The sequence below is a fragment of the Legionella stuttgartensis genome (genome assembly GCF_977063405.2).
On record NZ_CDRUHA020000033.1, the window covers coordinates 115344 to 173014 of the forward strand.

Genomic DNA, 57671 nt, shown 5'->3' on the forward strand with positions numbered 1-57671 from the left:
CAATGGTAGCGATATTGACTTATTTGCCGAGTCACTTAAATCGATACGACCTAAAGGTGTTGAGGAACATCATTTAATGGCTATTTTTGCCGGCACTCATGGTGTAGCCAATGGTCTTCAATCCATCATTAATTCCGCTAAAATATTAAAAGAAAGGCAATGCGACGACATTCGATTCGTTCTCATTGGTCAAGGAAAACTGAAGGATACTTTAATCAAACAGGCGAATGAATTTGAATTAGATAATATCATTTTTTTAGATCCTGTGGATAAAGATCAACTATCTCAATTACTGGCTTGTGCGGACATTGGTATGCAAATTCTAGCGAATGTCCCCGCCTTTTATGATGGCACATCTCCTAATAAATTTTTTGATTATATTGCTGCAGGTTTACCGGTGTTGATCAATTACCCCGGCTGGCTAGCAGAGAAAATTTCCAGTACAGGTTGTGGGGTGGTAGTGGAACCAGACAACGCTGAAGCATTTTGTGATGCACTAATCAATTTATCAAAAAATCGACATCAACTTTCTCAAATGGGTCAAGCAGCTTTGATTCTTGCTAAATCACAATTTGATAGAGACTTGTTATCAAAAAATTTTGTGACGTGGTTAGAACGTTGGGCTTAAAATTAGGAATATATTATGTTTAATCAGTATACTGTGCACCCCGACTTTGAAACAGTTTCAGTTATTGGATTAGGTTATATTGGACTACCCACTGCTGCAGTGATTGCTTCAAGAAAGATTCATGTGATCGGTGTAGATATTAATGCATCTACTGTGGAAACCATTAATAAAGGGATGAGCCATATTGTTGAACCTGACTTAGATATTTTGGTACATGCCTGCATTACTGAGGGCTATCTACGTGCTACAACCACAGCTCAACCTGCCTCTGCATTTCTAATTGCTGTCCCAACGCCCTTTATGGAAGGAAATCAACCCGACTTAAGTTATATTGAGTCAGCAGCAGCACTCATAGCACCCGTATTAAAGCAAGGTGACTTAATTATTTTAGAGTCCACGTCTCCTGTAGGTACTACCGAGCAAATGGCCGAATGGCTAGCTCAAATACGCCCTGACTTAACCTTTCCACAACAATGCGGTGAAGAGGCAGATATTAGAATTGCTCATTGTCCTGAGCGTGTATTACCAGGGCATATATTACGTGAACTTGTTCAAAATGATCGAGTCATTGGTGGCATGACTGAGGCTTGTTCGGCTAAAGCACAAAAGTTCTATGAAACTTTTGTCGAAGGTGAGTGTATAATTACTGATGTACGCACAGCAGAATTATGTAAGTTAACTGAGAACAGTTTCCGTGATGTTAACATTGCCTTTGCCAATGAATTATCCATTATTTGTGATAAATTAAATATCGATGTATGGGAGCTTATCTCCTTGGCAAATCGTCACCCCCGAGTCAACATCCTACAACCAGGACCAGGTGTTGGAGGACATTGTATTGCCGTCGATCCGTGGTTCATAGTAAGCAGCACCCCAAAGGAAGCCACCCTTATTAGAGCTGCAAGAGAAGTTAACGATAGCAAACCGTTATGGGTTTTGGAAAAGATCAAATTAGCCCTCTCCAATTTTTTACAAGCATACCCCAACAAAACCGTCAAAGACGTGGTTATTGCTTGTTTAGGGATTACATTTAAAGCGGATATTGATGATTTACGTGAAAGTCCTGCCTTGGCTATTGTGAAAAATATTGCGGCTTTCCATGCGGGCTATACAGTGGTTGTTGAACCTTATATTGACACGCTTCCAAAAGGGTTAAATGGAAAAGTAGACTTGCAAGATATGGAGAGCGCATTAGTCGAGGCTGATATAGTAGTATTATTAGTCGATCATAAAGTATTTGCAGCTAAAGACACTTTAATTAAAAAAGATACCATTGTTATTGATACAAGAGGAATGTGGTCAGGACATAATAAATGAAACATATTATAAAATTTATCGCATTATGCATCCAAAAAGGTCAATTGGCCTGGTCAAGATTAATAATGCATGTATATAAAACGAGATTTCGCCGTTGTGGCACCCAAGTTATTTTTGATCCAATCACATCCACGCTATCTTATGACAGTATTGAAATTGGCGACTTTGTTTTTATAGGGCATGGGGCAACGATGGCATCGTCCAAGGAATATCCCATCGAAATCGGTTCCTATGTTATGTTCGGACCAAATGTCTCCATTTACTGTGGTGATCATGAAATGAATCAAATTGGGACACCGATGTATTTTATGAAAAAAGATAAACAATCCACACGCTCAGGGAAAGTCGTTATTAAAAATGATGTTTGGATTGGAGCCAACGCGACAATTCTCAAAGGGGTAACGATTGGTGAAGGAGTAGTCATTGCAGCAGGAAGCATTGTCACTAAATCAGTACCAGATTATTCAATTGTTGCAGGAATACCTGCCAAAGTGATAAAACAACGATTCTCTGAAGAAGAGTTACAACAGCATAAACAAAAAGTAGCTGAATGGAGTTTGAGTTGATACGCGAATCGATTTATGTTGTCGGTGTTGGATGTTCCCGATTCACCCAAATAGCATTAGGCGCCATTCTTGCAAATAGGCTGGGAGCCGATAGTTATGGATTATTTATATTGTTCCTGACCGCAGCCAATACCCTTAGTAATTTTTCTTTAATGGGCGTTTTACCTCGCATTTTATCGCTTCCCCTTGATGCCAAAGAAGATGCAATTATATTACAGTACAGCGGTGCGATGACCCTTCTTTTCTCATTTGTGATTGTCGGATTATTAGGTTATATGGGTATTTTATTTAACCCTGAGCAATATTCCCTAATATTCTTTGTTAGTGTCGTGCTTTATTGTATAGGCTATTTTTTCATATCGTTGGCAGCCGCACTACTTAATCGTTCAGGTTCTCATGAAAGCGCAGGTTATTTATGGATTTTTGTTAATATTATGGTATTAGCTTTAGTGAGCATTCCTCTGTTTTTAAAGGATTACAACCTCTTTTTGATATTGCTTGCTTCAAGCTGGTTAATCACAGGCTTTTTAGCTTGGTTAAAAGTAATAAAAAATCATCATTTTAAGTTTGATAAACAGGTTATTCTAAATAGTAATCTGCTTAATATAATCTATAAATCACTCCATAGTGGGGCATTCGGATTACCCTTTCTTGCGATATTTTTTATGCTAAATCAACACATTGAATTTAGCTCTAATGAGTTTGAAAAAGCAGCATTTTTTTTAGGATTCCAGCTGTTTAATATCATAATATTTATTCCAGGAATACTCGGTGGTGTTTTTGTACCGCAATTAAGTCAAGCGACCCATAATACACAAAAGCAGTTGATTACTCGTCTAAGTCTCGTTTACTTGATTATTGGTTTGTTTTGGATAACGGCCATAGGATTATTTTCACCGTTTATCTTCCATCTTTATGGAATAAAAAACACCTTTGAATCAGAACTAATAGTCCTACTTTGGCAAGTAGCGGGAGTTTTGGCGGCTATGGGGGCAATTCAAAACCAACTTCTAGTTTCTCGCAGTCAGTTCGTGTTTCTGCTGATCGGTAGTTTGGTATGGGCACTCATTGTACTTATTGTTAATTGGCAATTCCAAAATCCAATGTTTGGTTCTGTTATTGGTGTTTTATTTGGTTACTTGATCTTACAGATTTTGTATTGGTACAAGAATAAAAGTTATTTTTATGGTATTGCTTATGAAGCGTAAACAGATTAATTTTTTGGCGAACCCTCATAGTCCACATGTTCGACATTGGGAGGACCTGCTAAATTCTGGCAATTATGAAACGTGCATCTACACGGCGCATAAAATCAATCAAACAATGATTGTAAACGCTCCGGTCAAGGAAATCCTACCAAAAATATTTAATCGTATTCCTATGGCGATAAAATATTTAATATCTGGATTATCACTAAGATTTAGTCGTTCTAAAAGTAATGATACTTTTTTTCATGCGCACAATACCTCAGGTTATGGTTTAATGGCGTATTTATCTGGTAGACCTTATATTCTTACTACATACGGAACCGAGATTTTTAGCACATCGAGTAAAAGTAAAATTTATTCTTTGCTTCTTCGAAAGATATTAAAAAATGCTATGGCTATTACCTCTGCTTCACCAAGTATGACTGATTACCTAATCAATTATTTTGGTATCGAACGCTCTAAAATTCATGAATTCAGCCTAGGGGTTACCAGTTCATTTTGTTTTTCACAAGAAAAGCGAGATAAGATTAGGAATGAATTACAATTAGGAAGTTCACCAGTATGGATAGTTAATCGGCGCATACGCTGTCAATATCATACCCTTGAGTTAATTGATGCTTTTAATCGTTTTAGGAATGAAACAAATACGGGTTTTCTTATTCTTCTTGAAGGTGATTCTGAAGCGAGTTATCTGGAAAACGTTGAACAGTGTTGCGCTCAAAATCCTTATATCCACTTAATTAAAGGTTTTATATCACAACAAGAAATGTCCTATTATTTATCTGCAGCGGACTTTTCGATTTCAGTACCAGAAACAGATCAATTATCAAGCTCCATTCTAGAAGGAGCTTCTTGTGGAGCCATACCACTTCTTACCAATTTGAAATCATATCAATTAGTTAGAGAGTTTAGTAAGCTTTTTGACATTCCCGATCCAAATAATAGTCTGAATTATGATCCGATATTTTTTGAGTCTTACAAAATGTTTTTAACCGAAGAATACACTACATGCCGGGCCAATATGTTTAATAAAATTAGCTCCTTTAGCATGAATAATATTGTTCCTAAGGTTATCCATTTATATGATGCTACATCCAGCGCGTTACATTCGAATTTATAAACATAAAGGAACATTGACTCATCTATGTGGTGTGAAATCTAGAGCGCTTTTTTAATTAACCTTATTCTGGTTAGCTTGTCGCAATAGCCAAACCTCTGATAGAACAATAATTAAACATGCTAATCGCCCCCGCAACTGCTAAAAGCATCGGAATGAAAAAGCTAAAATTGATTCCTGTAAACTCAATAACGAGCACAATTGCAGTAATGGGCATTTTTTGAGCCGCAGCAAGAAATGCTGCGCCACCAATAACGGCAAAAGCAGATATTGAGATACCCGGCCACAAATGACTCCAAAGGATGCCCAAAATGACGGCCATTAACGCTCCATTTGCAAGAGAAGGAGTTAATATTCCACCTGAAGCACCTGCTTGCACGCTAGTACAAACAATTAAAAGTCTTAGTATTAATATTACGGCTGCAATACCGAGGCCTAACATATTTCCATCAAATCCTAATTGAGCTGCAGATCGACCGTTCCCTAATATCTGTGGAAAATAAATAGCTAATAGGCCGATAATAAAAAAATTGAAGAGGCAGGATATGATGATTTTCCAATTTCGCGGCGCCCGACTTTTGGCTCTATTGGTAATCTCTTTAAACCAATAAGCAGAAACACCAAAAAGAGGACCAGCAAGAATAGACCAAACAACTATTGAAGAATCAAGTATTAAAACCGGTATATGATACATCGCCTGATTACCAAGCCCCATCCAAGCTATAACCACTGCAATCGAAGAGGTAGTAATGGCAGGAATCACTGCAAACCAACGAAAAGTACCAAGTAGTACTTCTAAAGTAAACAGAGCACCACCAAATGGAACATTATAGACAGCAGCCAATCCTGCGCCCGCAGCACAGGCCACCAGTACTTGGCTTTCTTTAGGATGTAATTTCATTTTATTGGTCAACCAACAGGCAAACGTTGCCCCTAGTTCTCGAGGAGCTACTTCACGTCCCATTGGTGAGCCCAAAGCAACCGTAATTATCTGCAGCAACACGTGCACTATAGTAGTCTTTATGGGCATATAGGGTCTGGGTGATTTAATTGCATTAGCAATACTCACCAAAGGCCGGCCATAACGAAAAACTGCCCACCAACCCCAACCAGCAATGAGACCACACAATATAAGAGCAATCACCCTTCGTGAGGCTGTTGAACCACTAACAACATCGAGGAAACGCTCACTTTCAATAATAGGAAATACCGTGTGCTGATAGGCTAAGTGTTGGATAAAATGCAATAATAGGGCTAAAAACATCCCACCGAAACCTGAAACAATCCCGATAACGATTGTGGCAAAAAAAAGATGATGCCATCGGGATGTTAAATGCTTGGTCATGAACTACTCCTTAATTCATAACGGGATCTGATCGTTTAACCTTCCTGCAACCTGCAATTGATGAGCAACAATACGTGCCAGGTAGTCAAATTCAATATTAACCTCTTGTCCTTCTTTTAAGAAACTAAGGGTTGTATTCAGCAATGTGTGGGGTACCAGCATTAATTTAATGCGTTTGTCGGCCACCGAATTAATTGTTAAACTCACCCCTTCAACAGTAATACTACCTTTAGGTATTAAATACAACATTGCGTTTGCATCAAACCCACTTATCTCTACTTCAATAAATTCATTAAGATGCATAATAGAATAAATTTGAGCAATCGCATCTACATGTCCGCTTACGTAATGTCCCCCAAAACGTGTTGATGAAAGCATAGCCCGTTCTAAGTTGACTTCATCGCCGATTTTGAGTCGCCCTAAAGTAGTTCGCTGCAAAGTTTCAGGAGAAACATCAAAACTCAAGTCGCTAAGTCCAGTAGGCAATAAAGTTAAACAGACACCATTTACAGCAATGCTTTCACCTGTTTGTAATTGTTTAAAAACAGACGAAATACTCAACCGGTTTGCACCATCATGCTCCGTGTTGGCAACCACTATACCTTTACTTTCAATAATTCCGGTAAACATCGATTTCTCTCATTCCTGACTCAAATGGGTTCGCCGCTCTTGCATGGTTTCAGCACTATTAATTACTGTTTGCCGACAAATTTCTTGCATCACTGGGATTTCTTTCAGAGGTCTTCCTTCATGGATGGTATAGGCAATCAAAAAACTATCGCGCCATATTTTTTCATTTCGTTTTTCTTTGGATTTCATCCATAAAGCTATCCATAAAAAGTGAAACTGCCATCTATCCCGATTCAATTCCATTTCCTCAGCAAAGACAGCCTCCATAGCCTCTTCCATCCGGCATACTCTAATCCCATCAACAAAAGTACTGTTATGATTAACGATTTTATCTACCAAATGATTTTCCAGATACCAAGATTCAGTAAACGATTTGGTTTTGAGCCATGATTTTGAACGTCGTAAGGATCCGGAAATCACCTCTTGAGTAAATGGCGTAATTTGTATGCTTAATTGTTCAAAAAGATAATCTAAATCCAACCTTGAAGGACGTAAGCGTATCCCCAATTGCTCTTGAATTTCCAAAAATTGGACATTGGGAATCTCGCCTTTTTCTATAGCGATCGCTAAGAAATGCTCCACCATCATCTTGAAATAAGATAAATCCACCTCACGCAAAGTTACATTTTCATCAAAAGCCTGATTGTAATAATCTTTCACATCTTTTGATGACAGTGAAGGTGTTATCCACGCATCCTTAAGGCCTAACTCATACTTTAATAACAAACCACAAAGTCTGTTTTTTCTATTTTTACGAACATGTAGAAATACGCCCTGTGACCCGGAACCATCAACTTCAGTAGCTCTAATATTCACCTTGGCTTCTTCAGGTTCTGGTGCAAATACCACACCTTGTTTGCGTTGAATTTTAATCCAAGAATCAAAGAGAGCATGATAACTCTCCGGATACCAATATTTGATCGTCTTTAAACGTGAAAGGGATATCGATGATAGAGTAACCATGCCTATAATTTGACTTAGGGTGTTCACAGCAACTTCGCGTACTTCAGCGTTGGGATGTAATAAAATAAGTAAGGCGATATCCGCACCTTCTTCAATGTTATATAAATCCACCATAAGATCGATAAAAAAATCAGCCGGCATTGCATAACTTTGAGCGAAAAAATTTTCAGCGATTTCAAAAACATTAAGATCTGCTAATTCATGAATTAAATCTCGAATTGCTTCTAGATGTGATATTGGCTCACCTTCTTGAATCGCTTCTTCCTCATCACTGGCAAGTTCGTAATAAGCATTTTTTAAATCTTCAGTCAATTCAACGTGTGATTCATAAAAAGAATTTAATACAGGCAACCAAAAACTCAGTGTATGTTTGCGAAAATTGATCATTTCGGCTAAGTGATTCATTAACTCAATTAAGGTTTTTGCAGTGATCTTATTGTTGGATTCGGCAGCGCCTTGTAATTGAGCGACACATATATCCAAAGCAAAAATACAGGCAGAATAAACTGAAAGTCCTTCATCCAGTTTTTCTTCCAAATTACTAATGATATCCACTAATTTAAAAGCAAGTTCGGGCTGTTGGAAAAATAGAATATATAATTGGGGATCTGGCTCCGCATTTTGCTCAATTAAGGTAGCCATTTCGGTTAGTAAATTGTACAGCTCTGAGGAATTACTGGTCATATTTTTTTAGGTACCTGTCTTGCTTTACCCTTTTCATCTATGGCAACAAAAATAAAAACGCCTTCGGTAACTTGATACGTTTCATTTTGGGTAGCAGGATGCGCCCATACTTCAACACCCAGCGTCATAGAGGTATTACCTTGCTTTATCAGGGTGACATAACAACTCACAAGATCACCGACATGGACGGGTTTTAAAAAATTCATAGAGTGAATGGAAACAGTAGCAACACGCCCCAATGCTATTCTTTTTGCCAATATTCCTGCAGCCAAATCCATTTGTGACACAATCCAACCACCAAAGATATCACCATTAGCATTAGTATCGGCAGGCATTGCCAAAGTCTGGATAGTAAGCTCTCCCTTGGGAATGTTGGTCATGATTCACCTATGTTATACAAGATGCAGCCTTATGGCGCGTTGGTCAGCAGAACTCGGGATTGAACATTTTATTCTGAACCGAAAACCAAGATCCACATCGATCACCCGACCAACGCATCAAGTTTTTAATTACGTTTTAATTTCGCTAAGGCATCCGCCATTGCTGTATTAAATATGGTTTTTTTAGCTGGCTCAACTTTTTTAGCCTCTGGTTTTTTCTTATGCTCAGCTTTTTTAACTTGAGGAGGCCTTTTCACGTCAGATGCTCTTGCAATTTTTTTAGCGGGCTGACTTACAGGCTCGTCTTCCAATTTCATGCTTAAACCAATACGTTTTCTTTCTTTATCCACCTCAATAACCTTGACTGTCACAATATCACCGGCTTTTACTATAGTCCGTGGATCAGAAATGAATTTGTTAGTCATTGCGGAAATATGCACCAACCCATCTTGGTGTACTCCAACATCCACAAAGGCACCAAAATTAGTTACATTACTCACGACACCTTCAAGGATCATTCCTTCATGCAAATGTTCGATGTCTTCAACACCTTCCTTGAATTGTGCCGTTTTAAATTCTGGTCTTGGATCGCGACCTGGCTTTTCCAGTTCACGCAACACGTCTCTTATTGTAGGTAAACCATATTGCTCATCAACAAATTGTTCAGCATTCACACTGTGTAATATTTCTTTATTACCGATCAGCTTCTTAATATCAATGTTCTTATTCTCAATAATTTTTTCTACCAAAGGATAAGCTTCTGGGTGAACACAAGAAGCATCCAGTGGATTATCTCCATTCATGATACGTAAAAAACCGGCCGCCTGTTGAAAGGCTTTTTCACCCATACGATTTACACTTTTTAATTCTGCCCGATTTTTAAATGCTCCGTGTTCATCACGATAAAGCACAATATTTTTAGCCAGAGCTTCATTAAGACCTGAAACATGAGATAACAGTGCAGCAGAAGCAGTATTTACATCAACACCTACAGCATTCACGCAATCTTCTACAACGCCATCAAGACTACGCGCCAGGCGAGTTTGATTCACATCATGTTGATACTGTCCTACACCAATAGATTTGGCTTCGATTTTGACCAATTCTGCAAGCGGATCTTGGAGGCGTCGCGCAATAGAAACAGCTCCTCTTAAGGTAACATCCAAATCAGGGAATTCTTGAGAAGCAATTTCTGAAGCTGAGTAAACAGATGCGCCTGCTTCACTCACAATAACTTTAGTCAGTTTTAAATCAGGATACATTTTTATTAAATCAGAAACCAAGCGTTCTGTTTCACGAGAACCTGTACCATTACCGATACTGATAAGATTAACCTGATGTTTTGCCGCCAATTTAGCTAAATCAGTAATTGCCTGATGCCATTCATTTTGTGGCGCTAAGGGGAAAATAACGGTGTAATCCAGCAACTTACCTGTTGCATCAACCACAACCACCTTAACTCCTGTTCTGATTCCAGGATCAAGTCCAATTGTAATTTGTGGACCTGCAGGTGCTGCAAGTAATAAGTCACGTAAATTTCTGGAAAATACTTTTATTGCTTCTTCATCTGCAATTTCTCGTAAACGAGTCAGCAATTCTAACTCTAACTTGGTAAATAATTTTACCTTCCAAGTCAGACGCACGGTTTCAAGTAACCAATGGTCGGCTTTTCTCTGTTGATCAACGATATTGAAATGAGTTGCTAATTTATTTTCACCATACGCTAAATCGTGTTCAGGTAAGGTCAGCGCGACTTGCAAAACACTTTCTCGACGTCCACGGAATAAAGCTAAAGCGCGATGTGAAGGGATTTTTTTAATCGCTTCTGAATAATCAAAGTAATCTGAAAACTTATTGACGGTTTCTTTTTTCTTAGAGCTACCTATTGATTTGACTATGCTATGTTGCCATAAGTATTCACGTAATTCATTAATTAAATCAGCATCTTCAGCAAAATGCTCCATTAATATATGACGGGCACCTTCTAATGCTGCTTTTGCATCCTCAATACCTGCCTCAGGATTAACAAATTGAGTAGCTTCTTCTTCGGGGTCCAAAGCAGGATTTTTCCAAAGTGCCTGCGCAAGAGGATCTAAGCCTGCTTCGATGGCAATTTGTGCCTTTGTACGACGCTTTGGTCTAAACGGCAAATATAAATCTTCAAGACGAGTTTTTGTGTCTGCTGCCAAAATACTTTTTTCAAGTTCCGGAGTTAATTTCTCTTGTTCGCGGATAGACTGCAAAACTACAGTACGACGCTCATCTAATTCACGTAGATAAAGTACGCGCTCATCAATAAAGCGTAATTGTACATCATCTAGTCCTTCGGTAGCTTCCTTACGATAACGAGCAATGAAAGGAACAGTAGCTCCTTCATTGAGCAGACGAATGGCTGCTTCTGCCTGCGCTGGTTTAACTTTGAGTTCTTGCGCAATAATCGCAGCTAATCTCAACATCTCTTGAGTCATTTACATCCCCGTAAAACATAAAAAAATATAACAATTGATTACTACACCCTAAATATTTAAGGAGTTGGTAACCGGGATTACGCTTCGCGACACGTACCCAAGTTCGGAAAAATACTCTTGGTTACGTGCTACTTTACCTACTATAAACTTAAAGTTCTTATCTTACGCTCTCTCTCTATTTTTAGAGAAGAAGGTCAAGGGTGACTAGTTAAAAAACCGCCACATTATTACTCAACAGTCACAGATTTGGCAAGATTACGTGGCTGATCCACATCAGTCCCTTTAACAACGGCAACATGATAAGCCAACAGCTGTAAAGGAATCGTATAAATAATTGGAGCCACCCATAAACCACAGCTAGGGACCTGAATCAAACGAGCCCCATTTGCTCGCCAACTTTGGGAATCGTCAACAAAAACAAACAGCTGGCCACCTCGGGCACTCACTTCGTGTAAATTGGATTTTAATTTATCCAACAACTCATCGTTAGGAGCAACCGCAACAACAGGCATGTTTTCATCAACCAAAGCTAAAGGACCGTGTTTCAATTCTCCAGAGGGATATGCCTCAGCATGAATATAAGAAATTTCTTTTAATTTCAATGCTCCCTCTAAGGCAACCGGGTATTGTACACCTCGTCCTAAAAATAAGGCATGTGCTTTATGAACAAATAGTGATGCTAGATCTTCAATTTCTTCATTCATTTTTAATGCACGTTCACAACATGCAGGCAGCTCCTGCAATTGTTTTAATACTTCGTTTGCCCTATTATCATGACAAAGCGCTGCTGCTAACATCAAAAAAGCAGCCAACTGAGTAGTAAATGCCTTAGTAGATGCCACGCCAATCTCAATTCCGGCACGTGTTAGAAAAACACAATCAGCTTCTCTGACCAAGGTGCTTGTGGCAACATTACAAATCGCCAAACTAGCCAAATACCCCATATCTTTTGCTTTTTGTAACGCAGCAAGAGTATCTGCTGTCTCACCTGACTGAGAAACAGTAATGAATAAAGTATCTTTAGGAACAACCACATCACGATAACGATATTCACTGGCAATTTCAACTTGGGTTGGCAACCCGGCCAATGACTCTACCCAATATTTGGCAATCATCCCGGCATGGTAGCTGGTACCACAAGCAACTATATGGACTTGCTTCACCATAGGAAATATGTGGGAGGCACGTTCTCCAAAACTGGATCGAAGTACTTCCAGACTATTTACACGACCTTCCAAAGTATCAGTCAGCACTTTAGATTGCTCAAAGATTTCCTTGAGCATAAAATGCCGATAAGGTCCTTTACTTACAGTCTCAGCATCACTGGTTAAAGGATGTAGCGGACGCTCGACCAATGATTTAGAAGAGTCATAAATTGCGATACTTTTTGAGGTAATCAAAGCGCTGTCGCCTTCTTCCAAATAAGTCACTGATTGTGCGAAAGATTTTAATGCCAATCCATCCGAAGCAATAAAATTCTCACCGATTCCTATGCCGACTACGAGAGGGCTACCTTTACGAATAGCAACAAGTTCCCTGGATTTTTGTTGATGAATAACACCTAAAGCGAAAGCCCCTTCCATTTCTGCGGCAGCGGTTTGTACTGCTTGGAGCAAATTTTCGCTCTGAAGATAATAGTAATGAATTAAATGAGCCGCCACTTCTGTATCTGTTTCAGAAGTAAACTGATACCCTCTCTCCGCTAATTCACGGCGCAAATGTTCATGATTTTCAATAATTCCATTATGTACTAATGCAATTTCTCCATGGGATAAATGAGGATGTGCATTTTGTTCTGAAGGCTTACCGTGGGTGGCCCATCGCGTATGAGCAATACCTGTATTACCTGCGACAGCTGTTTCTTGCATGGCATCAGCTAAATTTTGCACCTTACCTTGGATTCGTACGCGATTTAAATGTCCGTTATTATCAATTACTGCAATGCCAGCAGAATCATAACCTCGATACTCTAAACGACGTAACCCTTCCAGTAAAATTTTACTGATGTCCCTTTCAGATACAGCTCCAATAATCCCACACATAACCGGCTCCTCGTTTCAACAACCGCACACGAACGACTTATCAATAAAAAAAGGGCAATTATGCCATAAACATTTATAAATCACTAACATGTTCAGTGTAGTAAAACCGCTCCAGAGGAAGATGTCGCAAAATTCATCCTCTTAAGGTTAACGATTAAAATTATAGGCTAAGTGAAGGCACAGCTTGATCCGGGAATTCTACAAAAAGAAAACCCGGGTTAATGGCTGCGCCTTCACCCAGGCCACACTAGAAAAAACGCGTAACAACTCCCTTTTACTCTATAGGATTTTGACACGTTACATCATATCCATGGTCCTTCATGGCCTTGCATACCTCAAAGGCAAGCAACCCATGAGCACGAGTACTTGGATGAATTTCATCCCAGAATAAATAACTCTCGGGAGTATCACATACTTGATAGTTTTTGTCTCCTGCTGCAAAGCTTGCATCTCTATATTGTAGCACTTGCGCATAACGTAATACGAAGTTATTAGCAAAAGGCGAACTACGGAATGCATCATACATAGGAAGTTTCACATCAATACACGCTTCAGTGGTGTTAGTAAATCCATAATTTTCCGGATTTTTTAAAGCGCGTTCCAAATAATCTCCCATGTCGATATAGAGGAAATTTGAATCAGGATAAATTTTTGCCCATTCCTCCATGCGATTTCGAAGTCGCTCATTGTGCATATCAATGGCGTTATTCAACACCTCGCGATCTGTGGTTTGCACCATGCGGGGAGTATCACCTATATGAGGCAGTCCCATAATAACAAATCGACGCGCACCAGCTTGCATCAATTTCATCACAGCAGAACCAGCACCTGATAAGACGTTATCAACATACGTGCTCATTACTTCTGTGTTGTAATTGTCTTCAAAAAATAAGACATTGACGTAATCATTACTGCCTGAGAAGATGAAAAATACCGTTTCATCACTTAAAGCTGGGTGTTCTAGCAAATAAGCCTGAACAGTTAAACCAAGACTGGGTGGAACCAACTTACCTACAATCAGATTTTTGATTGTTCCTAATGGATGACGAATCAAATTCCACACTGTTAACTGATAATCATAAGTTGCAGTCCAACTCCCCCCAAACGCACGATTTAAATAAACTTCTTCATCATCTGCAGAAATGGATATCATTTTTGCTAAATATTCATTCCATACCTGCCCATTAGAAAAACGTGCATTCCAATAGGGTTTCCCGGGTAATACAGGCACCATTTTGACTTTGCTTACCAAACTGGCGATATAAGGTGCTAATTGATTATCAAAAAAATCAGTAACAATGGCGATACCTGAATCCAAAACCATTTGTGGTACATAATATTCATCCGCGAACTCAACCATTTTGTTGAGCACAAATACTTTAAACGGTGCCACTAAAAAAGCAGGGTCTTCTTCCTGACGCAAACTTTTAAGTAGATGAGTGGTATTTCCTGTATCAGACAAGCTGTCGCCAAAAACAACCATCGATTTTACTGGAGTAGCAGCAAAGCTCATGAAGGGTATAAATAAACAAAGGATTAGGAACCACCGCAACTTCCGACTGTAATAGGCCATATTATCTCCTTATAAAAAGCCAACGGAATTAAAACACAGATAGCTTTGGTATATAACAGTATGATCGCTGGTTAGTTTTTGTCAACGCATTTAATTAATTTTGCTTAATATTTAAACGTAACCTAGGGTGCATTTAATTGAAGCCTATTGATTAAATTCTGTGTAAATGTTAATTTTTGCCAAATATTTTTGTTTATATTTCAGGTAGTACAATGAATAAAATCGTGATTGCTTCATTTTATAAATTTGTTTCCTTAGAAGATTTTGAAATGTTGCGACAACCTTTGCTTGCGAAAATGCATGAAATCCAAATCAAGGGAACTATTATATTAGCCTCTGAAGGGATCAATGGAAGTTTTGCTGGCACGCGTGAGCAAATGGATCATTTTTATCAATTCATCCGTCAAGATGAGCGCTTAGCAGACTTAAAGTTTAAAGAAACTTTTGATGAAGAAAACCCATTCGAAAAATCCAAAGTTAAACTTCGCAAAGAAATTGTCACTATGGGCATAAAAAATGTTGACCCATTGAAAATAGTGGGGACCTATCTTAGTCCCCAGGAATGGAATGAATTAATTCAAGACCCTAACGTCGTGTTAATCGATACCCGTAATGATTATGAATTTGAATTAGGCACATTCAAAAACGCTATTAATCCCACAACGGAAAACTTTCGAGATTTTCCGCAATACGTGCGTGAACAGTTGCTCGATAAAAAAGATAAAAAAATTGCCATGTTTTGCACCGGTGGAATACGCTGTGAAAAATCCACCGCTTATTTAAAGGATTTAGGCTTTGAAAATGTCTATCATTTGCATGATGGTATTCTCAACTACATTGAACAAATGCCTAAAGAGGAATCGCTCTGGGAAGGACAATGCTTTGTTTTTGATAACCGAGTCGCGGTTGATGATCAATTAAATCGGGTTTATCCTCAATTACCATTGGATTACAAACACGATCGCAATAAAGAATAAATATGACCAACAAAAAACAATCCGATTCAACTATTGTGTTGAATCGAAAAGCAGGCTTTAACTATTTTATTGAGGATCAATACGAGGCCGGCCTAGTGCTTGAAGGCTGGGAAGTCAAAAGCTTGCGCGCAGGTAAAATAAATTTGTCGGATGCCCACATCATTATCAAAAACAACGAAGCATATTTGCTGGGCGCCCAGATTCAACCACTCATAACTGCCTCTACTCATTCTATTCCTGACCCAATACGTACTCGTAAGTTATTATTAAATAAAAAAGAACTCAATCACCTCATCGGGAGTGTTGAACGTCAAGGTTATACCATAGTGCCACTTTCTTTATATTGGAAAAAAAATAAAATAAAGATAAAAATAGCCTTGGCCAAAGGTAAAAAAGAGCATGATAAGCGCGACACCATTAAGGATCGGGAATGGGAAAGAGACCGTTCTCGGATAATGAAAAAAACAGGGAGAGATTAATGAATGTAGGCGAATCGGTACCCGATTTTGCATTCGCAGCAACAAGTGGGCTTAATGTCCATCTAAGTGATTATAAAGGACAAACTGTAGTCCTTTATTTTTATCCTAAAGATGCAACCCCAGGATGTACTACAGAAGGACAAGATTTCCGGGATGCATACCCTCAATTTCAAGCATTAAAGGTCCAAATCTTTGGAATTTCCCGCGACAGCTTGAAATCACATGAGAATTTTAAAGCAAAACAAAACTTCCCTTTCGAATTGATTAGCGATCCTGATGAACAATTGTGCCAATTGTTTGATGTGATAAAAATGAAATCCATGTATGGTAAACAAGTTCGTGGTATTGAGCGCAGCACATTTATCATTGATCCCCAGGGGAAACTAATCAAAGAGTGGCGCAAAGTGAGTGTTAAAGGACATGTAGCCGAAGTACTTAGCGCATTAAAATAAATTTGTATCGTTGCACCACCTTTTGCATGCTTAAGAGGAAAAATCAGAGTTGCCTGAAGATAGTTCAAGATGCACCAAATATGGCTTTGTGGTGAACCTGGTGAATAGTTACATCAATTTTATCCTTGACTGAATCTCATCCCCTAAGCAGAATGAAGGAAGCAAGCAAATAATTGTAGGGTTACGGCTAACTTCACTACCATTAAGTTAAAAGCCAATAGTCTTGGATAAGGGCAATGTTATTAACTTCATGGCAGTGAAGCTGCCTTAACCCGATCTACACGTTTTAATCACAAGGTGAATTTATGGATAATAGCAATACCCGTCGGAAGCTGTTTGTACTTGATACCAATATTTTAATGCATGATCCTACAGCCATCTATCATTTTGAAGAGCATGATATCTATTTGCCCATGGTCGTTCTGGAGGAATTAGACAGTCATAAAACGGGTACATCAGAAGTCGCACGCAACGTCCGACAAACCAACCGCATGTTGGTAGAGCTCATGAGCAACGCATCGCATGAACAAATCGTTTCCGGATTGGCTATACCCAACTATCTTAACTCAGATAAAAAGAAGTGCAGTGGAAAGTTATTTTTCCAGACTGATGAGTTCGACCAGGTTGTTCCATCCACGCTTCCAGGGCATAAAGTAGATAATACAATTCTTGCCACCGCTTTAGGATTACAAAAAAAATATACCGGAAAAAAACAGGTAATTATTGTATCAAAGGACATTAACTTGCGGATCAAAGCAGGAATACTTGGGATTCTTGCGGAAGATTATTACAGCGATCAAGTACTTGATGATGTCAATCTGTTACATAGAGGACTACATATTCTTGATAATAATTTCTGGGATACTCATGCTAAAGATATGGGGTCATGGCAAGAAAGCGGAAAAACTTTTTATAAAGTAGCGGGGCCCTTAATCAATCAATGGAATCCCAATGATTGCATCAGTACAGAAGACGATCAATTTCAAGCCATCGTAAAAAAACTTGAAAGTGATCATGCAGTGATTCAATTAGTTCGTGATTACACCAAGCATTCCGTATGGGGAATTCATGCTAAAAATCGTGAACAAAATTTTTCTCTAAACTTGCTCATGGATCCGGATATTGATTTTGTAAGCTTACAAGGCCCTGCTGGAACCGGAAAAACCCTACTCACGATTGCTGCGGGTTTAACTCAGGTTCTCGATCAAAATCGTTATACTGAAATTCTTATGACACGCGTGACCATTCCTGTAGGAGAAGATATCGGCTTCCTACCTGGAACGGAAGAAGAAAAGATGACGCCGTGGATGGGGGCTTTAATGGATAACCTTGAAGTTCTGCACAGCACACAAGTAGGCGGTTCATTTGGGCGTGGGGCAACTCAAGATCTATTGCAAAACAAAATTAAAATCCGCTCCCTGAACTTCATGCGAGGCCGTACTTTTTTAAATCGCTACATTATCATTGATGAAGCCCAAAACCTAACTCCAAAACAAATAAAAACTTTGGTCACCCGTGCAGGCCCAGGATCGAAAATTATTTGTCTTGGGGATATTAAACAAATAGATACCCCTTATTTGAGTGAAACTACCTCTGGTTTAACTTTTGCAGTAGACCGGTTTAAACACTGGGAACACAGTGCACATATGAGTTTAACTCGTGGGGAACGCTCTAGACTTGCATTTTATGCAGCGGAACATTTATAGTATGCACTTTAAGGATTTACCATGACTGACCATGCCATCACATTTGATGACGTTCTGCTTGTTCCTTCATACAACCACCACGAATCTAGAAGAGTTGTAGAAACAACCAGTACCGATCGCCTGGGCAAATTATCCTTGGAACTCCCTGTAATTAGCTCCAATATGGATACCATTACTGAAAGTTCTATGGCGAATTTCATGGGCTCTAAAGGTGCTATGGGCGCCTTACACCGTTTTATGTCCATTGAAGAAAACATTCAAGAATTCAAAAAATGCCAAAGTAACGTATTTGTTTCGATTGGTTGCACTACAGCTGAGTTAGAACGAGCAGAAGCATTACGTGATGCAGGAGCTAACTACTTCTGTGTGGATGTTGCCCATGCTCATGCCAAATATGTGGGGAAAACTCTAAAAAGTTTACGCCATTTGCTTGCGGATCGATGCATTATGGCGGGAAACGTTGCGACCTATGCGGGAGCTGATTATCTTGCTTCATGTGGGGCAGACATCATTAAGGCGGGAATTGGCGGTGGTTCGGTATGCAGTACTCGCATTAAAACTGGATTTGGTGTCCCCATGTTAACCTGTATTCAAGATTGTTCACGCTCGGACCGTTCTATTGTTGCCGATGGTGGCATCAGAACCTCTGGTGACATCGTCAAAGCATTAGCCTTTGGTGCTGATTTTGTGATGATAGGTGGCATGTTAGCAGGTACATCACCAACTCCTGGTGAGGTAATTCAAAAGCAAGATGGCACTAAAGTCAAACGTTACCGAGGCATGGCATCTAAAGAGGCGCAAGAGAACTTCTTAGGGCAAATGCATGAATGGAAAACGGCCGAGGGGGTTGCAACTGAAGTACCCTATAAAGAAAATCCTGATGCGATCATCGCTGATATAGTGGGCGGATTAAGATCAGGACTGACTTACGCTGGGGCAGACACAATTAGCGAACTACAACGTAAATTAAATTATGTAGTAGTAACCCAAGCCGGACGCATTGAAAGTTTACCGCATAAATTGTTTGGCTAGAAATTAATATGGACTTCCCTGGGTTTAATAAACCCAGGGCATGGAAAAGCAAGTTTATCCGAGTTAATTATTTCTTCATACTCATAGAAGCATCTGCTTCCTCGGTGAGTTCTGGACTAGGACTAGGCGATTTTTCAATAAGTGAATCAAAGTCCATTCCTTCAAAGGCTTCATTAAATTCCGCCATTAAATCAGAGGAAGTGCTACTTTCCGGACTACCCATTTCCATTTGTTCCTCATCCTCCTCATCTGGATTTTCAACAAGCTCATCAACATCTTCGTCACCATCACCATTTAGCTTGGCCGTCGCCCCTTTGATCGCGTCCACAAGTCCTGAATTAATTGCGTCTTGGATAGAACTCACCATATCTTTAAATTGAAGGGCTGCTTGCCCTGCTTTAGTACTTTTGAGATCATCCAACTTTTCATCCGCCTTATCCAATAATTGATCTTTTATTTCTCCAGCCTTTTCATTTAAGGCATCTTTCAAACCCCCTAAGGCTTGTCCCAACTCAGTCTTGGAAAATGCATCTAAAGCCATTCCTCCTGCAGCTTTAAAAGCATTGTTTACACTTCCATTGACATCTGAAACCATTTCGCTGAGTTGTTCATTCAATTCCAGGTATGGGTTCTTTTCTTTGCTCTCAGTTGGCTTCTTTTTAGTATCTTGAAGGGGTTTAGACTCCTCTGGCTGAGCTTTTTTGTCTTCATCTTTATCTGGTTTTGGCTTAGGGCCTTCACTAACTTCAGGAGTAATAACATCAGGCTTAGGAGGCGGAGCGCTAACCGTCTGGGTTTCTTCCAGTTTGGGCTTTTCTTTTTCAGTTTTTCCAGTACTCATAAATCTTAACCTCTGTAGTATCTACCCCTATTACGTTAAAGATAGCACATCGTAATAAACATTGCCTTTAAATAGATAGCGTAGATCGAATATTTTCAGATACACTAATCTTATCAAGATCGGTTCTTTGATGAATTGTATTTAGCCATAATTTACAATAATTTTGCAAAATAAATGCAACCTATATGGAATGATATGTTACTATGAATCTTAACGATTTTCGCTACATGCGTCGCGGCAAACAACTGTTTGATTTAAACATGGAAGATTATAAACTTCTTGAACCCATTAGACGGCGAGGCACAAAAACAGATCGAGCGTTGCTCCTTTTACATGGGTTTACTTCTTCACCCGCGGTTTATCGCTACTTAATTCCTCAATTAGATCATTATGATGCTTTAGTTTGTCCTGCCTTACCTGGACATGCAGAGAGCATCGCTGCTTTTGCACAAACCAAGGCTTCAGATTGGATTGAATGTGCTAGCCAAGAATGTGAACAATTATTTAAAGAATATCAAAAAGTGGATGTCCTGGGATTATCCCTAGGCGGAATATTGGCATGCCAGTTGAGTGCAACTTTTGCATTCAATCATATGTTTCTTTTAGCTCCTGCTTTAAAATTACAGATGAATATTTATCGTAATCTGCAGCTTCTTCGGGTACTTAATAAGCTGGGCTTTTGCGAATTACGAGGCGTAGCGGGTAATATGGCAACCAATAAATATGCTGAACTATCTTATCGCAGAATTCCCATTCCTGTACTTATTGAACTGTTCACCATGATTCGCGAATATCGATGGATTACACCAAATTGTCCAATTGATCTCTTTTTTGGTGCTCATGATATTGTTGTTGCCTCAAAGGAAGTAGAACAAATGTTCTCGCATGTACCCAATTCAACAATACACTGGCTTGCAAACTCAGCCCATGTTTTGCCATTAGATAATGATTTGGATCAGCTTGTTCAGTGTATTAATCAACGCACCTCATCTAATCTGAATGAAAAATCTTCTCTTCTGTTGATGGGAGAGAGTTAGGATAGCGTCGAACTATACCTTCATCCCCACTTACGGGCACCTTCTCCCTGGTTGGGAGAAGGGAAATTCTCGTGCTAAAGCCCCCTCTCCCGCTACGGAGAGAGGCAGAGGTGAGGGAAAATTAAACCTAGGGGAATTGCTTATTATACCGATTGAAATCTTTTAATTCGAATTGATTCCACTCACGCATATCCAACACAGAGCCATCAAACGCCATAAAGTCCGCGCGGGTGGTGGGTAGATTAAAATAATAAATGTCACTGGCATCCGTAGCTAAATTACTCTGATGTTTCGCCACTGAAATTTCTGCAACTGAGCGATCATGCGTTTTCACAAAGCTGCGTTGTGCCCGTAAATAACGACCTTTAAATCGTGCATTCCCCCAAAGTTCAACATCGAGCCTATTTACGGCGCCAGCTAATTGAATAGTGGTTTTCTGCTTCGCACGAACAGTCAAGGTATCCGTTTTAACCCAAAACAAACTCAGCCAAGCATTTCCTTGCATGACTAAATTAGCTAGATTAACAACTCCAGAAAGTTGTACCTTGGGACTCCCTTCTAAATTTAGTCGTAAACCTGGGCTGGATATTCCACCAATTTGGGTGAGGCCTTTACCTTTTATATCCAGAACGCGTAAGCCAATGGCTCCACCTAATCTTACAGTTCCAGTATTTACCAAGTACACATCCAACACGCTGGTACGTATCTGATCGCCAGTGATTATTGGTGTGCCATTAGCCATCAAGCGATTAAGAAATCGCCCCCGTATATCAGCATATATTGGCCCATTTAAATTTCCTTTCCCCGCTATAGCTAAATACAATGTGTTTTGTGAAACCTCTACTTTTACTGCTGCCAAATCGCGAGGGTCACCAGATAAAATCACCTGGGGATCTTTATAACCTGTATGCAGGCTCACATTAATTGGTCCTTGAACATTAACCTGATTAAAAGCCGCTACTCGTCTAATTTGTTTTGTCTTAAGTACTTGCGGCGGTGGAGAAAAAGCCTCACTTTTTGGCGCATGATGCACGCAAGCAGTTAATAAAAATACAAAAAGAATCAATAAGTAACACCGCTTTTGCATAGACTTCATTCCCATATCAATAATTCCTCTACATTAGAGGAAGTTCTAACAATGTGCAAGGTCAAGTTATAATGCATAAATACTTCATAAGTAGCCTGGGTAAAGCGATGCGACGGGAATTTGTTCATAGCAAACCTGGGCTTTCACCCAGGCTATTTTAAAACCAAGAACCTTTATTAAAATTTGAAAGCATTACCTTAGCAGGACAAGTATCATTAACTTGTGAGTCAGGAGCATTATCGATTAACGATTCTAAAGGTTCATCGAAAGGAATTAATGCGGGCAGCTGAATATAAATATCAACCAATATACCATTCCTACAACCTAGATAAACTTTTCCAGAATTATTTTTACCAAATGTTTGGGTTACCATGTCGCGCAAGACTGTCAAGGATACCTTTTGTCCTTGATGTTGCGTTAGATATTGTCCCAAAATAGAATTATCAACGGACTCAGTCAAACGCATCGCCAGCGAAAAATACTCATCCGCGGATAAAACTTGGCAACTACCATGCTTATTCCATTCATGGCGCTCCAAACAGCTACCATAATTGTAACTAGGCATCATTTTTTTTAAATGTTCAGAAACTTGTGGTGACAAACTAAGCGGGGGGTAAGCACAATGCTTGGATTTTTGCTCTACCCCACAATATCCATAACTTTGGCCACAGGCATTCTGATTGGGCCATAAACCATGTAGGGTAAGATGTTTTGCTTGATAGGAGTCTTTAGATAGATGCATGCATTCTGGCTTACCTGCTTCATATCCATACGTTTGACAAAAACCAGGCTGCGAGCTAAGCGCTAAAACATAAGAATCGGACATCCCTGCATGTGTATCGCAAGAATCACCGAACTCAATAGAAGCAACAACGTTGACAGAAAAAACAAGCAACAACAGGATAGTGAGCTTTTTCATTAAGACACTCCGGCCAGCTTCTTTCGAAACATTATACAGCAGAAGATAATGAAAGCCAGTCTTTTTATTTCTTATAACTATATTGAATCTTAATGAAAAAATTTTATTTAGGATGTTCATTTCGAACACCAAATAAACCTAAAAACGCGTGTATGGACTTCGTGAAAACCCACATCTAGTTTAGAAGCGATGCCATTTCCTCTAATTCTAGTGCGTCATTATTCTTTCCAGAACCTTTTTTAAAGAACTTAGAACTATTTTCTGGTTTAAAAATATCCTCACAAAACTTATTATATTCATCTGGATTAAACTTTAGCTCTTCTTTTTCTTCGGGTTTAAATAGTGCATCCACTGCATAGTTTGATGCAACTCCCAATGCCACTGCAATAAGAAGCACAGGTACTCCTATACCCAAAGGCACGAACATTAAACTGGCAAAAACAATCGCAGGAATAAACGCTTCAATTAAAATGCTACGTACTAAACTTGCTGTTTGATAGACCCTAACCCTTTTTTGGTATTCTGTTTCTGCCTGGCATTGCTTAATTTCTAAGAAAAGAAATTTTCTTTCCTTATCATCATCGTAATTTTGTTTTAATTGCAGCGTTAAACGGGCTACCTGATCCCTTTGTTCTTGAATTGTCTTTTGCGTCTTATACAGTTCAATACCACCCTTGATTGCATTATTAATAATGGTAAACACTAGACACAATACAGCACCGGCAATGGCCATAGAAGCTAAAACTGGAGCGGCTACAGGCAAAAATGGCATGGTTAAGACAAGAAAAGCCAACATCAAACCAACAGCATAGGCAATATTATTAATTAAAGATATTTTTTGAAGTCGCCAATCTCGTTCGCACCTGGCTTTTTCGTTTTTCAACGTGTGCAGTTGCATCTCTATTTGGCGCTTTTCTGCTTTTTCTTCAACAGTAAGTATTTTTTTTTCCTTTTCTACTGCTTGATATGCTTGAAGTTGTTTTTCCAATCGCTCTATGTCTTCATTATACTGCAGCATCGCCTTATTATGTTTTATTCTTTGCTCTTCAAAAGCCCATACCGATAAAATAATATCAAAGACTAAAAGAGCAAGAGTAACCGCATCTCCGGCCATACCTAATGAACCTTTGCCAGTTAGCCAGAAGAAGCAAACCAAATTCGCTGTCCCCCAAACGGAATCATTCAATAAATCAAATTTTCTTTGTTCCCATTGAGTTAGAAAACGATCCTCCCAAGGCATTTCTGCTTCATCTTTTTCCATCCATGAACCTTTTATCGTATGTCTGAGTAATATACCCAACTCCAGGAAAAATCGAGCGTAATACAAAGTCCAGCTTAGATTACCCGTATAGGGGTCTGGTGTTTTGATTGCTTCAGCTGCTTGTTTGGAATTAAAACGACCTTCGGGAACTAAACCAATTACCGTTTTTAAAAACGTTGAGCCCCATACCCAATATAATCTCTTCTCGTTCAATTTGCCCATGTACTTTTTAATCGACTTTGTAGTACCACCGGACAAATCAACAATATCTTCCGCCAACAATTGAGCTACAGGAATGCCCATATACTTTACAGGTGAATCATTAGAGCTTTCTTGTTGCACCTCACATTCTTTAATTCGTGCTTGATATACAGGATCGAGTAATTTAAGAAAATTCGAACACCTTTGAATCTTTTTGTTATATTCCTTAACATTTTCGACCTTTTTAAAGTCTATTTCATGCTTTTGTTGTGCTAACAACAACAAAAGAGTGATTTTCAGATCGAATGCCCTCTGTTCTTTTTCGAGATCATTCATGTAATCGAACATAACACTATCAGTTTTGTCCAATATATCTAAATAGAAATTCAATGAAGAAAGGAAATCATTGCTGCGATATTCGGTAAAGGCACGACCTGTGAATGTCTTGATCCATTCCAGCTCTTCTCCTCTTGCTCGTTTATAGCTTAGTGAGCACGACTTTTTTAGCTTATTGTATTGAGCCTTCTCTTTATTATATTGAACTATATTTTTATTATATAGTTCCAACTCTTTACGATACTGAACGTATTCAGCAGTGTTAATATATTCCTCATATGCAGGAGTATTTTTTTCCAAAGACTCTGGTTTTAGAAGCTTTAGGGGTTTTTGGGGTTTTGGGGGTTTTCTTGGGGGTTCAAGTAAGCGAATACTGTTACTATTTTTATCACCATAATAGAGTTTATCGTTACATAAAATGATTGCATTACTGCAAACGATTTCATTATCACGCGTTGGCAAATCTTCAATATCAGAAAATTTTTCGGGTAAAGAGTAAACCTCAATAAGACCACATTCAGCTCTGTTGTAATTAAGCAAGTCCCCATAGCTTAAATCAGCAAGCTTCTTTTTATCTTTGAGGGCATCTCTAAGAAATGATTGAAGAATTGCGCTACTCGTTGCCATACTGTCACCTCTGTGCTCATGAATTTCGGCGACTCATTCATTGGATCACAGCAAAAAAAAATTTATATGTTCTTTTTTATAACATAATATTGATTTTAAAAACAAGATGAGCATTCATTGATTTACACTATTGAAACCAAATTTTTCGTAAAAAAGGATAAATTTTGGTTAAAAATGAGATTCTTAGCAAATCTTAGGTGCAACAAGACATAAACTGGGAGTTTTTATTAAGTAAACCCGGGTAGCGCTTTACTGAACCCGGGTACAATTTTATAGGAACAAACATTAGGAGAGATCACGTGCATAGATGTCATCGAACCGTTTTATATCATCTTCTCCCAAATATGCACCACTTTGGACCTCAATAACATATAGAGGCTCAGTACCCGGGTTACTTAGACGATGAAGTGTATTTTGCGCTATATAAGTCGATTGATTTACTGATAAATAAATCGTTTGCGAGTCATTGATTACTTCTGCTTTGCCGGAAACAACAACCCAATGTTCGGCACGATGCTGATGCATTTGTAACGATAAACGAGCACCAGGTTTTACCATCAGTCGTTTTACTTTAAAAGAAGCACCTTCAGCCAGAATCTCATAATACCCCCAAGGACGCGATACGCGCTGATGATCTTGAGTTAATTGATGATGATCTTTACTTAAAGAACTGACTAAATCTTTAACTTGCTGCGAATATTGCTTATCCGCGACCAGAACCGCATCTTGAGTTGCAACAATAATTTGATCTTGTACCCCAATAGCTGTAACCAAAATATCGGTACTATGAATCAGGCAATTCGTACTCTTTTGCGCAACAACTTTTCCAGTGACGGTGTTTCCATCTGGATCGGCAGTATTAGCATCAGCTACCGCAGACCAACACCCTAAATCACTCCATTGCATGGACACGGGGATAACAGCTGCTTTATTCGTTTTTTCCATAATCGCATAATCAATGGACTCCGCCTCACAACGAGAGAACGACTCCAAATCGAGACGTAAATAATCATGATGATTCTTGGCGTTTAATACGGCTTGCTGACTGAAATAATAAATATCAGGTTGGTATTCTGCTAACTCTTGAAGATAGACATCCGCACGGCAAACAAACATGCCACTATTCCAAAAATAATTTCCATCAGCAATAAATTCTTTTGCTAGCTCGAGCTCCGGTTTTTCTCTGAAACTTAAAACGCGTTGCACCTTCTCCGCGATTGGTAATCCTGCCTCAATGTAACCATATCCAGTTTTAGGACTATCTGGATGAATACCAAAAGTCACCAAAGCATGGTGTTCTGCAGCAAATTGTGCGCCTGTTAACATTGCTTCTTGCCATGCCTCATCATCCGCTATCCAATGATCCGAAGGAAGCACCAACATTATTGCCTCGGAACCTGCTATCTCGGATAAATAATGAGCCGCACAAGCAATTGCAGGTGCTGTATTACGTGCACAAGGCTCCAGCAAGTACGTCATTGAATGGGTAAATTGATTCAATTGATCTTGGCAAAGAAAATAATGAGCATCATTACTTACAATAAGAGAATGAGTACTAGTCAAGCTCTGTGCTCTTTTTACAGTTTGTTGCAGAAGGGATAACTCACCATTTAAGGCTAGAAATTGTTTTGGATAATTTTTACGAGACAAAGGCCATAAACGAGTTCCAGAACCTCCTGCAAGAATAACGGGATAAAGAATAGTCGTCATAAAGTTCCATGTTATGGCATAATCGCCGCATTCTAACAGTATTTTTAATCTAAAAAAAGGTAACTTTTCAATCAAATCGGGAAAATACACTCCTCCACCTTCTGCAGATTGGCTCAGAAGGCAGACGCGTTTGTTGCCTAGACTTGTTGAGAGGCTATATAAAATAAGTAATTCTACGGAGCCTTACCTATTATGAAAAAAAAAGCAGTAGTCCTATTATCTGGTGGATTAGATTCAACAACTTGCCTGGCATTAGCGGCATCAAAAGGTTTTTCCTGCTATGCGATTAGTTTTTCTTACGGGCAAAGACACTCTGCTGAATTACTCGCAGCCCAACGGATTGCACAACACTATAAGGTAGCAAAACATCAGATTGTCACCTTAGATACAGAATTATTCCGGAATTCAGCGTTGACCGATTCTACTTTGGAAGTACCGGATTTCCAGGATGGTACTGATATCCCAGTTACCTATGTTCCTGCCCGCAATACCATTTTTCTAGCCATGGCTTTAGGTTTTGCTGAATCGATAGGCGCGCGAGAAATATTTATTGGTGCAAGTTCTGTTGACTATTCTCATTATCCAGATTGCCGTCCAGAATTTATTGAGGTATTTCAAAATTTAGCCAATTTAGCAACCAAAGCAGGAGTAATGGGCGATCGTTTTACGATTCATGCGCCACTACAACATTTAAGCAAGGTACAAACCATTCAACTTGGAGAAAGTCTGGGTGTAGATTACAGCTTAACGGTTTCGTGTTATCAGGCCAATGATAGTGGCGAAGCATGTGGCCAATGCGATAGTTGTACCTTTAGACGACGCGGTTTTCTTGGGGCGGGTATTGATGATCCAACCATATATTGCTCTTCCGTTGCTAGATAAATTGCCATGAGGGGTGTTAATTACTTTTAATATAAACACCTCGGGTGGTCAAAAATAAACCTTAAGGTTTTATTAACAATAAATATGCGCATTTATTATACTATTCACACAAAAAAATCAAATTTTTTTACACTTTTGTTACAACAAATTGAACATTTTTGATTCACATATAGCAAAATCGTTGCTATTATTCGCCCTGATTTATAACCTTGGAGTAACATAATGACATTTAAAGAATTTATGAAGGCCGTTGCTTATTTACCAGCTAATGCTTTTACTGGTTCGGTTAAATTAGTATTAGGATACACAGATGAAGACGGTGAAGAACACCGTGGTTTACTAGGTTTAGCAACTGATGGGATTAAATTTGTTGGCCGTTCAATTTCTGACTTCTTGTCTGAACATAAAAAAGCAATTACTACTGCTGCTTGGCTTACTTTAGCTACTGCTGGTGCTGTTGCATTGACCTTATTCTTATGGCCTGCTGCTTTAACTGCAGTTGCTTCTTTCTCAGTTTACGGTTTGTCTATTGCAGGTATCGCTGGTGCTAATACTCTTGCACAAATCGGTCTTGCTTCTGCATTAGCTGGTGCTGCCGTTTCAGCTGCTACATACATAGGTGCTGCTGCTGGTAATTTCTTTTCTTGGGTGGCTAAGTGCTGCAAAAATCTTAGAAGTTCCACTTCTAAACAAGAAGATCCACAAGACGATGAAGACGACACTTATACAACAGGGAACGAGCAAGGGTTCAAGTCTACAAAGGGTAGTTCATTCGATTATGAAGAGCCAACAAGCGATGATGACTTAACTTATACTGTAACTCAACCCAAAGGCAACCCACTCAGTATCTTGTCAACCTCAGGCGCTAAAGAACCTACAATTACAACAAATGTTGTTACATTTGCTCCTCAGCAACATCAGTCTCCAATACAATCTCCTAAAGTTGTGAAGAAAGACGAAGATGCACCTTCACTAAATCAGACTTCTTCTCTGATCAATTAATCTTCACTAAATTAAGTAAATATTTAAAAAACGCGGCCTAGGCCGCGTTTTTATTTTCCATTTTGATGAATTAGTTTATAAAACACATAAAGAAATATATCTAACTCAGAAGTTTAGAAGCCTTTCCAAGTTAAATGCCATTCACCCGAACCTTAGTTACCTACAGCATTTATCATTCATATGCGTTATAATCAGTCATTTTCAATGAGCAGGTATCTACTCGATGGCGAAACAACGTAAAATGCTGGTTACCAGCGCCTTACCTTATGCAAATGGGCATTTACATCTTGGACATTTAGTGGAGCATATTCAAACGGATATTTGGGTGCGCACTCATAAGATGTCAGGAATCGAGTGCATCAGTATCTGTGGTGATGATGCCCATGGCACCCCGATTATGTTAAAAGCAGAACAAATGGGAATTACGCCCGAAAATTTAACTGCTGAAATCAAGCTAAGCCATGAACGTGACTTCAAAGCTTTCGCGATTGCTTATGATTGTTATCATACTACTCACTCTCCAGAAAACCAGACCCTAGCTGAAGCAATATACGAGGCCTTACAGGCAAACGGTTCGATTATTAAACGAACCATACGTCAAGCTTATGATCCAGTAAAGCAAATGTTTTTACCTGATCGTTACGTTAAAGGAACATGCCCCAAATGCGGTGCTAAAGATCAGTATGGCGATAACTGCGAAGTCTGCGGCGCAACCTACTCGCCAACGGATCTAGTGGATGCAGTTTCTGCTATTTCCGGAGCCAAACCTATAGAAAAAGATTCGGAGCATTACTTCTTTGACTTACCTCGTTATGAACATCTATTAAAGGAATGGACTCGAAGTGGCCATCTGCAAGCTGAAGTAGCCAACAAATTAGATGAGTGGTTTGCTGCTGGATTAAAGCAATGGGACATTTCACGTGATGCACCTTATTTCGGGTTTCCTATTCCTGGCACCACCGATAAATATTTCTATGTCTGGCTTGATGCTCCTATTGGATACATGGCGAGTTTTAAAAAATACTGCGATGAGCAGGGCGTCTCTTTTGCTGAGTTTTGGGATAAAGACACAACCACTGAGTTATACCATTTCGTTGGCAAAGACATCGTTTACTTTCATGCTCTGTTTTGGCCGGCGATGCTCGCTGCCAGTGGTCACCGTATGCCTACAGCAGTTTATACTCACGGCTTTTTGACCGTTGATGGCCAAAAGATGTCAAAGTCTCGAGGAACGTTTCTTGAAGCACGCACCTATCTGGAACATTTACATCCAGAATATCTACGCTATTATTTTGCAGCCAAGTTGAATGGTCGTGTTGATGATCTGGATTTAAATTTTGAGGACTTCACCAACAGAATCAATGCCGATCTTGTGGGCAAAATCGTCAATATTGCCAGTCGTTGCGCCGGCTTTATCAATAAGCGATTTGCGAATCAACTAAGCAGCAGTTTAAGTGCTCCACAATTGTATGCAGAGCTGCTTGAACTGCGTGCCGAAGTTATCGAATCCTTTATTTCTCGCGATTACGCTCGTGCTATTCGTCACATTATGGATGGTGCCGATAAAGTGAATCAATACATCGATACCCATAAACCCTGGGTATTAGCTAAGGAAGAAGAACGCTTACCTGAGGTACAGGCCATTTGTACTATGGGGATTAATTTATTCCGGATCCTAATCACCTACTTAAAGCCCGTATTGCCTCTGATGGCGAGCGCCGCAGAAGAGTTTTTAAATTGCGCTCCTCTTACTTGGGAAGCAATTGATGATCCTTTATTAAATCATAATATCAATACATTCCAACCCTTAATGGTTCGTGTTGAAAAAGAAAAAATACAAGCCATGCTGGAGCAATCCAAACAGGTGAACAATGGCCTCAGTTAAAGAAATTGACGCACTTTTGCCACAAACTCAATGTGGCGATTGCAATTATCCTGGCTGCTTACCCTATGCCGAGGCCCTGGCTCAAGGAACTGCTGCGATCAATAAATGCCCTCCTGGAGGAGTGGATACCGTCAAAGCGCTCGGTGCATTGCTAAATGTTGATCCCGCTCCTTATTTGGAAGAAGCCATGGCCAATACACGGGCACCATCTGTTGCAGTGATTCGTGAAGCAGAATGCATTGGTTGCACCAAATGCATTAAAGCCTGTCCGGTGGATGCAATTATTGGCAGTGGCAAATTAATGCACGCTGTAATTAACCATGAATGTACGGGTTGTGGGTTATGTGTTGCCCCATGCCCCGTAGATTGTATTGAGATGGTTAATTTACCCAATGTAAACTACGATAAGGACTTAGCACGTAAACGTTACAATACCAAACAAACCCGTTTGTTACGTGAAGAACATGAAAAACAGCAAGCGTATCGAGAAAAACGTCAACTTGCATTAAAAGCGGATAAAACTCAAGACAAGCAAGCCAAGCAGGACTATATTCAACAAGCATTGGCACGTGTAAACGCGAAAAAAAATCATGAATAAACTCCAGCGCCACGACATCTTTGTACGTTTTCATGAGCAAAATCCACATCCAACTACGGAGTTGACCTATCGCTCTTCTTTTGAATTATTAATTGCTGTCATTCTTTCAGCACAAGCAACCGATGTGGGAGTGAATAAAGCCACGGCTAAATTATTTCCAGTAGCAAACACCCCTCAAGAGATTCTTGACTTAGGACTGGATAAACTTAAAGAGTATATAAAATCGATAGGCCTTTATAACAGCAAAGCACAAAATATTATGAAAACCTGTGCGTTGCTGGTCAAAAACTATAATGGCGACGTCCCTAATAAACGTGAGGAATTAGAGTCTTTGCCTGGAGTCGGTCGCAAAACAGCTAATGTGATCCTCAATACCGCTTTTGGTGAGTCCACTGTAGCTGTAGACACTCACATATTCCGAGTAGCGAATCGTACGGGGCTCGCCAAAGGAAAAACTCCCTTAGCAGTTGAAAAAGCACTCCTAAAAAACATTGAACCTAAGTTTTTAAAGGATGCACACCATTGGCTTGTTTTACATGGACGTTATGTATGTACTGCACGACGCCCTCAATGTAAAACGTGTATCATTCAAGATCTTTGTGAATATCCTGATAAGAATCTGTCTTAAATTTAGAGATTTTTTTCATGAATTTAGGATTTTGTCATTCCTGTGAAAAGGGATATCTGGTAGCCAAATTGAAGGCTCATAAATCATCCATATTGTCTTATTCAATATAAAATTTTAATAGAATCGTTAGCAAGATGTAATGTTCCTGCACTTCATGCGAAAAAGACTGGCATTTCTGAAATTTTACTCATACAATAAAATTTCGTTGTTGCAGGGAGAGCAATACTATGAACTGGTGGACTTCAGTAGTTGATGGAACCAAGTCGCTTGGTGATGGGGCAACATGGGTTTGGAATAACGCCATAAAGCAAACCGTAGGTTATGCTGCAAATACTGCCTTTTATGTAGCCGAACAAGTCTTAGCTTTACGCGAGACAATTCCTGAAGTAGTCACTCCCCCGGTGATGAAAATCGTCAAAGGAGGAGGAAATATACTCGTTCAAGATATCCTGCCGGTTGTCGGGGCACATTATGCCAGTAATACCATTGATAATTATTTGCGCCCAGAAGACCCCACAGGAGTGTTGGCAACTTACATGGTTGTACCTACCTTAACGTTAATGAATTATGCAGTATGGGGATTTACTTATAGACAAGCATCTAAACTGGTCGTACATACTTTAACCCTTGATGCATTTGGTTCATCCGCTTTTAACGAGCATAAAGGAAAACTTAATCCACAGCCGCCAACACTCTGCGGCGAAAAAGAAGAAGATTGCAATTACAAGCGAAAATTTAAAGGTTCCATTCGCGAACCCTTAGCATTAGCTCTTAATGATCTAGTACTTCTGGCAATTAGTAAATTTGTTCCTTATGGGGAGCAAGTTGCATGGATATTAGGTATCTATTTTTATGGTGAATACATCACACGGATGGCAACACCAGAGCGCTGTGAACGACATAAGGCGATGAAATCTGAATCCATTCTGTCATTAGGGTTATCTTATACAGGAACCTCAGCCTTAATGGATTATGCACTTGAGTCTACTGTAGGTATGCCGCCATATCTATACCTCAGGACATTGCGCCATTTATTACTCTTAGCCCATATTGATATTGCATCGCATATGACTTTACCATTAGTCCGCTCAGCAAAAGATACAATCCCTATTGACCCTTTAGTGATTTATGATCGCACCAAACGATTCGCCATTGACGTCGTGTTTGCAGGATTAATGCAGCGAATACCTATTGATTTTAAACCACCTCCAGGTGCTAAACCCTTTATTCCTTTATCAACGGTTTTCAAATTCCTAACTAAGGTACTTGAAAGTGATTTAGAGCAAGTTAAACCTGTGCCGCCTGGTTTTTTTAAGAAAACGACAAAGTATCTCCTACCCAGCATGTTCCACGGCCCCAAAAATGCAGTCAATGATCCCGTGATCAAAGAGTTTTGGCCTGACATACGTAGTGATTTACTCTATATCTTAGAAATCGTGGAATCCGCAAAACCGGTTAAATCATTAACTACAGCACCAACAGCAATCGCTTCTACGGTTAAATATACACTTCCAGTCGTATTAAATTACCGTTTTGGTTTACCTATAAAATTGTCTGAATTCCTGTTATCTTTGAGTAAAAAAGAGGATTTTTGGGATTTTGTAACTGCCCTAAGATTATGGATTGAACGCAATAATGTATCTTATGAGGTCATTTTGGCTAAAGGAACTCGCAGCACAGGCTTACATGAATCGAACAGGATTATTGAGCTTCCTCAAGAGCCTAAAACCCAAGTTGTACCTTCAGCCCAGGAATTAAAAACACCTAGGACACCATCAGTGCCTGACGCCAAGCAGCTAATTCCCTCAAAAACTGGAACCGTAGTGACTGCAAATAGTTTATTTTCTAAGAAACAACGATCAAGTGCAATAAACCATCATGCTCCACAAAAAGAAGATCGTTCTTCACCGTCTCAAGAGGAATTTCCTTCATCGATTATTTACAATTAATGAATTAAGGGATCGAAAGAATGCCTTTAGCGATTTGGATTCTTTCGATCACCTTGCTTGGAATTGCTATTCGCCGAGTGACTCCTGTCTTTATTCCAATCTGGCTTATTACAACTGGAGGCGCTACTGCTGCATTATTATTAAACCAAATCTCCCCCCTCCAAGCCATTGCAGCAATTGAACCGGACGTGATGTTTTATTTGTTGGGTGTTTTTCTCATCGCACAAGCAGCAGAAGACAGTGGCTATCTAGAGCAATTAACCGATAAATTGTTTTATCATGCTCATACTGGCAAACACGCGTTATTCATTATTCTATTTGTTCTTGGCTTAAGCTCATCCTTGTTGATGAATGATACCATTGCAATCATAGGAACCCCCATTATTCTCCAATTGTGCCGATCCCATAAAAAGCTAATCAAGCCCTTGCTTTTTGGATTGGCATTTTCTATTACCATAGGCAGTGCGCTGAGTCCTATTGGCAATCCACAAAATTTATTAATTGCAGTAAAAAGTGAGATGCCCTCACCTTTTTTTCAATTTATAAAATTTCTAGCGCTACCCACAGTGATAAATCTTGGAGTGACTTATCTCTTCATCTGCTTTTTTTATGGAAAAATCTTAAATGAATCCATTGAGAAACCGATTCCTGCACCAATAAGTGACCCTCATACAGTCATGCTGGTCAAACTAAGCTTAATCACTTTATTTTTATTAATAATCCTTAAAATCATGTTTGATTGCTTCCCATCCTCCATCCACTTAAATTTCAGCCACCTAGCCCTGGTCTCATCTTTGCCGATTTTATTGAGCACTCTTCGAAAAAAACTCATCAAACGCCTGGACTGGGGTACTTTGGCTTTTTTTGCGAGTATTTTTGTATTAATGCAAAGTGTCTGGGATAGTGGTTTTTTTCAAACCAACATCAATCATTTTCATCTTTCGATTACCCAAGTTCCTGTTATTTTGATAATCAGCATTATACTTAGTCAATTTATATCTAATGTACCAATGGTGGCTTTATATTTACCACTTCTCTTGCAACATTCAGTTTCTGATACCAGTTTATTAGCTTTAGCCGCAGGAAGTACCATTGCTGGCAATCTATCCATTTTGGGGGCGGCGAGTAACATTATTATTATTCAAAATTGCGAAAAACGTGGGGTTAGAGGTTTTGATTTTTTAGAGTTTATAAAGATAGGAGCTCCGCTCACGCTTGCTAATATTTTGATTTATGCCTTTTTTCTTTAAAAAATAATAGACGTTTACTCACTGGCATCAATTTAAGCGTGTAGCCTGGAGGTAGCAAAGCGAATCAGTGTTTTGCTGCTCGTCACCCGAAAACCAGATGTTCGCCAAGTTGAATTGCGCAACTACTTGCCATATTAAATACAATGGTGTTATATTTACGCGCGAATTAGTTTATTAAAAAGCAATTGTCAGTAGAAACCAAGGCAAAGTTATGGAAATCCTAAACATATGAATCAATCCTTGCCTTCACAGCGTTCACGCTGTTTCTTGCTCCTGACAGTAAGTGTTATTACCTCTCTTATTCTACTCATCAATGTATCGTTTAAAATCGTTCTCATAGAGGGACTAATGTTCTCTGTGAACTGCTTAATTACCCCATTAATTGCCGGTTTATATTTATTGGCATTAAGAAATTGTACGATAAAAGAACAAAGACATTTGCTAAATATTTCGTTAATGACTTTATATGTATTTTGTATTGGAGTTTATGTACTCATCCATTTACCCGCAGCCGAATACATGCACGATAATCCCGTTTATCAAATTATTTTTGAAGACATTCCTAAAAAATTCTTTGCAACGACCATTTCATTTGCACTTAGCTTCTACCTACCACATCTATTGTTTTATCCTAAGTCGAGTAAAATTTTGCCTTCACCAAAACAATGTATGCTCCTTGCAATATTAGGTGGCGTTAGTTTTTTTGGACTCGATTTTTTTCTCTTATTTTCAGGAGTCCATCTTCATAGTTTCAAACATATTTTTATTGACTCCATGATGATTACTTCACTCATATTGCTTCTTATAGGCGTGTTTTATCTAACCTTTTTGCTCAAATACCAGCATTCGTCTTTCAATCCAGAACATGGCAGAGAAGGATTACCCTTATATCATTACTTTATTTGTGTTGCGATCGTCATCATGCTAATTTGTCTAGCTTGTGAATATAGAATCGTAACGATTATCAATAAATCGATGGTTCTATCAGCCAGTTCTTTATTTTTCCCCATTACGTTAATGATTAGTACCATTCTGGGTGAACTTTGGGGCTATCGTGTTAATCTAAAATTATGTCTAATCCTCATTGCAACTCAATTTACATTTGATGCTTTGCTTATAGGATTCGTTGCTTTGCCATCCCCAACCTTCTTTAATTTGAACCCTTTTTACAATTATATCATGCTAAAAAGACTACCAACGGCTTCGGTAGCGTTGTTTGTTGCTTTTATAAGCAATGCCTTGTTACTCCACTATTTAAAATACTGCAAGTGGAATTTGCATCGCCCCTTACGGATCTTGATTGCTAACTTTTGTTCGAATTCTTTATTATGCTTAATCGACTACAGCTTATTATTCGGAGGCATTTATCCTTATGATCAAGTGATTAATTTGGTAGTTAATGTTTGGCAATACAAATTATTAATGACCCTAATTTTCCTACCTTTTATTCTATGGTTTTGTAAGCACATGGAGAAAAATAAAGCGTTGACTCTGCAGTATGACTGATGGGATTAATGTAGACCGGGTAATGGCTCAACAGAACCCAGGAACACCTAACATACAACCCGGGTTCCGCTGCGCTTCACCCGGGCTACAAAAAACGGTTTATGAAAAGATTGGCGATCATTCCTTTTTCACAGGCCTTTTCCAGCCATAAACTGTTTTTTGCTTTGATTCAGTTAGCGTCAACTCATCGGGAGGAACATTCTTTCGGATGGTACTACCTGCGCCTATCGTTGCATTTGCACCTATGGTCACTGGAGCAACCAACTGAGTATCTGAGCCAATAAAGACTCCATCTTCAATAATGGTTTTGTGTTTATTAACTCCATCGTAGTTGCAAGTAATTGTACCCGCCCCTACATTAACTTTTTTCCCTAAACTCACGTCCCCTAAATAACTTAAATGGCTTGCTTTGGAGCCTTCCGCAAATACAGCTTTTTTAGTTTCAACAAAGTTACCTATTTTGCAGTTTGCTGCTAATTGAGTACCAGATCTTAAACGAGCGAAAGGTCCAATAGCACAATCATTTGCTATATCACAGCCTTCTAAAACACTGTTGGCATAAATTTGACAACCTGCACCTAAACTTACATTAGTGAGGACACAATTAGGTCCAATAGAACAACCATCTCCAATAACTACCTTGCCTTCAATCACACAATTGATGTCAATGAATACATCTTTACCACAGGTTAATTCACCACGTAGATCAAAGCGGTTTGCATCAGCTAGGGTAACACCTTGTTGTAGCAATTGTTCAGCATGCTTTACTTGCCATATTCGCTCTAATTGTTGGAGTTGCAAACGGTTATTTACCCCTTGGATTTCTGCGCTATCTTTTACACTCAGTGTTTTAATTGGGGTTTGACTGGCAACAGCTAAAGCAATAATTTCTGTTAGATAGTATTCAGATTGAGCATTATCATTGTTCAGTCTGGGCAACCACTTAGCTAGATCGTCAGACATTGCACAACAAATACCTGAATAAATTTCTTTTATATTCTTTTCTTGCTCATTTGCATCTTTTTCTTCTACAATGATGGAAACTTCACCTTGGTTGTCTCTAATAATACGTCCAAGACCGCTAGGATCTTCGAGATGAGCAACCAAAAGTGCCAAAATGGATTTATAGGTATTTGCTGTATTACTGCATTCGATTAAAGCACGCAACGTATTGGCTTGAATAAGCGGTACATCAGCAGATAAAACAAGAACTTGTGTTTGTGGCGGAATAAAAGGTAAGGCTTGCATTACTGCGTGCCCAGTACCTAATTGTTCTGCTTGGTATACCCAATGCACAGGTAAGTCAGGGAGTGAGTTCTTAAGTTGTTCACCACCATGACCGTATATAACATGAATTACATCAGGATTTAGTTGTTGTGCGGTTTCTACTACCCGAGTCAACATAGGCTTCCCAGCAATTTGGTGAAGTACTTTAGGGGTACTGGAATACATTCGTTTACCTTGTCCTGCAGCTAAGATAATAATTTGTAAGTTCATGTAGTTATGAGTTCCTAGGTTAAACACAATGACAGCTACGCAATGAAGCAATCTGCCTCAATATTTAAATTAAAGAGGTATGATAACTAAATTACAGTTCAAGGAGTAGAGCGATGACCATATTTGTTAGAACAGCCCAAGCACTTATAGACCGAGTGTTGAATAAATCTATTGAAGATTCGATTGCTGGTGATAATGGGATGATATATGGATGGTTTCGAGATACCAAAAATTCTGAGCAACAAAGAAATGTAACTCGTACTCTGCAAAAATTAGTTGCAGACTTTGAACCAGCAGATACAGATAAACAAAATTTAGTAAACTTGCAGGACCTCATCAGCAAAACAGACGGTGCCATAGAGAAATTACGCGCCCTAAAATCGTGGAACAGAGGTGGTTTGAATGACACTTTAAGTGCGCTTAATTCAAGCCTGGACCGATTCTATCGTTATCTTGGTGAGAAAAGTGAGACAAGTGAGAAAAGTGATAAAAAATTGTTTACTTTTATCGATGTCGCTGATGATGATGATCCGTTTAATCTACTTTGTGCTCATGCAGCTTATTACTTGGGCGAACATATTATTTGTCCTCCAGAGGAGGGTATGCTTGTTAAAATATATGAAAAAGTTGCCAATACCATTAGTAACGCTACAGCAATAGAAATTAGAAGCAAAAAAGAAGAATGTCTGATGAAAAATATTCTCAACTGTAAGAAAAAACTAGAAGGTTTGGATCCAGATAAACCCGATTATAAAGAGTTACGGAAGACATTTGTTATTGAAGCCATACAGGCTATTCATAGAGAAAATGCCGAAATTTGTGAAGAATCAAAACCTATTGACTCGATACCTGTGCAAGTAACTTTGATTGCTGTTGCGAGAGTCAAGGCACCCACCATAAAACCCAGCCGAGGAAGATTAAAAAATGCTATGGATAATGCGTTTGAGGAAATTGAAGCCAGAGCATTAGATAAAAAAGAAAAGGATGTAGAGAAATCAGCGTTAACACTTTAAATTTTTGGACACTAAGATAAGCTGCTTACAGTTCCATACATGCCTAGGTCCTGCTTGCAGCACCTAGGCTACAAATATTCAGACTATGAAGTCAATTCACCACAAAGATCTGTTTCCATCAACTTCTTTATTTCTTCAATTTCTAATCGTTTACTAAGCAAATACAATAACTTGCAATGTGCAGCCTCAGGAGTCATATTATGCCCGCTAATTAGGCCGGCTTCTTTTAAAGAATGTCCTGTAGCATATTGACTCATTTCGACGCCACCTTGTTGGCATTGGGTACAGTTAATAATGATCACCCCACGTGCACAAGCTTCTTTAAGCAGTTTTAAAAAACGAGGATCGTTATTTTGAGCATTACCCGCACCATAGGTCTCCAAAATCAAACCGCATAAGGGCTGATTTAAAATGTAGGCTAAAACGTCGGAAGCAAACCCTGGGAATAATCTGAAGTTGGCAATAAATTGAGGTTCAATCGTTTGTAAATGAAATGACTGCTGCGGTCGTTTGAGCAAAAGGTTCTTATGTACTTTAATGTCTATTCCAATAGCTGCCAAATGTGGATAATTCGGCGAATCGAATGCCTTAAATCCCTGGGAGCTAATTTTTTGTGTTCGATTCCCACGTAGTAAATGCTGATTAAAGTAAATGCATACTTCGGGGATGGGTTGATTGGCACAAAGCCATAATGAAGTAACCACATTATCTATTGCATCATTACGTACTTCCGATAAAGGAATCTGGGACCCTGTAATAATTACGGGTTTACCTAAATTTTCCAACATAAAAGATAACGCCGATGCCGTATAGGCCATTGTATCCGTTCCGTGGAATACTACAAAACCATCAAAATTCCCATAATCATCGGCAATATCTCGAGCGATTCGATTCCAGTCATGCACTGTCATATTAGATGAATCAAGTAAGGGATGGTATTCTTTTATCGAATACTCAGGCATGTCTTGATGCATCAGCAAAGGAATTTGTTGCAATGCAGCTTCCACATAACCCGGGGCAGGCTCATAACCATTTTTTGTTTTAATACTGCTAATCGTGCCGCCCGTATTAATAATTAAGATTCTTTTTTTCATATGAGTGTAAACTGGGGTATTTGTCCTCATTATATAACTAAATGATTTAGAATAGTGTAATTACTTCTATTGAATGTCAGATCATGTAACCTAGCTGCAAGTCCGAAATACCGGAACATGGGTATTCTGTACTCGATGAATCCCCGGATTTCGCGTTGCTACACCCAAGCCACGAATGTGATGTGTAAGAAGAGAAATAAGCTGGATTTTATTGAGTACTGACCTTTTTTCAATAATAATTACATATTTAATTGCCAAGCTCTTGCAGTTTATGGAAAAATCGAGCTATTAGCGGTTTAATCTAAACAGTGACATCATGGTGATTGATCGTGCCGGTTATCGGTTGAATGTAGGTATTATCCTTGTCAACGCACAGAATAGGGTTTTTTGGGGTAGGAGGACTGGTCATGATGCTTGGCAATTTCCGCAAGGTGGCTTGGCCGCAGGAGAAACATCATTAGAAGCGATGTTTCGGGAATTGCATGAAGAAGTAGGTTTGGATAAGGAAGATGTTGAAGTCATTGGTTCTACCAAACGTTGGCTTAAGTACAGACTTCCCAAGCAATATCTACGTCATGGCAGTGAGCCTTTAGTGATAGGGCAAAAACAGAAATGGTATTTGTTAAAGCTCGTTGCCAGTGAGCAAAAAGTCAAACTGGATCTCAGTGATTCACCAGAATTTGACAGCTGGCGTTGGGTTGATTTTCATGAGCCAGAAGGACAGGTTATCTTTTTTAAACGCCAAGTGTACATGCAAGCGTTAAAAGAGCTAGAACCTTTATTGAAAAAGAATCGTCGTACACCATTTGGCATGAAACGAAAAAAGAGATCATAGGTTAGGTGGGATAAAAAAATCTTGGTGAACGGTTGAATTTGAGCACAGGTTGAATGAAAATCGCTTCGAAAAAGAAGCATAGATTACTGGCACTATGTTAAGCAATTTCTACAGAGCCATTAGAGAATTGATATGTGAGTTTTTTCGCAGCGACGATCAAGATCTGCCAAATACAGCTGATTCTTGTTACGGGGTGACCATTTACAAAAGAGGTAATCATAGGCATAGATGCTCAAAGTACTTAAACGGATAGTTCAAGAAGTCACTGCAGCCAAGCAGCTCTCTGAAGCTCTTGGGATTCTGGTGCAACAAATTAATAAAGCCATCAATGTAGAGGCCGCTTCCGTTTACCTCATCGATACCAAACACGCCGAATACGTGCTTATTGCAACCGAAGGTTTAAACAAACAAGCTCAATCCCGAGTTCGTATTGCATTTGATAGTGGTCTTGTAGGTCTTGTCGGACGACGTGAAGAACCCATTAATTTAGAAGATGCCCCCGCTCATCCTGATTTTTATCATAATCCTTTATTGGGCGAAGAACACCTCAAGGCTTTTTTAGGTGTACCTATTATTCAACATAGAAAGCTCTATGGTGTGCTCATTGTTCAACAAACAGAACAACGTTACTTCGATGATACGGAAGAATCCTTTTTAATTACCTTAGCGGCCCAACTGGGGGGAATTATTGCTCATGCCGAAGCAACAGGCGAATTGGCTGAGTTAACCCAACCTAAGCCTCTGGGCGTTACTAAAAAAGTTGACTTAAGCTCTGCAGCCCTGGCAGGAATTGGTTCCGTGCCAGGGATCGGGATAGGAACCGCTGTGGTTGTATACCCGCAGGCAGATATTGATGCAGTTCCACAAAATCCTGTCGAGACTTTGGATGAGGAAATTAATGCCTTTTATGAGGCCCTGGAATCCACTAGAGACGACATGCATCGTTTAAGCAGGCGTATGAAATCCGTTGTTGCAGAAGATGAGCATGCCCTGTTTGATGTGTACCTACGCATTCTCGAGAAAGACAGCTTGGGCATTGAAGTAGAACATGTAATTCGTAAAGAAAAAATTGGCGCCCAGGCTGCCTTAGCGACAGTAATTAAAAAGCACATCGCCCAATTTGAAAGTATGGAAGACTCATATCTTCGTGAACGAGCGAGTGATTTTCGTGATTTAGGACGACGGGTTTTAGCCGCATTACAATGGTCGCAACAGGAAGAAATTGTTTATCCCAAACGAACGGTCCTAGTAGGTGAAGAAGTAACCGCCGCGGCCTTAGCAGAAGTTCCAGAAGGATATCTGGCGGGGGTAATATCGGCTAAGGGTTCTAATAACTCTCATGTTGCTATTTTAGCCCGCGCGCTGGGCATTCCCACCGTTATGGGTGTCCGTGGGTTAAAATTAGATTTGATTTCTCGTCGTGCTATTGTTGTTGATGGATATTATGGGCAGGTTTATATATCACCCTCGAAATCAGTACTTGCAGAATTCAAACTACTCGAGCAAGAAGAGCAGGCATTAACTCAAAGTTTGGTGAGTTTACGAGATAAACCTGCAGAAACAATTGATAATTATAAAGTATCCTTGCAAGTAAATACGGGTTTAGCAATGGATGCGGGTTTATCGATGAGTGTCGGCGCCGAAGGAGTGGGTCTATATCGTTCAGAAGTCCCGTTTATGAGCCGCGATCATTTCCCTTCAGAAGACGAACAAACGATTATTTATCGACAAACCCTGAAAGCTTTTGCCCCACGTCCCGTGACCATGCGGACTCTGGATATTGGTGGTGATAAAGTACTTCCCTACTTTCCTGTAGCAGAAGATAACCCCTATTTAGGATGGCGAGGAATTCGGGTCACCCTGGATCATCCTGATGTCTTTTTGATGCAAATTCGTGCGATGATGCGTGCAAGTGAAGAGTTGAATAATTTGCGGATCATGTTACCTATGGTCACTAATTTAAGTGAGGTTGAAGAAGCCTCTTATCTTATTGATCAAGCATTTACTGAATTATTAGAAGAAGGGTGTGTCATTGAAAAACCCAAGTTAGGTGTCATGATCGAAGTCCCTGCAGCCGCCTATTTAGCACGCGAGATTGCCAAAAGGGTTGATTTTATCTCCGTGGGTAGTAATGACTTGACGCAATATTTTCTGGCCGTAGATAGAAATAATGCTCGAGTGGCTGGCCTTTACGACTCGATGCACCCAGCCATGCTCCGTGTTTTGCTGAAGGTTGTTGAAGGAGGTCATGCAGCAGGGGTAGAGGTCAGTATCTGTGGCGAAATGGCCAGCGATCCTTTATCAGTTATTTTGTTAATCGCCATGGGCTTTGATACTTTAAGTATGAACTCCTCCAGTTTACCGCGAGTAAAATGGGTTATTCGTAATTTCGCCATTGCAAATGCCCGTAAGATTCTTGCCGAAGTACTGGAATTTGAACACCCTGCCCAAATACGTTTTCATTTACAAAAAGCCTTAGAAGACGAAGGATTGGGTGGCCTCATCAGGGCCGGAAAATCTTTATGAACAAAAACCTGATTAAACAATCACTATCTTCATCCCAAAGCTTTTCCGCGGGGTCAAGTGTATTAGCACTGTACGCATGGATTCATTCTTATGTGCATGTAGATAAAAAAGGAACTTAAATAATATGTTCACTTTTCCTTATATAAATCCTGTAGCATTTTCAATAGGCCCGTTACAAGTGCATTGGTACGGATTAATGTATTTGATTGGCTTTGTGAGTGGCTGGCTACTTGCTCACTGGCGAGCGAAGCACTATAAACTGGATTGGACCTCGGAACAAATCAGTGATGTGATCTTTTACGCAGCCCTTGGTGTCATAATTGGCGGGCGCATCGGCTATATGCTTTTTTATAATTTCGCGGAATTGGTGCATGATCCTTTGGCATTATTTAAAATCTGGCAAGGAGGCATGTCTTTTCATGGTGGCTTGCTGGGTGTTGCGATTGCCCTCTGGCTCTTTTCTCGCAAAAGCGGCAAATCCTTCCTGGAAATCGGTGATTTTATCGCTCCGCTGGTCCCCATCGGTTTAGGCGCAGGACGAATTGGTAACTTCATTAACGGTGAATTATGGGGTCGGGTTACTGACATGCCTTGGGGGATGATTTATACCCATGTTGATAATCAACCTCGCCATCCTTCAGAGTTGTATGAATTTGGTTTGGAAGGAATTGGCTTGTTCCTGCTTGTTTGGATTTATGCGCGTAAGCCTCGCCCTGTGGGCCGAGTTTCAGCCATTTTTTTAATAGGATACGCGATTTGTCGTATCATTGCTGAGTTTTTCCGACAACCTGATCCGCAACTCGGCTATCTTGCCTTCGGATGGTTGACTATGGGACAAATTTTATCTATTCCCATGTTATTACTGGGATTTTGGTTATGGTGGATTAAACGATGAAAACTTATTTAAACTTGTTAGAACATATTTTGCAGCACGGCAACCAAAAAACCGACCGCACCGGCACAGGAACTTTATCGGTTTTTGGTTATCAAATGCGATTTGATTTGCGCCAGGGGTTTCCTTTAGTCACTACCAAAAAATTACATATGCGCAGTATTGTGCATGAGTTGCTCTGGTTTTTAAAAGGGGATACGAACATCTCTTATTTAAATGAAAACGGGGTTACTATTTGGGACGAATGGGCTGATAGTAATGGTGAGTTGGGACCTATTTACGGCAAACAATGGCGAAATTGGCCAACACCTGATGGACGCACTATTGATCAACTCAGTGATGTCATCCAGCAAATAAAAACCAATCCTGATTCACGCCGCTTGTTAGTTAGTGCATGGAACGTTGGAGAACTGGATCAAATGGCTTTAATGCCTTGTCATGCTCTATTCCAATTTTATGTAGCGAATAAAACTCTTTCGTGCCAGTTGTATCAACGCTCTGCTGATGTATTTTTGGGAGTACCGTTTAATATTGCTTCTTATTCATTGCTCACTCACATGGTTGCTCAGCAATGCAATCTTAATGTAGGTGATTTTATATGGACTGGTGGTGATTGCCATTTATATCTTAATCATTTAGAACAGGCACGCACTCAATTATCCAGGGACCCGTTGCCATTACCCACCTTAAATATCAAACGCAAACCGCACTCGTTATTTGAATATGTTTATGATGATTTCGAGTTCGTAAACTATCAATCTCATCCTGCTATCAAAGCGCCTATTGCGGTTTAAATGCATTTCTAGAACGACACGGCATTACTATAGAATAGATTCCCGCCTGCGCGGGAATGACAAAAAATATTACCTTAATAGTGGCGTCTCTTTCCTCACCCTACTTGGTTTCAAAAAGTTTACGGATTTCATCCGGTAATGATATGGATTTATTTTTCGTATAATCTACCCAAACAATTTTGCAGCTGCCTTGCGCCATTATGACTTCATCCTGATACAACTCATGCTCCATCACCATACTTGAGTTTCCAAGACTGTGGATTTTAGAACACAACGTTACTGTCGCAGGATAAATTACCGGCTTTAAAAAAGTACATGCGACGTGAATCACTACCGGACCTGTTTTTTCAGTCATACTGATATTCAGCTGTCTTAACCATTCAATGCGTGCCTCTTGAAAATAATCAAAATAGCGGGCGTTATTTACATGGCCTAGTGCATCCATATCGCCCCAAGCTATGGAAAAAACTTTTCTATGTACTTCAAGGTTCAAGTCGGTCATTCTATCTCCATCATGATAAATCCATAGGATCCACATCCACATTCCAACGCACACCATTACCTAATTTATTACCTGTTAACCATTCGCGCAATTGCGTTAAAGTGTTTTTTAGGACTTTTCTGGAAGAAGACTTAAGTAATAATTGCATACGATATTGATTAGCTTTGCGAGGCATAGGAGCAGGTGCTGGTCCCATTACGGTAATGGAAGATGCTAAAATTTGCTCTTTAGCTGCATGCAAAAATTTTAAGACGCTTGCAGCTACTTTCCCCTGAGCTCTAATTACAGCCAAATAATGAAAAGGGGGCATTTGTGCTTGTTGGCGTGTAGCTAATAATGCATCTGCAAATGGATCATATCCTTGTTGAATCAGCAAATTAAGTAGTGGGTGATTGGGTAAGTGCGTTTGAATCAAAACTTGACCGGCTTGCTCCTCGCGACCTGCCCGTCCCGAAACTTGCATTAACAATTGCCCTAAATGTTCCAGAGCCCGAAAATCTTGATTATAAAGTCCCGCATCAGCATCGACCACTACAACTAAAGAAAGACGTGGAAAATGATGACCTTTTGCTAACATTTGGGTACCTACAATTAACTGTGCCTTGCCATTATGGATGTTGTCTAGATGCTCATCCAAAGAATTTTTTTTTCGAACTGCATCACGATCGATACGCACTACCTCTGTTTTTGGAAAATATGCGCTTAAAAACTCATGGATACGTTGCGTACCCGCGCCAACCGGAATTAATTCCATACTATGGCAATTACGGCAACAATCCGGAGTTTTTTGGGTTAATCCACAATGATGACAAATCATTTTTCCTAACTGTTTATGTAGAGTCAGATGACTGTCACACGCACGACAATCAACCATCCAGCCACATTGGTGACATAACAGAACAGGAGAAAAACCTCGGCGATTAATAAATACCAATACCTGGTTTTGTTTAAGTAAATGCTCTTTAATGACATGTAAGGTTGGAGTTGCCAAACCATGTTGGAGTGTTTGTGAGCGCAGATCAATCAGTTGATAATGTAACGGGGTTGTCGAACGTGCTTTATGAGTCAAGCGTAGTAAGGTGTATTTTTGTTGCATTACATTGTACATGCTTTCCAAACTAGGAGTCGCTGATCCCAAAATAATAGGTATATTCGTTAAATGAGCCCGCATTAATGCAGTATCTCGGGCAGAATAGCGCACTCCCTCAATTTGCTTTAATGATGCATCATGCTCTTCATCGATGACAATTAATCCTAAATCAGGCATCGGTGTAAAAATTGCCGCTCGAGTTCCTATCACTATTTTGGCCTTGCCTTCTTTGGCTAATTGCCAAGCAACTTGTCTTTCTGATTCGTTCAAGTCGGAGTGAATCACAGCAACAGCTTGTTTAAAACGCGAGGTAAAACGCGTCACTAATTGCGGGGTTAATCCGATCTCGGGTACCAAAATTAACACTTGTTTTTGTTGCTCAAGCACTTGGGCAATAACATGTAAATAAACTTCAGTTTTACCACTTCCTGTAACTCCTTGTAATAAAAAACACTGATATTGATACAACGCTGCAGTAATTGCCGTTACAGCTGCAGCTTGTTCAGGATTAAGTATTAATGGAGGAGATGGAGAAACATCTGTTTTTTCTGGCAGTATAATTTGCTGAGATAAAGAAAGAACCTGCGCAGCAAGCAAGCTACAGAGCTGGGTGGAATTAAATCCTTTTTGGGTCAAACAATTTTTGGGAACGGGGTCTTTTTGAGTACTCAAGAACTCAACCAGCTCCAGTTGTTTACGGGCACGAGCCGGAATAAGTTTTTTAGCTTCTTCCAGAGGCAATGCCAATTGATAAAAATCACCCCTAGGTAATTGGCTTGCCTGTCCTAATCGATATTTTTTAGGTAGCGCAAGTGGCAATACTTCAGACAAAGGCGACTGATAATAATTGGCGATCCAAGCACACAACGTTAAGGTAGCTTCATCAAGTAATGGTTGGTCATCAATAATTGTGCTGATGCTTTTTAACGAGGCAACATCGTACGAGGGTTCATTTTTACCGACTACTAAACCTAAACGTATTTGTTTGCGAAAAGGAACCCATACTCGCGCGCCAACGCAGGGAGTAAGTTCCTCCGCAATATAATCAAAACAATCTCGATGGGTATGGGGAATGCAGACTTGATAAATAGCATTCCCATTTAGCGCAGTGTATTGCGTCATAGGCACTCCAATATCATGGCGCTCCATCACTTCCAAAGATGCATCAGTAGACAGTGATGAAAAAGCGCTTTTGACAGAATGGTCATGCTCGCTTTTATTCATGCGCTCTTTGCCATTGATGATTGGCGGATTGTCCTGGAGCTGAAAAAACCTTGACCACAACCTTCTCAATACGATGTCGATCCAACTCTGCTTTATCTTTAATCAGTTCTTGCACAAACCAACGCGATAACTCCTCTACCGTAATATTAGTTACTGGTAATAAAGTCACATCTTCTTTAAGAAAGGGAATTTTCTTATGATTAAAAGTAAAGTAATAATATTCATCATCCTCAGCATACTCCAGAAAGGGAGAAAATTGCGGCATCAGAAAAGTTTGATTTAAATAACGACATAATTTGTGGATGCGTTCTTTATAATAGCGATAGTCAAAAGTCATCCCATTTTCTTCAACCCAAGTCGTGAGTGCCAAATAAACCCCATACATATGGCCATGTAATGGTTCTCTTTCTGTGGCAGAAAAAATGGTCGTATGACCAGCAGAAAATTTCATGGACTCTTTTTGTAATTCCACGGTTGTCAGGTATCTTTTTATGTTCATAAACTCACTCGTTTATCATTTAATAGAAATCCGTTTAAGGAAATTTCCACATTTTTACTTAAAGCGATCACTTTAAATAACTCTCCCATTTCACTGGGAAGAGTAAGTTGCTTTATCGCTTGTTTTGCTCTTACTTGTTCTACCTCATCATCCAAAGTATTAATTAAGCTTAGCAAACCGTTGGCCAGCAAAAAAGAGGCTTGATTGGTAAAACCTGCGATATGAAAACCAGCTTGTTGTCCCGCCTCTGCAACATGTGTAAAATCCACATGCGCGGTAATGTCTTGCTCTCCAGGATGCAACAACGGATCTGGATGACTATGATGTTGATAATGACACATTAAAGTGCCCTGATTACGATCAGGATGATAATACTCGTGGCGAGGAAATCCGTAATCAATCAAAAACACCACGCCTTGTTTTAACATCTGATAATTGCTTAAGACCCAATCATCGATAAAAAGATTCACCTCCGAAAGATAAGGAGTATTTTGCAGCGATAATCGCTTATCAATGTAATCCAGCAAACGTTGATTATGACAGGGCTTAAATAATTCTATTAATTGTTGCTGTTCATTCAAAGCAATATAGCTTTCCATAATGCCCTGTTCCGTTTTCATAAATCGATGAACCGGCATAGCATCTAGAACTTCGTTTGCCAAAACCACCCCATTAAAAGGAACTTCTGGCCACTGCTCAAGCCAGGTAACTAAATGAGCGAGATGAGGAATTTTTTGGCCGACAAGTTCCCTTTGACGATGTTGTAAATTAGCGCTGACCTCCAAAATATAATAGGCATCTGGCAACGCGTTCTGCTCCGCTAAATGCTCTAATACAGCAACACAAAGAGCGCCAGAACCTGCACCAAATTCGAATATTCTTGGCGACTCAAGTGTCATTAACACTTGCTGGCACTGATTCGCTAGCGTTTTACCAAATAAGGGAGTCAATTCAGGGGCTGTAATGAAATCACCATGCTTCCCTAATTTTTGCAACCCTGAACTATAATATCCTTCTCCAGGAGCGTACAATGCATATTGCATGAATTCTACAAAGGGAATAGCCTGGCGTTCGGTCAGTAGCGCGTGTAAGGTTTGTATTATACTCATTGTTATACTTTAAAAAATTTAGCTGGGTAAAACCGAAGCAATGCATCTTGACTCTACGTCCCGCGGCTTGTCCGTGGGATCCTGCGATAATAAGGTCTTTGGCTCCCGCAGACAAGCCGCGGGACGTAGGCAAAAGTTCGGAAGCTTCGCTTCGCCCAGAATAATCGAGAATAGGAACATACATTGAATCCGACAAACAAACAAGAAGCGAAAGTTGCTTTAGTCACGGGTGGAGCACGTCGTATCGGTGCCGCGGTAGTCAGAAAACTCCATACCGCAGGATATAAAGTAGTAATTCATTGCCATCAATCATTGTCAGAGGCTCATGTCCTTGCCGCAGAGTTAAATGAGCAACGCGCCTATAGTGCCTTTGTTTTACAAAGAGAATTAACGGAACCATGCGCAGCAGAAGAAATGATGATTACCGTTCAAGATTGGGCCGGGCGTTTGGATTTATTAGTTAATAATGCTTCTGTGTTCATCCGCACCGAATTTACTGTATTTTCTGAAACAGATTGGCAGGCTCTTTTTGACATTCATGTTAAAGCGCCTTTTTTATTGAGTCTCGCAGCACGTCCTTTGTTGGCAAAGCAATCTGGAGCCATCATTAATATAAGCGACACCCATGCAGAAAAACCATTGAAAGACTACTCTGTCTATTGCCAAAGTAAAGCCGCTTTGGAAATGCAAACAAAAAGCTTGGCACGCGAATTTGCTCCTGAAATCAGAGTCAATGCCGTTGCGCCAGGGGCCATTATTTGGCCTGAGCATTCCAATACCTTAACTCTAGAAACACAAGAACAAATTATTGCGAAAACTCCTCTAAAAAAACATGGTAATCCCGAATATATTGCCCAAGCAATTTTAGCCTTGGCCGAAAACCCCTACATTACCGGACAAATCCTCAAAGTGGATGGGGGTAGAAGCTTGATTGGCTAGTTGATTCATCCCAATTGATTAATCACTTCACTTATTGAATAATGAATAAAAATAACAAGGATGATGAATCAATTTATGAAGAACATAGCCACTTTGATACTTTGTACGCTAAGTGTTGGAATAGCCCAAGCTGGCACTATGGGGCCTGTATGCAGCCCTGATAATGTAACCGTCCCTTGTCCATGTAATGCTTGGGATTTAGGTATTAGCGCTTTATATTTACAACCAAACACCAATTCAGCATTACTTAATCCAATTATCAATCCAATCAGCAATGCATCACATACCGTTGATTCGTCATGGGACTGGGGGTTTTTACTTGAAGGAAGTTACCATTTTAATACAGGAAATGATCTTAATGTTAATTGGCTGCATTTTAATCCTGATAATTCGGATCACTTTTCATACTTTTCTGGAGATGTCTTTAATCCAGTTACTACCTTCACCGATTTAAAATTCGATACGAAATTTGATGCCGTTAATTTAGAGTTTGCACAAACCAGTCATTTCGGTAAAAAGAAAACCATTCGTTTTTATGCCGGGGGACAATATGTCAACACCCAAATCAAACGTTCTGACTATGAGTTTGAAAAACTCCCTTCTGATCCTGCACCACATATTATACAAAGATCCGTCGCATACACTAAATTCCAAGGTGCAGGCCCGCGAGTTGGTATAGATATGTCTCGTGATATGAACTACGGTTTCTCATTATTTGCCCAAAGTGCCATGGCCCTGTTAACTGGGCAGGGCAAAGCCAGCCTATCTGGAGCAAACCTAAGCGGTATCGCTTTTCCTTTTAATGCTCAGGCAAAACAAACTCGTCTTGTACCCGAACTAGAAGCAAGATTAGGTGCAAGTTATCAATGGTCGGCAAGTATGGGACAGTTTAGTGTAATGGGCGGTTGGATGTGGCAACATTATTTACACATGTTTCTTCTACCTCCTGGCGGAAACAGTAATCCGGCAACAACTGTAACCCAGCATGATTTCTCTTTGGATGGTCCTTTTATCAAAGGGAAATGGGTTTCTGGATGTTAACTCTTCATGATGTGTGATGTTCGATGAAATACAGGATGCCACTGAATTTTTTGAGTGATAAGAACAATGTTCATAAATCGGTGGGACTCCTGTTTTTTTTGTTAATGATCGCCTCTTTTCTATTTAAGGGAACAAGTGACTATTCCATTCTACTGATTAGTTATGGTGTCATAATTACCACCATTCTTGGTTCTATTGGTTATTTTTGGTCCCTAAAGTCAATTTCTAAATTAACTCTTTTACTGGGAGCTTGGCTCGTTTGGATCATTCTCCCCCCATTAGTAGGGCTGGTTCCTCGCACCGCCCTTTTTGGTATTTTTCAGTGCTCCATGTGGATATTTGGCTTCATTTTATTTAATAGAGATTCTGTTGCTGATTGGTTATGGAACAATTTACTTAAGCTGCTCTGGGTGCTAGGTCTTGTTTGTGCGGTTTATGCTCTGATTCAATTATTTGCTAGAAATGCGATGCCAACCGGTTTTTTTGCCAGCAAAAATACCGCTGCTGCTTTTTTAATGATGATTGATCTCCTATTGCTAGGTAAATTTTTTACTCTAGATTACGCTGGACTCAGGGAAATAAATCAATTTAAATCACCAAAAATCATCACCCTAATCTGCCTCTATATAATTACCTTAGCCTTATTGGCTGCTTTAAGCCGTGGCGTTATCTTGTGTTTTATTTTCTTTGCAGCCCTGGAAATCGTTTTATGCCGTCATGAGATAAAACTCAAAAGTATTTACCAATTATCAGGAATTGTAGTTTTGGCTTTGGCCACTTTGTGCCTCTTTGCTCAACCTGCCATACATCATCGTCTTGATTTACTCGCCCATGAAAAATCACGTCTTATTATTTGGGAGGGTGCTTGGCACTTATGGAAGATAACCCCATGGTATGGTTTAGGTATTTTCAATTTTAAACAGTACTACCCTGCCTTTAGCTTACCAGGTGATGGTTCTAATCTCGAATACGCTCATAATGACTTTTTACAATTATTTGTTGAAACTGGAATACCAGGTATTGTAATTCTGCTTGGAATTATAGTGACGCTGCTCAGCTATTTAAAAAGCTACTTAAACCACCCGAATCAAAACCCTGTAACACATATCCAAGGCATAGCCTGCTTTAGTGCACTAGCGGCTTTAGTATGTCATAGCTTTATTGATTTTAATTTCTATGTATTCCCTATGAATCTCCTCATGGGGTGCTGTTTGGGCTATCTGCATTATTTTCTGAGGACAAAGGGCTGGGTTAAAATTTATTCATTCTCACTAAAAAATATTTGGATCCTGCGTTGTGGAATCATTGTGTTTCTATTCCTGATAAGCTCTTATTTTATTCGCTTTTTCATCCTCGAACATTATATTGAGAATACTGAAGCAGCAATTCAAGCAAAACAATTCAATGAGGCAATTGCTGCAAGCAATCACGCGCTGAACCTATTTCCTTTTGTTGAAATTCAAAGCCTTAAAATTGACGCATATTTACAACTAATCCAACATGCAACATCGAATCGCGAGCGTCATTCTTGGATAGAAAAAACTGAATTTGCAATTAAACAAGCCATTGCAATGAACCCCTATTTTGCACGTCCTTATTTTCAAATGGCATTGTTACAAAGTTTAGAGCGAGATGATGCTCAAAAAGCAAAAGCATATTTTCGTAAGGCTTTAAAAAATGATCCTCATTTTTGTTTAGCGCGACTCACTTTTGCTCGATTTTTAATAGAGCAAAATGAACTGCACCCGGCTCAACAAGTCTTGGAAACCGGTCTTCAGTATCCTATTTCTCCAGAATATATTGAGCTTTACTTAAATTATCTTGCCAAGCTTCGTTTTGCAAATGGCAATCAGGAGGGAGCCCAAAAAGCAGCTCAGCGATTGGAGCATCTTATGATTTATAATCAAGATTATAGTGATTTGATTTAACCTTTCTTAAATAACGCGATGACAATCGCATTAAAACAACGATCGCAAAAAACAATGTATCATCTCCAAAGAATCTAATAAATAAAAACGATTTAGTGCTGATTCATCAAATAATTTGCCAAAATAATAACGAACTAAGGACTTACTTTGTAAAACGGCCTTATACTCATCCTCCAATGCAGCCAATCCATGTAAATGCGTCATAAAAAGACTAATCTTATCCGCTAAACTTATCGAAATACTCTGCTGTTCTAATAACTCTTGATAGAGCCAGGGTTTGCCACTGCCAGCACGTGATATCATATAAGCATCACAATCGCTTAACTCTATTGCCCTATGCAAACTGTGGATATTATTAATATCTCCATTAGCAATTACCGGAATAGCAATACTTTGTTTTATTTTTGCAATTTGTTTTAAGTCAGAAGCTACATCATAATCATCCATCCAACGGCGACCGTGTACGATCAGCGCATCAGCTCCTGCTTCTTCAATTTTTTTTGCCAGCAGAACATCCTTTGCATCGCCTTGAATGCGAATTTTTATAGTTAAGGGGATAGTAATCGCCGTGCGTACTTCTTTGACAATACGTATTAAGTGCTCCGGGTCTTCGAGTAAAGCACTTCCAGCACCTTTTTTACGAATTTTAGGTTTTGGACAACCACAATTGATGTCGATAATATCCGCACCATTAAGTTGTAATCGTTGCCCGGCTTGCGCCAATACAGCAGGCTCAGTACCTGCTATCTGATATGCGAGGATCTGTTCCTGTGGTGCCCGATAAATATAACGTGAATTGGTTGTATGTTTAAAAAGAATATCCGTTGCTGAACTCATCTCCGTCACACAATAAGCGGGAGCTCGATAATGATTAAATAAGGTTCTAAATGGTGCACAGCTATAACCAGCTAAAGGGCCTTGGATTAATCGATTGGATAAAGTCAAAGAGCCTATTTTCAAGGAACTGTTAATAAAAGCGTGCATCAATTTAATTCAGAGATATAATGAAGGCCAATTTTAACATACTTTAAACCCAGAAAAAGCTGTCGAACGCAGTTGTAAAAGCTAAGACCCCCAAATCAAATAGGAAAACTCCTTTATGGACAAACGTTATTTATCCCCATTGGAAATGCTCAATATTGCCACCCAACATGCCTATGCTGCCGATTATTTATTGCAGCAAATCAATGATTGGACATTTAGACAAACTGATCCACTTGCAGTATTAACTCCTGTTACTTCACTGATGTACCAAGCTTTTGTACTGACATTAAAAGCGTATTGTTTACACGAACAGCGCCCAATCAAAGAGCATAAAAAACTTATGGAATTGGTTGAAATAAATAGTCATTTGGGATTTTCACGCCAGGAGCTTGTTTTATTAAAGACACTTGCAAAAGAACAGGTTTTCCTTAAGGGAGCAGATTATGATTTATGGGAGAACCAACAACAATTCCAGGTTTTTTGTGAAGAGATTCTCTCTCTTTATCAAAACCTGCAAACGATGATGCCTTTGGAGCTCCATCCCGATTATCAACAATAATGTAGTCTGGGATGTGCCGCAGTGACCCGCCAAGGAGGACGTGGTCGTGAGTATCTACAATTCTTAGGTTACCTCTGCAGCACTTGGCAGCGAATGTAATTCACGCTAGGATAAGTTTTTTTATTTAACTCTATTCGATGTAATTTAAGATTAAGGTAGAAATTATGGAGCAAGTAGAAGACAGTATGACTGGAAATGCGATACAACGCCAATTATTACAGTTAAGTCATCACTTAAATTCACAAATTTTGGGTCAGAATGGATTAATTTCACGTTTACTTATTGCCTTACTCGCAGATGGCCATTTATTAGTTGAAGGAGCGCCAGGATTAGCAAAAACACGGGCAGTTAAAGAACTGTCTGATGGGGTTGAAGGAAATTTTCATCGCATTCAGTTTACACCTGATTTATTGCCTGGAGATTTAACCGGTACCGATGTATACCATCCACAAAATGGTTCTTTTGTGTTTCAACCAGGTCCTATATTCCATCACTTGCTTTTGGCAGATGAAATTAACCGTGCTCCAGCAAAAGTTCAATCTGCACTCCTTGAGGCAATGGCTGAGCGCCAAGTTACTATAGGAGGCAAAACCTATCCTCTGCCTGAACTATTTCTAGTCATGGCAACACAAAATCCAATTGAGCAGGAAGGAACTTATCCCTTACCTGAAGCACAACTGGATCGGTTTTTGATGTATGTAAAAATTAGTTATCCTGATGCCAAAATAGAGCATGATATTTTAGCCCTATCGCGCAAGGAAGCTTTAGGTGCCGTTATGGCCACTAAACCTGTTACCACTGAAAAACTCTCGCAAAAAACATTGTTTGAAGCACGTAAACAAGTACTGAATGTTCATACAAGCGATGCATTAGAAAATTATCTAGTACAATTAGTGGTAGCAACTCGTAATCCTGGCGTATACAGCGAAGAGCTGGGTCGTTGGTTGCGCTTTGGTGCAAGTCCACGCGCTACGATTGCTTTAGATCGTTGCTCTAAAGCTCATGCCTGGCTTTGTGGAAGAGATTATGTTACTCCAGATGACATTCATGTGATTGCCCATGATGTATTAAGGCATCGCATTTTATTAAGCTTTGAAGCGGAAGCTGAAGGAATCAATAGCGACGATTTTATTGACTCCTTATTGCGTTTAGTTGCTGTTCCGTAGAAAACTGGAGGTTTGGGCCTTGGGCCCAACAAATAGCCTTGAATCTGATGAATTCAGTCCCAATCTAAAGAGACATATGAGGTACACGAGGTTTTTATGGCTAATGGCGTTATTGCAGAATTAAACGAATTGATTGACTTAAGGCGATATGTCCAATCCATGCATTATCAACCTGAAGGTAAAGCAATACAATCAGGAAATCATTTATCCAAATTACGTGGTCGAGGTATGGATTTCGCCGAAGTAAGAAATTATCAGGCAGGTGATGAAATACGCCATATGGAATGGCGCGTTACGGCGCGTACCGGTAAACCTCACATCAAAATTTATCAGGAAGAACGAGAAAGACCAGTAGTGATTCTCACTGATTTCAATCCTTCCATGATTTTCGGTACGCGCATCGCATTTAAATCGGTCATTGCCGCCCGACTCGCAGCGCTTCTTGCTTGGACCGTAATAAAAGAAGGCGATAGAGTAGGAGGAGTATTCTTCTCAGCTACGGATCACAGCGAATTTACCCCTCGCAGTCGGGATATAGGGGTACTGCCATTATTAGCCTCTTTAAGTCGGTATACCGATCAAACTGAAGAACAACGCGAAGCCCAACCAAGACAACTTAGCGATGCATTGGTCCGCTTACATCGCGTAGTGAGACCGGGAAGCATCCTGGTTTTGATCAGTGATTTCTATTCT

49 protein-coding genes (2 of these 49 cut by a window edge) are annotated in these 57671 nt (G+C 39.6%); 30 read left to right on the forward strand and 19 right to left on the reverse strand.

Annotation, left to right across the window (positions count from 1 at the left end):
• The 5 genes in view from ACWTEW_RS09165 to ACWTEW_RS09185 are tightly spaced (at most 15 nt apart) and all read left to right on the forward strand, a layout consistent with a single transcriptional unit that may run on beyond the window.
• Positions 1 to 628 carry the 3' portion of a glycosyltransferase family 4 protein gene (locus ACWTEW_RS09165; RefSeq protein ID WP_454781379.1) on the forward strand. Its footprint begins 587 nt before the window's first position, so the window shows 628 of its 1215 coding nt (coding positions 588-1215); its start codon lies beyond the left edge, outside the window; the stop codon is at positions 626 to 628.
• A 15-nt stretch (positions 629 to 643) separates the two neighbouring features.
• Positions 644 to 1945 carry a UDP-N-acetyl-D-mannosamine dehydrogenase gene (gene wecC, locus ACWTEW_RS09170; RefSeq protein WP_454781380.1) on the forward strand — a complete coding sequence of 434 codons (1302 nt, stop codon included), beginning with the start codon at positions 644 to 646 and terminating at the stop codon, positions 1943 to 1945.
• The gene (locus ACWTEW_RS09175; protein ID WP_454781381.1) at positions 1942 to 2511 is read left to right on the forward strand and encodes an acyltransferase; all 570 of its coding nucleotides are present in this window, start codon (positions 1942 to 1944) and stop codon (positions 2509 to 2511) included. Before wecC ends, ACWTEW_RS09175 begins: the two co-directional genes overlap by 4 nt.
• Positions 2496 to 3719 carry a lipopolysaccharide biosynthesis protein gene (locus ACWTEW_RS09180; protein WP_454781382.1) on the forward strand — a complete coding sequence of 408 codons (1224 nt, stop codon included), beginning with the start codon at positions 2496 to 2498 and terminating at the stop codon, positions 3717 to 3719. Before ACWTEW_RS09175 ends, ACWTEW_RS09180 begins: the two co-directional genes overlap by 16 nt.
• The gene (locus ACWTEW_RS09185) at positions 3709 to 4839 is read left to right on the forward strand and encodes a glycosyltransferase (RefSeq protein ID WP_454781383.1); all 1131 of its coding nucleotides are present in this window, start codon (positions 3709 to 3711) and stop codon (positions 4837 to 4839) included. The genes ACWTEW_RS09180 and ACWTEW_RS09185 overlap by 11 nt, the downstream gene beginning before the upstream one ends.
• Before the next feature lie 70 nt (positions 4840 to 4909).
• Here ACWTEW_RS09185 and ACWTEW_RS09190 read toward each other — a convergent pair whose 3' ends face one another.
• The 7 genes from ACWTEW_RS09190 to plaC all read right to left on the reverse strand — a co-directional run bounded on the left by ACWTEW_RS09190 (position 4910) and on the right by plaC (position 14921).
• Complete coding sequence (locus ACWTEW_RS09190; RefSeq protein ID WP_454781384.1) at positions 4910 to 6181, reverse strand: chloride channel protein; 1272 nt, start codon at positions 6179 to 6181, stop codon at positions 4910 to 4912.
• 15 nt (positions 6182 to 6196) lie between these two features.
• On the reverse strand, positions 6197 to 6811 hold the full coding sequence (locus ACWTEW_RS09195; protein WP_454781385.1) for a riboflavin synthase: 615 nt from the start codon (positions 6809 to 6811) through the stop codon (positions 6197 to 6199).
• 9 nt (positions 6812 to 6820) lie between these two features.
• Complete coding sequence (locus ACWTEW_RS09200) at positions 6821 to 8458, reverse strand: hypothetical protein (RefSeq protein WP_454781386.1); 1638 nt, start codon at positions 8456 to 8458, stop codon at positions 6821 to 6823.
• On the reverse strand, positions 8455 to 8838 hold the full coding sequence (yciA, locus tag ACWTEW_RS09205) for an acyl-CoA thioester hydrolase YciA (protein WP_454781387.1): 384 nt from the start codon (positions 8836 to 8838) through the stop codon (positions 8455 to 8457). The genes ACWTEW_RS09200 and yciA overlap by 4 nt, the downstream gene beginning before the upstream one ends.
• A gap of 125 nt (positions 8839 to 8963) precedes the next feature.
• Entirely contained in the window at positions 8964 to 11306 is a 2343-nt protein-coding gene (locus tag ACWTEW_RS09210) for a Tex family protein (protein WP_454781388.1), read from the reverse strand.
• A gap of 227 nt (positions 11307 to 11533) precedes the next feature.
• Positions 11534 to 13348: a glutamine--fructose-6-phosphate transaminase (isomerizing) gene (glmS, locus tag ACWTEW_RS09215; protein WP_454781389.1), complete on the reverse strand. Its 1815-nt coding sequence runs from the start codon at positions 13346 to 13348 to the stop codon at positions 11534 to 11536.
• Positions 13349 to 13622: 274 nt separating this feature from the next.
• Positions 13623 to 14921: a lysophospholipase/glycerophospholipid:cholesterol acyltransferase PlaC gene (gene plaC, locus ACWTEW_RS09220; RefSeq protein WP_454781390.1), complete on the reverse strand. Its 1299-nt coding sequence runs from the start codon at positions 14919 to 14921 to the stop codon at positions 13623 to 13625.
• Positions 14922 to 15133: 212 nt separating this feature from the next.
• Here plaC and trhO point away from each other — a divergent pair, with 212 nt between their 5' ends.
• The 5 genes from trhO to ACWTEW_RS09245 all read left to right on the forward strand — a co-directional run bounded on the left by trhO (position 15134) and on the right by ACWTEW_RS09245 (position 19567).
• Positions 15134 to 15898 carry an oxygen-dependent tRNA uridine(34) hydroxylase TrhO gene (trhO, locus tag ACWTEW_RS09225; protein ID WP_454781391.1) on the forward strand — a complete coding sequence of 255 codons (765 nt, stop codon included), beginning with the start codon at positions 15134 to 15136 and terminating at the stop codon, positions 15896 to 15898.
• 2 nt (positions 15899 to 15900) lie between these two features.
• The gene (gene smpB / locus ACWTEW_RS09230) at positions 15901 to 16377 is read left to right on the forward strand and encodes an SsrA-binding protein SmpB (protein ID WP_454781392.1); all 477 of its coding nucleotides are present in this window, start codon (positions 15901 to 15903) and stop codon (positions 16375 to 16377) included.
• Positions 16377 to 16829 carry a peroxiredoxin gene (locus ACWTEW_RS09235; RefSeq protein WP_454781393.1) on the forward strand — a complete coding sequence of 151 codons (453 nt, stop codon included), beginning with the start codon at positions 16377 to 16379 and terminating at the stop codon, positions 16827 to 16829. The genes smpB and ACWTEW_RS09235 overlap by 1 nt, the downstream gene beginning before the upstream one ends.
• 305 nt (positions 16830 to 17134) lie before the next feature.
• A complete protein-coding gene (locus ACWTEW_RS09240; protein ID WP_454781394.1) occupies positions 17135 to 18535 on the forward strand; it encodes a PhoH family protein in 1401 nt (466 codons plus the stop codon).
• Positions 18536 to 18556: 21 nt separating this feature from the next.
• Positions 18557 to 19567 carry a guanosine monophosphate reductase gene (locus tag ACWTEW_RS09245; protein WP_454781395.1) on the forward strand — a complete coding sequence of 337 codons (1011 nt, stop codon included), beginning with the start codon at positions 18557 to 18559 and terminating at the stop codon, positions 19565 to 19567.
• Positions 19568 to 19634: 67 nt separating this feature from the next.
• Here the strand turns inward: ACWTEW_RS09245 and ACWTEW_RS09250 are convergent, their stop codons facing one another.
• The gene (locus tag ACWTEW_RS09250; protein ID WP_454781396.1) at positions 19635 to 20408 is read right to left on the reverse strand and encodes a hypothetical protein; all 774 of its coding nucleotides are present in this window, start codon (positions 20406 to 20408) and stop codon (positions 19635 to 19637) included.
• A gap of 203 nt (positions 20409 to 20611) precedes the next feature.
• On the opposite strand from ACWTEW_RS09250, the gene ACWTEW_RS09255 reads away from it, so the two are divergent.
• Positions 20612 to 21445 carry an alpha/beta hydrolase gene (locus tag ACWTEW_RS09255; protein WP_454781397.1) on the forward strand — a complete coding sequence of 278 codons (834 nt, stop codon included), beginning with the start codon at positions 20612 to 20614 and terminating at the stop codon, positions 21443 to 21445.
• Between the two features lie 127 nt (positions 21446 to 21572).
• Here the strand turns inward: ACWTEW_RS09255 and ACWTEW_RS09260 are convergent, their stop codons facing one another.
• The 4 genes from ACWTEW_RS09260 to ACWTEW_RS09275 all read right to left on the reverse strand — a co-directional run bounded on the left by ACWTEW_RS09260 (position 21573) and on the right by ACWTEW_RS09275 (position 27586).
• On the reverse strand, positions 21573 to 22532 hold the full coding sequence (locus ACWTEW_RS09260; RefSeq protein ID WP_454781704.1) for a GIN domain-containing protein: 960 nt from the start codon (positions 22530 to 22532) through the stop codon (positions 21573 to 21575).
• A 157-nt stretch (positions 22533 to 22689) separates the two neighbouring features.
• The gene (locus ACWTEW_RS09265; protein ID WP_454781398.1) at positions 22690 to 23451 is read right to left on the reverse strand and encodes a ribonuclease T2 family protein; all 762 of its coding nucleotides are present in this window, start codon (positions 23449 to 23451) and stop codon (positions 22690 to 22692) included.
• Between the two features lie 175 nt (positions 23452 to 23626).
• The gene (locus tag ACWTEW_RS09270; protein ID WP_454781399.1) at positions 23627 to 25876 is read right to left on the reverse strand and encodes a hypothetical protein; all 2250 of its coding nucleotides are present in this window, start codon (positions 25874 to 25876) and stop codon (positions 23627 to 23629) included.
• A gap of 285 nt (positions 25877 to 26161) precedes the next feature.
• Entirely contained in the window at positions 26162 to 27586 is a 1425-nt protein-coding gene (locus ACWTEW_RS09275) for a mannose-1-phosphate guanylyltransferase/mannose-6-phosphate isomerase (RefSeq protein WP_454781400.1), read from the reverse strand.
• 192 nt (positions 27587 to 27778) lie between these two features.
• Between ACWTEW_RS09275 and queC the strand changes: the two genes are divergently transcribed.
• The 8 genes from queC to ACWTEW_RS09315 all read left to right on the forward strand — a co-directional run bounded on the left by queC (position 27779) and on the right by ACWTEW_RS09315 (position 37286).
• Positions 27779 to 28468 (forward strand): 7-cyano-7-deazaguanine synthase QueC, encoded by a 690-nt coding sequence (gene queC, locus ACWTEW_RS09280; protein WP_454781401.1) that lies wholly within the window; start codon positions 27779 to 27781, stop codon positions 28466 to 28468.
• 222 nt (positions 28469 to 28690) lie between these two features.
• Entirely contained in the window at positions 28691 to 29470 is a 780-nt protein-coding gene (locus tag ACWTEW_RS09285) for a hypothetical protein (RefSeq protein ID WP_454781402.1), read from the forward strand.
• A gap of 223 nt (positions 29471 to 29693) precedes the next feature.
• On the forward strand, positions 29694 to 31355 hold the full coding sequence (gene metG / locus ACWTEW_RS09290) for a methionine--tRNA ligase (protein ID WP_454781403.1): 1662 nt from the start codon (positions 29694 to 29696) through the stop codon (positions 31353 to 31355).
• Positions 31342 to 31953 carry an RnfABCDGE type electron transport complex subunit B gene (locus ACWTEW_RS09295; RefSeq protein WP_454781404.1) on the forward strand — a complete coding sequence of 204 codons (612 nt, stop codon included), beginning with the start codon at positions 31342 to 31344 and terminating at the stop codon, positions 31951 to 31953. Before metG ends, ACWTEW_RS09295 begins: the two co-directional genes overlap by 14 nt.
• A complete protein-coding gene (nth, locus tag ACWTEW_RS09300) occupies positions 31946 to 32581 on the forward strand; it encodes an endonuclease III (RefSeq protein ID WP_454781405.1) in 636 nt (211 codons plus the stop codon). The genes ACWTEW_RS09295 and nth overlap by 8 nt, the downstream gene beginning before the upstream one ends.
• Before the next feature lie 227 nt (positions 32582 to 32808).
• Positions 32809 to 34530, forward strand: a complete 1722-nt coding sequence (locus ACWTEW_RS09305) for a hypothetical protein (protein WP_454781406.1) — start codon at positions 32809 to 32811, stop codon at positions 34528 to 34530.
• A gap of 20 nt (positions 34531 to 34550) precedes the next feature.
• Positions 34551 to 35780: an SLC13 family permease gene (locus tag ACWTEW_RS09310; RefSeq protein ID WP_454781407.1), complete on the forward strand. Its 1230-nt coding sequence runs from the start codon at positions 34551 to 34553 to the stop codon at positions 35778 to 35780.
• Positions 35781 to 36008: 228 nt separating this feature from the next.
• Positions 36009 to 37286 (forward strand): VUT family protein, encoded by a 1278-nt coding sequence (locus tag ACWTEW_RS09315; protein ID WP_454781408.1) that lies wholly within the window; start codon positions 36009 to 36011, stop codon positions 37284 to 37286.
• Positions 37287 to 37403: 117 nt separating this feature from the next.
• Here the strand turns inward: ACWTEW_RS09315 and glmU are convergent, their stop codons facing one another.
• Complete coding sequence (gene glmU / locus ACWTEW_RS09320) at positions 37404 to 38783, reverse strand: bifunctional UDP-N-acetylglucosamine diphosphorylase/glucosamine-1-phosphate N-acetyltransferase GlmU (protein WP_454781409.1); 1380 nt, start codon at positions 38781 to 38783, stop codon at positions 37404 to 37406.
• A gap of 113 nt (positions 38784 to 38896) precedes the next feature.
• Between glmU and ACWTEW_RS09325 the strand changes: the two genes are divergently transcribed.
• Positions 38897 to 39796, forward strand: a complete 900-nt coding sequence (locus ACWTEW_RS09325; protein ID WP_454781410.1) for a hypothetical protein — start codon at positions 38897 to 38899, stop codon at positions 39794 to 39796.
• An 83-nt stretch (positions 39797 to 39879) separates the two neighbouring features.
• Here the strand turns inward: ACWTEW_RS09325 and ansA are convergent, their stop codons facing one another.
• The gene (ansA, locus tag ACWTEW_RS09330) at positions 39880 to 40890 is read right to left on the reverse strand and encodes an asparaginase (RefSeq protein WP_454781411.1); all 1011 of its coding nucleotides are present in this window, start codon (positions 40888 to 40890) and stop codon (positions 39880 to 39882) included.
• Between the two features lie 316 nt (positions 40891 to 41206).
• On the opposite strand from ansA, the gene ACWTEW_RS09335 reads away from it, so the two are divergent.
• The 4 genes from ACWTEW_RS09335 (at position 41207) to thyA (ending at position 45937) form a co-directional block, all read left to right on the forward strand.
• Positions 41207 to 41725: an RNA pyrophosphohydrolase gene (locus ACWTEW_RS09335; protein ID WP_454781412.1), complete on the forward strand. Its 519-nt coding sequence runs from the start codon at positions 41207 to 41209 to the stop codon at positions 41723 to 41725.
• A gap of 228 nt (positions 41726 to 41953) precedes the next feature.
• Entirely contained in the window at positions 41954 to 44251 is a 2298-nt protein-coding gene (gene ptsP / locus ACWTEW_RS09340; protein ID WP_454781413.1) for a phosphoenolpyruvate--protein phosphotransferase, read from the forward strand.
• A 124-nt stretch (positions 44252 to 44375) separates the two neighbouring features.
• Positions 44376 to 45146, forward strand: coding sequence for a prolipoprotein diacylglyceryl transferase (lgt, locus tag ACWTEW_RS09345; RefSeq protein WP_454781414.1), 771 nt, complete (start codon positions 44376 to 44378; stop codon positions 45144 to 45146).
• Positions 45143 to 45937: a thymidylate synthase gene (gene thyA / locus ACWTEW_RS09350; protein WP_454781415.1), complete on the forward strand. Its 795-nt coding sequence runs from the start codon at positions 45143 to 45145 to the stop codon at positions 45935 to 45937. Before lgt ends, thyA begins: the two co-directional genes overlap by 4 nt.
• A gap of 100 nt (positions 45938 to 46037) precedes the next feature.
• Here thyA and ACWTEW_RS09355 read toward each other — a convergent pair whose 3' ends face one another.
• From ACWTEW_RS09355 to ACWTEW_RS09370, 4 genes are all read right to left on the reverse strand, one after another.
• Positions 46038 to 46439: an acyl-CoA thioesterase gene (locus ACWTEW_RS09355; RefSeq protein WP_454781416.1), complete on the reverse strand. Its 402-nt coding sequence runs from the start codon at positions 46437 to 46439 to the stop codon at positions 46038 to 46040.
• 10 nt (positions 46440 to 46449) lie between these two features.
• Positions 46450 to 48651: a primosomal protein N' gene (locus ACWTEW_RS09360; protein ID WP_454781705.1), complete on the reverse strand. Its 2202-nt coding sequence runs from the start codon at positions 48649 to 48651 to the stop codon at positions 46450 to 46452.
• 94 nt (positions 48652 to 48745) lie between these two features.
• Positions 48746 to 49252, reverse strand: a complete 507-nt coding sequence (locus ACWTEW_RS09365; RefSeq protein ID WP_454781417.1) for a 6-pyruvoyl trahydropterin synthase family protein — start codon at positions 49250 to 49252, stop codon at positions 48746 to 48748.
• Complete coding sequence (locus ACWTEW_RS09370; protein WP_454781418.1) at positions 49249 to 50361, reverse strand: class I SAM-dependent methyltransferase; 1113 nt, start codon at positions 50359 to 50361, stop codon at positions 49249 to 49251. Before ACWTEW_RS09370 ends, ACWTEW_RS09365 begins: the two co-directional genes overlap by 4 nt.
• Before the next feature lie 183 nt (positions 50362 to 50544).
• Between ACWTEW_RS09370 and ACWTEW_RS09375 the strand changes: the two genes are divergently transcribed.
• The 3 genes from ACWTEW_RS09375 (at position 50545) to ACWTEW_RS09385 (ending at position 54269) form a co-directional block, all read left to right on the forward strand.
• On the forward strand, positions 50545 to 51300 hold the full coding sequence (locus ACWTEW_RS09375) for a pteridine reductase (protein WP_454781419.1): 756 nt from the start codon (positions 50545 to 50547) through the stop codon (positions 51298 to 51300).
• A 75-nt stretch (positions 51301 to 51375) separates the two neighbouring features.
• A complete protein-coding gene (locus ACWTEW_RS09380; RefSeq protein WP_454781420.1) occupies positions 51376 to 52341 on the forward strand; it encodes an Lpg1974 family pore-forming outer membrane protein in 966 nt (321 codons plus the stop codon).
• A gap of 35 nt (positions 52342 to 52376) precedes the next feature.
• Complete coding sequence (locus tag ACWTEW_RS09385; protein WP_454781421.1) at positions 52377 to 54269, forward strand: O-antigen ligase family protein; 1893 nt, start codon at positions 52377 to 52379, stop codon at positions 54267 to 54269.
• Positions 54270 to 54299: 30 nt separating this feature from the next.
• On the opposite strand, the gene ACWTEW_RS09390 is transcribed toward ACWTEW_RS09385, so the two are convergent.
• Positions 54300 to 55253: a tRNA dihydrouridine synthase gene (locus ACWTEW_RS09390; RefSeq protein ID WP_454781422.1), complete on the reverse strand. Its 954-nt coding sequence runs from the start codon at positions 55251 to 55253 to the stop codon at positions 54300 to 54302.
• Between the two features lie 115 nt (positions 55254 to 55368).
• Here ACWTEW_RS09390 and ACWTEW_RS09395 point away from each other — a divergent pair, with 115 nt between their 5' ends.
• From ACWTEW_RS09395 to ACWTEW_RS09405, 3 genes are all read left to right on the forward strand, one after another.
• On the forward strand, positions 55369 to 55812 hold the full coding sequence (locus ACWTEW_RS09395; RefSeq protein WP_454781423.1) for a hypothetical protein: 444 nt from the start codon (positions 55369 to 55371) through the stop codon (positions 55810 to 55812).
• Positions 55813 to 55976: 164 nt separating this feature from the next.
• Positions 55977 to 56978 carry an AAA family ATPase gene (locus ACWTEW_RS09400; protein WP_454781424.1) on the forward strand — a complete coding sequence of 334 codons (1002 nt, stop codon included), beginning with the start codon at positions 55977 to 55979 and terminating at the stop codon, positions 56976 to 56978.
• A 96-nt stretch (positions 56979 to 57074) separates the two neighbouring features.
• Positions 57075 to 57671: the 5' portion of a DUF58 domain-containing protein gene (locus ACWTEW_RS09405; protein WP_454781425.1), read on the forward strand. 315 nt of this gene lie beyond the right edge of the window; 597 of the gene's 912 nt are visible here — the first part of the coding sequence; the start codon lies at positions 57075 to 57077; its stop codon lies beyond the right edge, outside the window.

Coding starts and splice junctions, on each gene's coding strand:
- ACWTEW_RS09305 (WP_454781406.1), top strand. CDS start 32,809: ATGAACTGGTGGACTTCAGTAGTTGATGGAACCAAGTCGCTTGGTGAT.
- ACWTEW_RS09310 (WP_454781407.1), top strand. CDS start 34,551: ATGCCTTTAGCGATTTGGATTCTTTCGATCACCTTGCTTGGAATTGCT.
- glmU (WP_454781409.1), bottom strand. CDS start 38,783: ATGAACTTACAAATTATTATCTTAGCTGCAGGACAAGGTAAACGAATG.
- ACWTEW_RS09325 (WP_454781410.1), top strand. CDS start 38,897: ATGACCATATTTGTTAGAACAGCCCAAGCACTTATAGACCGAGTGTTG.
- ACWTEW_RS09195 (WP_454781385.1), bottom strand. CDS start 6,811: ATGTTTACCGGAATTATTGAAAGTAAAGGTATAGTGGTTGCCAACACG.
- ACWTEW_RS09260 (WP_454781704.1), bottom strand. CDS start 22,532: ATGCAAAAGCGGTGTTACTTATTGATTCTTTTTGTATTTTTATTAACT.
- ACWTEW_RS09370 (WP_454781418.1), bottom strand. CDS start 50,361: ATGAGTATAATACAAACCTTACACGCGCTACTGACCGAACGCCAGGCT.
- ACWTEW_RS09180 (WP_454781382.1), top strand. CDS start 2,496: ATGGAGTTTGAGTTGATACGCGAATCGATTTATGTTGTCGGTGTTGGA.
- ACWTEW_RS09250 (WP_454781396.1), bottom strand. CDS start 20,408: ATGAGTACTGGAAAAACTGAAAAAGAAAAGCCCAAACTGGAAGAAACC.
- ACWTEW_RS09270 (WP_454781399.1), bottom strand. CDS start 25,876: ATGGCAACGAGTAGCGCAATTCTTCAATCATTTCTTAGAGATGCCCTC.
- plaC (WP_454781390.1), bottom strand. CDS start 14,921: ATGGCCTATTACAGTCGGAAGTTGCGGTGGTTCCTAATCCTTTGTTTA.
- metG (WP_454781403.1), top strand. CDS start 29,694: ATGGCGAAACAACGTAAAATGCTGGTTACCAGCGCCTTACCTTATGCA.
- ACWTEW_RS09365 (WP_454781417.1), bottom strand. CDS start 49,252: ATGAACATAAAAAGATACCTGACAACCGTGGAATTACAAAAAGAGTCC.
- queC (WP_454781401.1), top strand. CDS start 27,779: ATGAAAAAAAAAGCAGTAGTCCTATTATCTGGTGGATTAGATTCAACA.
- yciA (WP_454781387.1), bottom strand. CDS start 8,838: ATGACCAACATTCCCAAGGGAGAGCTTACTATCCAGACTTTGGCAATG.
- nth (WP_454781405.1), top strand. CDS start 31,946: ATGAATAAACTCCAGCGCCACGACATCTTTGTACGTTTTCATGAGCAA.
- ACWTEW_RS09385 (WP_454781421.1), top strand. CDS start 52,377: ATGCCACTGAATTTTTTGAGTGATAAGAACAATGTTCATAAATCGGTG.
- ACWTEW_RS09315 (WP_454781408.1), top strand. CDS start 36,009: ATGAATCAATCCTTGCCTTCACAGCGTTCACGCTGTTTCTTGCTCCTG.
- ACWTEW_RS09265 (WP_454781398.1), bottom strand. CDS start 23,451: ATGAAAAAGCTCACTATCCTGTTGTTGCTTGTTTTTTCTGTCAACGTT.
- trhO (WP_454781391.1), top strand. CDS start 15,134: ATGAATAAAATCGTGATTGCTTCATTTTATAAATTTGTTTCCTTAGAA.
- ACWTEW_RS09390 (WP_454781422.1), bottom strand. CDS start 55,253: ATGCACGCTTTTATTAACAGTTCCTTGAAAATAGGCTCTTTGACTTTA.
- ansA (WP_454781411.1), bottom strand. CDS start 40,890: ATGAAAAAAAGAATCTTAATTATTAATACGGGCGGCACGATTAGCAGT.
- smpB (WP_454781392.1), top strand. CDS start 15,901: ATGACCAACAAAAAACAATCCGATTCAACTATTGTGTTGAATCGAAAA.
- ACWTEW_RS09380 (WP_454781420.1), top strand. CDS start 51,376: ATGAAGAACATAGCCACTTTGATACTTTGTACGCTAAGTGTTGGAATA.
- wecC (WP_454781380.1), top strand. CDS start 644: ATGTTTAATCAGTATACTGTGCACCCCGACTTTGAAACAGTTTCAGTT.
- ACWTEW_RS09355 (WP_454781416.1), bottom strand. CDS start 46,439: ATGACCGACTTGAACCTTGAAGTACATAGAAAAGTTTTTTCCATAGCT.
- thyA (WP_454781415.1), top strand. CDS start 45,143: ATGAAAACTTATTTAAACTTGTTAGAACATATTTTGCAGCACGGCAAC.
- ACWTEW_RS09400 (WP_454781424.1), top strand. CDS start 55,977: ATGGAGCAAGTAGAAGACAGTATGACTGGAAATGCGATACAACGCCAA.
- ACWTEW_RS09395 (WP_454781423.1), top strand. CDS start 55,369: ATGGACAAACGTTATTTATCCCCATTGGAAATGCTCAATATTGCCACC.
- ACWTEW_RS09360 (WP_454781705.1), bottom strand. CDS start 48,651: ATGACGCAATACACTGCGCTAAATGGGAATGCTATTTATCAAGTCTGC.
- ACWTEW_RS09335 (WP_454781412.1), top strand. CDS start 41,207: ATGGTGATTGATCGTGCCGGTTATCGGTTGAATGTAGGTATTATCCTT.
- ptsP (WP_454781413.1), top strand. CDS start 41,954: ATGCTCAAAGTACTTAAACGGATAGTTCAAGAAGTCACTGCAGCCAAG.
- ACWTEW_RS09175 (WP_454781381.1), top strand. CDS start 1,942: ATGAAACATATTATAAAATTTATCGCATTATGCATCCAAAAAGGTCAA.
- ACWTEW_RS09235 (WP_454781393.1), top strand. CDS start 16,377: ATGAATGTAGGCGAATCGGTACCCGATTTTGCATTCGCAGCAACAAGT.
- ACWTEW_RS09240 (WP_454781394.1), top strand. CDS start 17,135: ATGGATAATAGCAATACCCGTCGGAAGCTGTTTGTACTTGATACCAAT.
- ACWTEW_RS09275 (WP_454781400.1), bottom strand. CDS start 27,586: ATGACGACTATTCTTTATCCCGTTATTCTTGCAGGAGGTTCTGGAACT.
- ACWTEW_RS09295 (WP_454781404.1), top strand. CDS start 31,342: ATGGCCTCAGTTAAAGAAATTGACGCACTTTTGCCACAAACTCAATGT.
- ACWTEW_RS09245 (WP_454781395.1), top strand. CDS start 18,557: ATGACTGACCATGCCATCACATTTGATGACGTTCTGCTTGTTCCTTCA.
- ACWTEW_RS09185 (WP_454781383.1), top strand. CDS start 3,709: ATGAAGCGTAAACAGATTAATTTTTTGGCGAACCCTCATAGTCCACAT.
- ACWTEW_RS09210 (WP_454781388.1), bottom strand. CDS start 11,306: ATGACTCAAGAGATGTTGAGATTAGCTGCGATTATTGCGCAAGAACTC.
- glmS (WP_454781389.1), bottom strand. CDS start 13,348: ATGTGTGGGATTATTGGAGCTGTATCTGAAAGGGACATCAGTAAAATT.
- ACWTEW_RS09200 (WP_454781386.1), bottom strand. CDS start 8,458: ATGACCAGTAATTCCTCAGAGCTGTACAATTTACTAACCGAAATGGCT.
- ACWTEW_RS09190 (WP_454781384.1), bottom strand. CDS start 6,181: ATGACCAAGCATTTAACATCCCGATGGCATCATCTTTTTTTTGCCACA.
- lgt (WP_454781414.1), top strand. CDS start 44,376: ATGTTCACTTTTCCTTATATAAATCCTGTAGCATTTTCAATAGGCCCG.
- ACWTEW_RS09255 (WP_454781397.1), top strand. CDS start 20,612: ATGAATCTTAACGATTTTCGCTACATGCGTCGCGGCAAACAACTGTTT.
- ACWTEW_RS09285 (WP_454781402.1), top strand. CDS start 28,691: ATGACATTTAAAGAATTTATGAAGGCCGTTGCTTATTTACCAGCTAAT.